Origin of the sequence: Janthinobacterium sp. 1_2014MBL_MicDiv (assembly GCF_001865675.1) — a bacterium.
In the GTDB taxonomy this organism is placed as follows: Bacteria; Pseudomonadota; Gammaproteobacteria; order Burkholderiales; family Burkholderiaceae_D; genus Janthinobacterium.
Genome location: NZ_CP011319.1, coordinates 3,474,885 through 3,530,238 on the forward strand (window position 1 = coordinate 3,474,885; position 55,354 = coordinate 3,530,238).

59 protein-coding genes (2 of these 59 only partly in view) are annotated in these 55,354 nt (G+C 63.4%); 42 read left to right on the plus strand and 17 right to left on the minus strand.

Annotated elements, in window-relative coordinates; all coding sequences use genetic code 11:
• Both YQ44_RS14950 and YQ44_RS14955 read left to right on the plus strand, forming a co-directional pair.
• Positions 1-560 carry the 3' portion of an FMN-dependent NADH-azoreductase gene (locus tag YQ44_RS14950; protein WP_071324063.1) on the plus strand. It extends 40 nt beyond the left edge of the window, so only the last 560 of its 600 coding nucleotides appear in the window; its start codon lies off the left edge, out of view; it ends in the stop codon at positions 558-560.
• Between the two features lie 68 nt (positions 561-628).
• Positions 629-1,510 (plus strand): pirin family protein, encoded by an 882-nt coding sequence (locus tag YQ44_RS14955; protein WP_071324064.1) that lies wholly within the window; start codon positions 629-631, stop codon positions 1,508-1,510.
• Between the two features lie 25 nt (positions 1,511-1,535).
• On the opposite strand, the gene YQ44_RS14960 is transcribed toward YQ44_RS14955, so the two are convergent.
• Entirely contained in the window at positions 1,536-3,224 is a 1,689-nt protein-coding gene (locus tag YQ44_RS14960) for a methyl-accepting chemotaxis protein (RefSeq protein WP_071324065.1), read from the minus strand.
• Positions 3,225-3,444: 220 nt separating this feature from the next.
• On the opposite strand from YQ44_RS14960, the gene YQ44_RS14965 reads away from it, so the two are divergent.
• A complete protein-coding gene (locus YQ44_RS14965) occupies positions 3,445-4,392 on the plus strand; it encodes a cation diffusion facilitator family transporter (protein WP_071324066.1) in 948 nt (315 codons plus the stop codon).
• Positions 4,393-4,433: 41 nt separating this feature from the next.
• Here YQ44_RS14965 and YQ44_RS14970 read toward each other — a convergent pair whose 3' ends face one another.
• The 3 genes from YQ44_RS14970 to YQ44_RS14980 form a co-directional block, all read right to left on the minus strand.
• Positions 4,434-6,683 carry a RelA/SpoT family protein gene (locus tag YQ44_RS14970; RefSeq protein WP_071324067.1) on the minus strand — a complete coding sequence of 750 codons (2,250 nt, stop codon included), beginning with the start codon at positions 6,681-6,683 and terminating at the stop codon, positions 4,434-4,436.
• Positions 6,684-6,713: 30 nt separating this feature from the next.
• On the minus strand, positions 6,714-7,064 hold the full coding sequence (locus tag YQ44_RS14975) for a RidA family protein (RefSeq protein ID WP_071324068.1): 351 nt from the start codon (positions 7,062-7,064) through the stop codon (positions 6,714-6,716).
• A 66-nt stretch (positions 7,065-7,130) separates the two neighbouring features.
• The gene (locus tag YQ44_RS14980; protein ID WP_071324069.1) at positions 7,131-8,012 is read right to left on the minus strand and encodes an alpha/beta fold hydrolase; all 882 of its coding nucleotides are present in this window, start codon (positions 8,010-8,012) and stop codon (positions 7,131-7,133) included.
• Between the two features lie 338 nt (positions 8,013-8,350).
• Between YQ44_RS14980 and YQ44_RS14985 the strand changes: the two genes are divergently transcribed.
• Both YQ44_RS14985 and YQ44_RS14990 read left to right on the plus strand, forming a co-directional pair.
• Positions 8,351-9,688: a dicarboxylate/amino acid:cation symporter gene (locus YQ44_RS14985; protein WP_232250906.1), complete on the plus strand. Its 1,338-nt coding sequence runs from the start codon at positions 8,351-8,353 to the stop codon at positions 9,686-9,688.
• 242 nt (positions 9,689-9,930) lie between these two features.
• A complete protein-coding gene (locus YQ44_RS14990) occupies positions 9,931-10,341 on the plus strand; it encodes a DoxX family protein (RefSeq protein WP_071324071.1) in 411 nt (136 codons plus the stop codon).
• Between the two features lie 50 nt (positions 10,342-10,391).
• Here the strand turns inward: YQ44_RS14990 and YQ44_RS14995 are convergent, their stop codons facing one another.
• On the minus strand, positions 10,392-11,042 hold the full coding sequence (locus tag YQ44_RS14995; RefSeq protein ID WP_071324072.1) for a CoA transferase subunit B: 651 nt from the start codon (positions 11,040-11,042) through the stop codon (positions 10,392-10,394).
• A 20-nt stretch (positions 11,043-11,062) separates the two neighbouring features.
• Positions 11,063-11,764: a CoA transferase subunit A gene (locus YQ44_RS15000; RefSeq protein WP_071324073.1), complete on the minus strand. Its 702-nt coding sequence runs from the start codon at positions 11,762-11,764 to the stop codon at positions 11,063-11,065.
• Between the two features lie 145 nt (positions 11,765-11,909).
• On the opposite strand from YQ44_RS15000, the gene YQ44_RS15005 reads away from it, so the two are divergent.
• A complete protein-coding gene (locus YQ44_RS15005; protein ID WP_071324074.1) occupies positions 11,910-12,476 on the plus strand; it encodes a PAS and helix-turn-helix domain-containing protein in 567 nt (188 codons plus the stop codon).
• 9 nt (positions 12,477-12,485) lie between these two features.
• Here YQ44_RS15005 and YQ44_RS15010 read toward each other — a convergent pair whose 3' ends face one another.
• The 3 genes from YQ44_RS15010 to YQ44_RS15020 all read right to left on the minus strand — a co-directional run bounded on the left by YQ44_RS15010 (position 12,486) and on the right by YQ44_RS15020 (position 14,770).
• Positions 12,486-13,301 (minus strand): phytanoyl-CoA dioxygenase family protein, encoded by an 816-nt coding sequence (locus tag YQ44_RS15010; RefSeq protein ID WP_083411871.1) that lies wholly within the window; start codon positions 13,299-13,301, stop codon positions 12,486-12,488.
• Positions 13,302-13,309: 8 nt separating this feature from the next.
• A complete protein-coding gene (locus YQ44_RS15015) occupies positions 13,310-13,888 on the minus strand; it encodes a class I SAM-dependent methyltransferase (RefSeq protein WP_071324075.1) in 579 nt (192 codons plus the stop codon).
• Positions 13,889-13,993: 105 nt separating this feature from the next.
• Positions 13,994-14,770 carry an SDR family oxidoreductase gene (locus tag YQ44_RS15020; protein ID WP_070221564.1) on the minus strand — a complete coding sequence of 259 codons (777 nt, stop codon included), beginning with the start codon at positions 14,768-14,770 and terminating at the stop codon, positions 13,994-13,996.
• 262 nt (positions 14,771-15,032) lie between these two features.
• On the opposite strand from YQ44_RS15020, the gene YQ44_RS15025 reads away from it, so the two are divergent.
• The 12 genes from YQ44_RS15025 (at position 15,033) to YQ44_RS15080 (ending at position 29,299) form a co-directional block, all read left to right on the plus strand.
• Complete coding sequence (locus YQ44_RS15025) at positions 15,033-16,709, plus strand: electron transfer flavoprotein-ubiquinone oxidoreductase (protein ID WP_198043693.1); 1,677 nt, start codon at positions 15,033-15,035, stop codon at positions 16,707-16,709.
• 232 nt (positions 16,710-16,941) lie between these two features.
• A complete protein-coding gene (locus YQ44_RS15030) occupies positions 16,942-20,163 on the plus strand; it encodes a tetratricopeptide repeat protein (RefSeq protein ID WP_071324077.1) in 3,222 nt (1,073 codons plus the stop codon).
• The gene (vioA, locus tag YQ44_RS15035) at positions 20,160-21,275 is read left to right on the plus strand and encodes a dTDP-4-amino-4,6-dideoxy-D-glucose aminotransferase VioA (protein ID WP_071324078.1); all 1,116 of its coding nucleotides are present in this window, start codon (positions 20,160-20,162) and stop codon (positions 21,273-21,275) included. The genes YQ44_RS15030 and vioA overlap by 4 nt, the downstream gene beginning before the upstream one ends.
• Before the next feature lie 40 nt (positions 21,276-21,315).
• On the plus strand, positions 21,316-22,332 hold the full coding sequence (locus tag YQ44_RS15040; RefSeq protein ID WP_071324079.1) for a ketoacyl-ACP synthase III: 1,017 nt from the start codon (positions 21,316-21,318) through the stop codon (positions 22,330-22,332).
• Positions 22,333-22,377: 45 nt separating this feature from the next.
• Entirely contained in the window at positions 22,378-22,596 is a 219-nt protein-coding gene (locus YQ44_RS15045; RefSeq protein WP_071324080.1) for an acyl carrier protein, read from the plus strand.
• Positions 22,597-22,598: 2 nt separating this feature from the next.
• Positions 22,599-23,654 (plus strand): ketoacyl-ACP synthase III, encoded by a 1,056-nt coding sequence (locus YQ44_RS15050; protein ID WP_071324081.1) that lies wholly within the window; start codon positions 22,599-22,601, stop codon positions 23,652-23,654.
• Positions 23,655-23,660: 6 nt separating this feature from the next.
• On the plus strand, positions 23,661-24,416 hold the full coding sequence (locus YQ44_RS15055) for an SDR family NAD(P)-dependent oxidoreductase (RefSeq protein WP_442905939.1): 756 nt from the start codon (positions 23,661-23,663) through the stop codon (positions 24,414-24,416).
• An 8-nt stretch (positions 24,417-24,424) separates the two neighbouring features.
• Positions 24,425-25,057 carry a NeuD/PglB/VioB family sugar acetyltransferase gene (locus tag YQ44_RS15060; protein ID WP_071324083.1) on the plus strand — a complete coding sequence of 211 codons (633 nt, stop codon included), beginning with the start codon at positions 24,425-24,427 and terminating at the stop codon, positions 25,055-25,057.
• On the plus strand, positions 25,054-26,073 hold the full coding sequence (locus YQ44_RS15065) for an aromatic ring-hydroxylating oxygenase subunit alpha (protein WP_071324084.1): 1,020 nt from the start codon (positions 25,054-25,056) through the stop codon (positions 26,071-26,073). Before YQ44_RS15060 ends, YQ44_RS15065 begins: the two co-directional genes overlap by 4 nt.
• 164 nt (positions 26,074-26,237) lie before the next feature.
• Complete coding sequence (locus YQ44_RS15070; RefSeq protein ID WP_071324085.1) at positions 26,238-27,089, plus strand: flagellin N-terminal helical domain-containing protein; 852 nt, start codon at positions 26,238-26,240, stop codon at positions 27,087-27,089.
• A 193-nt stretch (positions 27,090-27,282) separates the two neighbouring features.
• Positions 27,283-28,137, plus strand: coding sequence for a flagellin N-terminal helical domain-containing protein (locus YQ44_RS15075; RefSeq protein ID WP_071324086.1), 855 nt, complete (start codon positions 27,283-27,285; stop codon positions 28,135-28,137).
• Positions 28,138-28,195: 58 nt separating this feature from the next.
• Entirely contained in the window at positions 28,196-29,299 is a 1,104-nt protein-coding gene (locus YQ44_RS15080) for a hypothetical protein (protein ID WP_156894869.1), read from the plus strand.
• A 46-nt stretch (positions 29,300-29,345) separates the two neighbouring features.
• Here YQ44_RS15080 and YQ44_RS15085 read toward each other — a convergent pair whose 3' ends face one another.
• Genes YQ44_RS15085 through YQ44_RS15115 form a run of 7 tightly spaced genes read right to left on the minus strand, consistent with a single transcriptional unit; the run spans position 29,346 to position 35,657 of the window.
• A complete protein-coding gene (locus tag YQ44_RS15085) occupies positions 29,346-31,433 on the minus strand; it encodes a flagellar biosynthesis protein FlhA (RefSeq protein ID WP_071324088.1) in 2,088 nt (695 codons plus the stop codon).
• A complete protein-coding gene (locus YQ44_RS15090; protein ID WP_071324089.1) occupies positions 31,430-32,569 on the minus strand; it encodes an EscU/YscU/HrcU family type III secretion system export apparatus switch protein in 1,140 nt (379 codons plus the stop codon). Before YQ44_RS15090 ends, YQ44_RS15085 begins: the two co-directional genes overlap by 4 nt.
• On the minus strand, positions 32,559-33,359 hold the full coding sequence (locus YQ44_RS15095) for a flagellar biosynthetic protein FliR (protein WP_071324090.1): 801 nt from the start codon (positions 33,357-33,359) through the stop codon (positions 32,559-32,561). Before YQ44_RS15095 ends, YQ44_RS15090 begins: the two co-directional genes overlap by 11 nt.
• A 12-nt stretch (positions 33,360-33,371) precedes the next feature.
• Positions 33,372-33,644: a flagellar biosynthetic protein FliQ gene (locus YQ44_RS15100; RefSeq protein WP_071324091.1), complete on the minus strand. Its 273-nt coding sequence runs from the start codon at positions 33,642-33,644 to the stop codon at positions 33,372-33,374.
• 3 nt (positions 33,645-33,647) lie between these two features.
• Positions 33,648-34,418: a flagellar type III secretion system pore protein FliP gene (gene fliP / locus YQ44_RS15105; protein WP_071324092.1), complete on the minus strand. Its 771-nt coding sequence runs from the start codon at positions 34,416-34,418 to the stop codon at positions 33,648-33,650.
• Positions 34,415-34,780 (minus strand): FliM/FliN family flagellar motor switch protein, encoded by a 366-nt coding sequence (locus YQ44_RS15110; protein WP_071324093.1) that lies wholly within the window; start codon positions 34,778-34,780, stop codon positions 34,415-34,417. The genes fliP and YQ44_RS15110 overlap by 4 nt, the downstream gene beginning before the upstream one ends.
• Position 34,781: 1 nt before the next feature.
• Positions 34,782-35,657, minus strand: coding sequence for a FliM/FliN family flagellar motor switch protein (locus YQ44_RS15115; protein ID WP_071324094.1), 876 nt, complete (start codon positions 35,655-35,657; stop codon positions 34,782-34,784).
• A gap of 554 nt (positions 35,658-36,211) precedes the next feature.
• On the opposite strand from YQ44_RS15115, the gene YQ44_RS15120 reads away from it, so the two are divergent.
• The 17 genes from YQ44_RS15120 to YQ44_RS15200 all read left to right on the plus strand — a co-directional run bounded on the left by YQ44_RS15120 (position 36,212) and on the right by YQ44_RS15200 (position 49,937).
• Entirely contained in the window at positions 36,212-36,550 is a 339-nt protein-coding gene (locus YQ44_RS15120) for a flagellar hook-basal body complex protein FliE (RefSeq protein ID WP_071324095.1), read from the plus strand.
• Positions 36,551-36,599: 49 nt separating this feature from the next.
• Positions 36,600-38,324 (plus strand): flagellar basal-body MS-ring/collar protein FliF, encoded by a 1,725-nt coding sequence (gene fliF, locus YQ44_RS15125; RefSeq protein ID WP_156894870.1) that lies wholly within the window; start codon positions 36,600-36,602, stop codon positions 38,322-38,324.
• Entirely contained in the window at positions 38,302-39,342 is a 1,041-nt protein-coding gene (locus YQ44_RS15130) for a flagellar motor switch protein FliG (RefSeq protein WP_071324097.1), read from the plus strand. Before fliF ends, YQ44_RS15130 begins: the two co-directional genes overlap by 23 nt.
• Complete coding sequence (gene fliH / locus YQ44_RS15135; RefSeq protein ID WP_071324098.1) at positions 39,339-40,028, plus strand: flagellar assembly protein FliH; 690 nt, start codon at positions 39,339-39,341, stop codon at positions 40,026-40,028. Before YQ44_RS15130 ends, fliH begins: the two co-directional genes overlap by 4 nt.
• Entirely contained in the window at positions 40,025-41,335 is a 1,311-nt protein-coding gene (fliI, locus tag YQ44_RS15140; RefSeq protein WP_071324099.1) for a flagellar protein export ATPase FliI, read from the plus strand. The genes fliH and fliI overlap by 4 nt, the downstream gene beginning before the upstream one ends.
• 8 nt (positions 41,336-41,343) lie before the next feature.
• Entirely contained in the window at positions 41,344-41,781 is a 438-nt protein-coding gene (locus YQ44_RS15145; RefSeq protein WP_071324100.1) for a flagellar export protein FliJ, read from the plus strand.
• Between the two features lie 89 nt (positions 41,782-41,870).
• Entirely contained in the window at positions 41,871-43,298 is a 1,428-nt protein-coding gene (gene fliD / locus YQ44_RS15150; protein ID WP_071324101.1) for a flagellar filament capping protein FliD, read from the plus strand.
• 51 nt (positions 43,299-43,349) lie between these two features.
• Positions 43,350-43,739 (plus strand): flagellar export chaperone FliS, encoded by a 390-nt coding sequence (gene fliS / locus YQ44_RS15155; protein WP_071324102.1) that lies wholly within the window; start codon positions 43,350-43,352, stop codon positions 43,737-43,739.
• 31 nt (positions 43,740-43,770) lie between these two features.
• A complete protein-coding gene (locus YQ44_RS15160; protein ID WP_232250907.1) occupies positions 43,771-44,049 on the plus strand; it encodes a hypothetical protein in 279 nt (92 codons plus the stop codon).
• 2 nt (positions 44,050-44,051) lie between these two features.
• Positions 44,052-45,218: a flagellar hook-length control protein FliK gene (locus tag YQ44_RS15165; RefSeq protein ID WP_156894871.1), complete on the plus strand. Its 1,167-nt coding sequence runs from the start codon at positions 44,052-44,054 to the stop codon at positions 45,216-45,218.
• Positions 45,219-45,229: 11 nt separating this feature from the next.
• On the plus strand, positions 45,230-45,694 hold the full coding sequence (locus YQ44_RS15170) for a flagellar basal body-associated FliL family protein (protein ID WP_335589221.1): 465 nt from the start codon (positions 45,230-45,232) through the stop codon (positions 45,692-45,694).
• 33 nt (positions 45,695-45,727) lie between these two features.
• Entirely contained in the window at positions 45,728-46,471 is a 744-nt protein-coding gene (locus YQ44_RS15175) for a FliA/WhiG family RNA polymerase sigma factor (protein ID WP_071324105.1), read from the plus strand.
• Positions 46,472-46,608: 137 nt separating this feature from the next.
• Positions 46,609-47,466: a flagellar motor stator protein MotA gene (gene motA, locus YQ44_RS15180; protein ID WP_269450144.1), complete on the plus strand. Its 858-nt coding sequence runs from the start codon at positions 46,609-46,611 to the stop codon at positions 47,464-47,466.
• Positions 47,450-48,454: a flagellar motor protein MotB gene (locus tag YQ44_RS15185; protein ID WP_232250908.1), complete on the plus strand. Its 1,005-nt coding sequence runs from the start codon at positions 47,450-47,452 to the stop codon at positions 48,452-48,454. Before motA ends, YQ44_RS15185 begins: the two co-directional genes overlap by 17 nt.
• A gap of 16 nt (positions 48,455-48,470) precedes the next feature.
• Complete coding sequence (gene flgM / locus YQ44_RS15190; RefSeq protein ID WP_071324107.1) at positions 48,471-48,761, plus strand: flagellar biosynthesis anti-sigma factor FlgM; 291 nt, start codon at positions 48,471-48,473, stop codon at positions 48,759-48,761.
• Positions 48,758-49,198, plus strand: a complete 441-nt coding sequence (gene flgN, locus YQ44_RS15195; RefSeq protein WP_083411874.1) for a flagellar export chaperone FlgN — start codon at positions 48,758-48,760, stop codon at positions 49,196-49,198. The genes flgM and flgN overlap by 4 nt, the downstream gene beginning before the upstream one ends.
• On the plus strand, positions 49,185-49,937 hold the full coding sequence (locus tag YQ44_RS15200) for a glycoside hydrolase family 73 protein (protein ID WP_071324108.1): 753 nt from the start codon (positions 49,185-49,187) through the stop codon (positions 49,935-49,937). Before flgN ends, YQ44_RS15200 begins: the two co-directional genes overlap by 14 nt.
• Before the next feature lie 7 nt (positions 49,938-49,944).
• Here the strand turns inward: YQ44_RS15200 and flgA are convergent, their stop codons facing one another.
• Positions 49,945-50,565, minus strand: coding sequence for a flagellar basal body P-ring formation chaperone FlgA (gene flgA / locus YQ44_RS15205; RefSeq protein WP_232250909.1), 621 nt, complete (start codon positions 50,563-50,565; stop codon positions 49,945-49,947).
• Positions 50,566-50,846: 281 nt separating this feature from the next.
• Here flgA and flgB point away from each other — a divergent pair, with 281 nt between their 5' ends.
• The 7 genes in view from flgB to flgH are tightly spaced (at most 54 nt apart) and all read left to right on the plus strand, a layout consistent with a single transcriptional unit that may run on beyond the window.
• Positions 50,847-51,209, plus strand: a complete 363-nt coding sequence (gene flgB / locus YQ44_RS15210) for a flagellar basal body rod protein FlgB (protein ID WP_071326523.1) — start codon at positions 50,847-50,849, stop codon at positions 51,207-51,209.
• Positions 51,210-51,217: 8 nt separating this feature from the next.
• Positions 51,218-51,628 carry a flagellar basal body rod protein FlgC gene (flgC, locus tag YQ44_RS15215; RefSeq protein ID WP_071324110.1) on the plus strand — a complete coding sequence of 137 codons (411 nt, stop codon included), beginning with the start codon at positions 51,218-51,220 and terminating at the stop codon, positions 51,626-51,628.
• A 3-nt stretch (positions 51,629-51,631) separates the two neighbouring features.
• The gene (locus YQ44_RS15220) at positions 51,632-52,285 is read left to right on the plus strand and encodes a flagellar hook capping FlgD N-terminal domain-containing protein (protein WP_071324111.1); all 654 of its coding nucleotides are present in this window, start codon (positions 51,632-51,634) and stop codon (positions 52,283-52,285) included.
• A gap of 54 nt (positions 52,286-52,339) precedes the next feature.
• The gene (locus tag YQ44_RS15225; protein ID WP_071324112.1) at positions 52,340-53,518 is read left to right on the plus strand and encodes a flagellar hook protein FlgE; all 1,179 of its coding nucleotides are present in this window, start codon (positions 52,340-52,342) and stop codon (positions 53,516-53,518) included.
• Between the two features lie 26 nt (positions 53,519-53,544).
• Positions 53,545-54,273 (plus strand): flagellar basal body rod protein FlgF, encoded by a 729-nt coding sequence (locus tag YQ44_RS15230; RefSeq protein ID WP_071324113.1) that lies wholly within the window; start codon positions 53,545-53,547, stop codon positions 54,271-54,273.
• Positions 54,274-54,306: 33 nt separating this feature from the next.
• The gene (flgG, locus tag YQ44_RS15235) at positions 54,307-55,095 is read left to right on the plus strand and encodes a flagellar basal-body rod protein FlgG (protein WP_198043695.1); all 789 of its coding nucleotides are present in this window, start codon (positions 54,307-54,309) and stop codon (positions 55,093-55,095) included.
• 11 nt (positions 55,096-55,106) lie between these two features.
• Positions 55,107-55,354, plus strand: the start of a protein-coding gene (gene flgH / locus YQ44_RS15240; RefSeq protein ID WP_442905823.1) for a flagellar basal body L-ring protein FlgH. Its footprint extends 415 nt past the window's final position; 248 of the gene's 663 nt are visible here — the first part of the coding sequence; the start codon lies at positions 55,107-55,109; its stop codon lies off the right edge, out of view.

Consider the following 55,354-nt stretch of genomic DNA (forward strand, 5'->3'; position numbering starts at 1 on the left):
GTTCCGCCTCGACCCGCCTGGCCGACGCCCTCGTCGCCCGCGTACAGGCGGGCAACCCGGACGCCGCCCTGGTCCGCCGCGACCTGGCCGCCGTACCGCACCCCGTGCTCGACGAGCCGACCCTGCAAGCGCTGTTCACCCCGGCCGACAAGCGCACGCCGGAACAGGCGGCCCGCATCGCCCTCGACGACGCGCTGATTGCGCAAGTGCAAGCGGCTGACGTGATCGTCATCGGCGCGCCGATGTACAACTTCGGCATCACCGTGCAACTGAAAAGCTGGTTCGACGCGATTGCCCGCGCCAACGTCACCTTCAAGTACACGGAAAACGGCCCCGTGGGCCTGCTGACCGGCAAGAAAGTCTATGTGGGCCTGTCCCGCGGCGGCTTGCACCGCGATAGCGCCCACGACAGCCAGGTGCCATACCTGAACACCATGTTCGGCTTCCTCGGCATGACCGACGTGCAATATGTGTATTCGGAAGGCATGGGCATGGGCCCGGAAGCCGTGGCCAAGGCGCAAGCGCAGGCCGATGCCGAGATCAACGCGATCCTGGTATAAGTACAACGATTGATGGGCATCAACCCGGGACGGCGCACGAGCGCCGTTCTTCCCAACTGGAGAGCAGCATGAGCGACATCAATACCCTCAGCAAACCGCGCGCCGTCGAGCGCGTGATCGCCGGCCAGGCCGTCATGGATGGCGCCGGCGTGAAGATCAACCGCGTGCTGACGCAGCAGCTGCAGCGCCGCCTCGACCCGTTCCTGATGCTCGACAATTTCGCCAGCGACAAGCCGAACGACTATATCGCCGGCTTCCCCGAGCATCCGCACCGGGGCTTCGAGACAGTCTCGTACATGATCACGGGACGCATGCGCCACCGCGACAGCGCGGGCAACGAAGGCTTGCTGACCTCGGGCGGCGTGCAATGGATGACGGCCGGCAGCGGCGTGGTCCACTCGGAAATGCCGGAGCAGGAAGCAGGCGTGATGGAAGGTTTCCAGCTATGGCTGAACCTGCCAGCGCGCGACAAGATGCGCACGCCGTGGTACCGCGATTTCGAGAGCAGCGAAATTCCCCGCTACACGACGGATACGGACGTGGTCGTGCAAGTGATCGCCGGCGAGAGCCATGGCGTGACGGGCGCCGTGCAGCGCGAGCTGACGCAGCCGCTGTACCTCGATATCGACTTGCCGGCCGGCACCAGCTTCGAGCAGCCCTTGCCGCCAGGCCATAACGCCTTCCTGTACACCTTCCGTGGCGAGGTGCAGGTGGATGGCAAGGCCGTGCCGGCCCTGCGCATGGCGATCCTGGCCAATACGCCGGGCAGCGACGGCGTGCGCATCGAGGCGCCCGAAGGCGGCCGCGTGATCCTGATCGCCGGCCAGCCGCTGAACGAGCCGATCGCGCAATATGGTCCGTTCGTCATGAATACCCAGGCAGAGGTATTCCAGGCCGTGCAGGACTTCCGCGAAGGCAAGTTCGGTGTAACGGCCGCGCCAGCCGCCTGACGCCGACAAGGCGCGGCACGGCCGCTCACAGCGCCTGGAACACGTGGCCGGCGCGCGTCGTGACGCTCGCCCTTGCCGCGCGTTTCAGCTGCTTCACGTTGCCAGCCACGCGCCGCGCGCCGCGGGCCAGGCTGGCCACCGGCGCCACCGCCGTGCTGGCGGCCCCCGTCGCGGCCAGCTTGAAGATGCTGACCACCTGCACCAGGTTGGCGGCCTGGTCCTGCAAGGATTCGGCCGCCGCCGCGGCTTCCTCCACCAGGGCCGCATTTTGCTGCGTCACGGTATCCATCTGCGTGATGGCTTGATTGATCTGCTCGATACCCGACGTCTGCTCCTGGCTGGCGGCCGTGATTTCACTCATGACGTCCGTCACGCGCTTGACGCTCTCGACAATTTCTTCCATCGTCGCGCCCGCCTGCTCGACCAGCTTGCTGCCGGCATCGACGGCGTCGACGGAATGCGTGATCAACTCCTTGATTTCCCGGGCCGCGGCGGCCGACCTCTGCGCCAGGTTGCGCACCTCGCTGGCCACCACGGCAAAGCCGCGTCCCTGCTCGCCGGCCCGCGCCGCTTCCACGGCCGCGTTCAAGGCGAGGATATTCGTCTGGAACGCGATGCCATCGATGACGCCGATGATGTCGACGATCTTCCTGGCCGATTCGTTGATCGAGCCCATGGTGCCGACCACTTGCGCCACCACGTCCCCTCCCCTCAGCGCGACGTTCGATGCCGACTGCGCCAGCTGGTTCGCCTGGCGCGCATTGTCCGCATTCTGCTTGACGGTCGAGGTCAGTTCCTCCATCGACGAAGCCGTTTCTTCCAGGGAACTGGCTTGCTCTTCAGTACGCGAGGACAGGTCCAGGTTGCCTATAGCGATCTGGCCCGAGGCAGTGGCGATCGTATCGATGGATTCGCGGATGTCGCCAACCGCCTGCGCCAGGTTTTGCTGCATGATCTGCATCGCATACAGGAGGCTGTGGTCGTCGCCGCTGTGGGTCGTCACCGGCACGGCCAGGTCGCCGGCGGCGATGCTGCGCACGATATGCGCCGCGTATTCCGGCTCGCCGCCCAGCTGGCGATAGATATTGCGGATCAGGAAAAAGCCGATCACGGCAGCCAGCAGCGCACCGAGGACTATGATCGCAATGATGATCGTACGTAAAGTGACATAGCGGGCGCTCGACTCCTCGTATTCCTTTTTCGCCTCGTCGACTTGCAGCTTGTGCAAGGCATTGATGCCTTCGCGCATCGCCGGGATCAGCGTTTGCAGGTGCGCCTCGGCCTGCCTGGCGCCGTCGATCTTGCCTTCGCGCAAGGCAGCGACGGCCGGCATCAGCCCTTCCCTGACCATCTTCTCGCGGTCGACGGCAAATTTATCGGCCAGCAATTTCTCGTGCGGCGTCAGGTACGTTGCCATGTAGGCATTCCAGATCTTGTTGACCTCGGTGATCGTCGCCTCTATCGTTTCCGCCTTGGCGTGGATCTTCGCGGCGACGGGGTCAAGCAAGGCCTCGGCCAGCTGCAGCCGGCTGCGCACCAGCAGGCTATCGATGCGGGCGACTTGCTCCAGCGCCACGGTACGGTCTTCATAGGCCGTCTTCAAGCCTTCATTCGTCTTGTTCATGCCATACAGGCCAAACAAGCCGATCACGATGGACAGCAGGGACAGAAAACCGATCACGACACTCAAATGCGCCTTCAATGTCATCTTCATTGCTGGATCTCCAGGTAGGTCAAGCGACTTTCATGCGTTCTCACCTTGTCATGCCGCCATGCGCCAAGTTGGCTGGCATCAGCAATAAATTATGCAGGGAACTGTGCAAACAAATCTCCCGCTTTGTCACCGGCCAGTTTCCCCCTCCTTGCCGCGTGCCTGCGCCCGGCATCGCCGCATTTCCTTTACACTAGCGCAACATCCACCCACCACCGACTCCATGCACGAGACTACTGAACACGATGCCACCCACCTGCACGCCCATTTAAAAGGCGACGCCAAGCACACCCATTCGTTCGAGGGACGCAGCCAGAGCATCCTGGCCTGGGCGCTGGGCCTGACCCTGTCGTTTGCCGGCATCGAGGTGGCGGCCGGCTTCCTGTCCAATTCGCTGGCCCTGATTTCCGATGCAGGCCACATGGTCACGGACGCGGCCGCGCTGGGCCTGGCCCTGCTGGCGCAACTGATCGCGCGCCGTCCGCCATCGCCGCGCCACTCGTTCGGCTTCGGCCGCGCCGAGGCGCTGGCCGCCTTCGTCAACGGCCTGGCCATGCTGTGCGTGGTGGGCTGGATCTGCTACGAAGCCGTGCTGCGCTTTTCCGCCCCGCAAACCGTGCAGGGTGGCATGGTCTTCGTCGTGGCCTTCATCGGCCTGCTGATCAACCTGGTGGTGGCGTGGGTCTTGTCGAAGGACAAGCAAAGCGTGAATACGCGCGCCGCCCTCGTGCACGTGATGGGCGATTTGCTGGGATCGGTCGCCGCCATCGTCGCCGGCGCCGTGATCTATTTCACGGGCTGGATGCAGATCGACCCGCTGCTGTCGATGCTCGTATCCCTGCTGATCCTGAAATCCACGTTCGGGGTATTGAAAGAGTCCTACCACTTCCTGATGGAAGGCGTGCCCATGCAGATCGACTACATCGCCGTGGGCACCGATGTGGAACAGGTCGATGGCGTGATCGCCGTGCACGACCTGCACGTCTGGGACATGTCGCCGGGCCAGCCGGCCCTGATCGGCCATGTGGAAATCGAACACCTCGACCACTGGCCGAAGGTCTTGCGCGCGATCAAGAAGATGCTATTGAGTAAGCACGGCATCGACCATATCACCCTGCAGCCGGAGACGGCCACGATGGCGGGCTTGCATGCAAGCGACAAGACGCACTGACAGGGAGACGTGGGAATCCGGGCCGGATTCCCACGGATAGATTAACTTCTTCTTGCCTCAAGCACGCCACTGACGTCCTTGATCACATTCAGCGCCTTCAACAACTGCGCCGTCGAACTGATCTCGGCCGTAAACGTCATGCGGGCCTGGCCCTTGGCGCTTTGGGTGTTGACGCCGATCACGTTGATCTTTTCGCGCGAGAAAATTTCGGAGATGTCGCGCAGCAAGCCCTGACGGTCGCCCGCGAGGATGAAGATGTCGACCGGATAGACGGTGTCGTGGCCCGTGCTGCCCCACTCCGTGAAGATCACGCGTTCTGGCGCCTTGGCGCGCATTTCCTCGAAATTCTTGCACGTGGCGCGGTGGATGGAGACGCCCTTGCCGCGCGTCACGAAGCCGACGATGCTGTCCGGCGGCGCCGGCTTGCAGCACTTGGCCAGCACCGTCATCAAGCCTTCCGTGCCCACCACCAGCACGCCGGACTTGGCGCCCTGCTCCACGCTGGAAGCGCGGCTCTTGCCCACCAGCACGGCATCTTCCGGCACCACCACTTCGCCATTGTCGTGCAGCGCCTGCTCCACGTGGCGCAGGCTGAATTCATCCTTGCCGACCGACAGGAACAGCTCGTCGACTTTCGCAAAGCCCAGCTTTTGCGCCAGCGCCTCGAGGTTGACGGCCGTCTTGCCTTCGCGCTGCAGCGATTTTTCCACCAGCGCGCGGCCGTGGGCCAGGGTTTCCTGCATGTCGATGGCGTGGAACCAGGCGCGTATCTTCGAACGCGTTCGGGTGCTGACGGCGTAGCCGGCGCTGAGCCAGTCGCGCGACGGCCCGGCCGTGCCCGGCGCGCCCTTGGCCGTGATGATTTCGCAGGTCTGGCCGTTCTTCAGCTGCGTATTCAGGGGCACCATGATGCCGTCGACCTTGGCGCCGCGGCAGCGGTGGCCCACGTCCGTATGCAGGTGATAGGCAAAGTCGACGGGCGTGGCGCCCACGGGCAATTCCAGCACCCTCGCCTGCGGCGTCATGACGAAGATGCGGTCGTCCAGCGTGGCGGATTTGAGCTTTTCCACCCATTCGCGCTGGATTTCTTCCTGGCCCACGACGGCGTCGGCCACTTCCGTCTTCCAGGCCAGCAACTGGCGCAGCCAGGCGATCTTTTCGTCGTACTTCTGGCCGGCGAAGTTCGAGCCGCCCTCTTCCTTGTAGCGCCAGTGCGCGGCCACGCCGTATTCGGCAAAGCTGTGCATTTCATTGGTGCGGATTTGCACTTCCAGCGGGCGGCCATCCTCGGCCGTCACCACCGTGTGCAGCGACTGGTAACCGTTGGGTTTCGGCCGCGAGATGTAATCGTCGAATTCTTTCGGGATCGGCGTCCAGATATTGTGCACCACGCCCAGCACCGTGTAGCAGGTCTTGACGTCGGCGACGATGACGCGGAAGGCGCGCACGTCGTACAGGGCCGTGAAGTCCAGCTCCTTGCCACGCATCTTGTTCCAGATGCTGTAAATGTGTTTCGGGCGGCCAAAGACTTCGGCCTGGATGCCGGCCGAAGCCAGCTCCGTCTGCAGGCGCAAAATCGCCGAGGAAACGAAGCCCTCGCGCATCATGCGCTTTTCTTCCAGCATCTTGGCGATGCGTTTATATGCTTCCGGCTCGATGAAGCGGAACGACAGGTCTTCCAGTTCCCACTTCAGCTGCCAGATGCCGAGGCGGTTCGCCAGCGGCGCGTACAGGTCCAGCGTTTCCTTGCCGTACTCGCGCGTCATTTCATTGAACAGCTTCAAGTCGGCAAAATAGCGCAAGGTGGTGACGCAGGCGGCCAGGCGCACCAGCACGACGCGCATGTCGGACGCCATCGCCAGCAGCATCTTGCGCAGGGTTTCCACCTGGGCCACGGCTTGCTGCGCCGCATTCTTGCCACGCCCGCCAGTGCTGCCGTGCTGCGCCTGGGTCAGCGCGCGCAAACGTATCAGCTGGCGCACGCCGGTGGCCAGGTCGCACACCTGCTTGCCGAAGCGCGGCTCGATATCGGCCGCGGTGTCCGGCTCGAGCAGGGTCAGCTCGAACATCAGGCCGGCGATGCGCGTTTCCGCATCGCTGCGCAGGAAGGCCAGCGTGGTGGCGACGCCAATGGCGAAGTCCAGCGCGGAGCGGCCGGCGAAGGTCTGCTTGTCGCCGTACGCTTCGGTGGCATACGCGAGCGCGTCCAGCACGCGCGCGCTGTCCGGCGCACTCAGGCCCTCTACCAATTGTTCCGATGTGGCGCTATGCGGGGCCGAGATGGAAACCATGTAATACCTTCAACTTAGTAAATCAACAGCTTAACGTTCTGCAGCGATGATGACGATTTCAACCAGGCAAGCTGGATTGGCCAGTTTGGCCTCTACCGTGGCGCGCGGCGGCGTGTGGCCGGAAGCCACCCAGTCGTCCCACACTTCATTCATGCCGGGAAAATCCTTCATGTCGGCGATATAGATCTGGCACGACAGGATGCAAGTCTTGTCGCTGCCCGCTTCCATCAGCAGGCGGTCGACGTGGCCCAGCACTTCGCGCGTCTGGCCGACGATGTCCTGCGTCGTGTCTTCGGCGATCTGGCCCGCCAGGTAGATGGTGCTGTTATGAATCGCTACTTCGGAGAGGCGTTTGCCTACGTGCAATCGTGTAATTTCCATCTTATTTCTCGTTTCGGTTGTTTCAAAATCGGTCGTGCGTTACTGCGGTATGACGGTGTGACGCTATTACTTGCCAAGCAAAAACTTGCGCGCGATGGCGATCTGGTCGTCGTGCACGAACGTGGGGGCATGGCCGACCCCGGCAATTTCCACCAGTTCCGCCTTCGGGCCGCGGCCCAGCATGAGCGTGGCCGTGTCATGCGACAGCAAATCGGATTCCGAGCCGCGCACCAGCAGGGTCGGACAGCGCACGGCATCGTACGCGGCCCACAGCATGGCTTCGTCGCTGGCCGCCGATTCCGGCGTGGCCGAGCGGAACGGCATCGCCAGTCCCATATCGTAATGGCGGCGCCAATGGCCATCCTTATCCTGGCGCAACACATCGACCGCCAGTTTATGCCATTCGGCGTCCGTGTGCGGGCCGAAGCTGGCCGACACGTCGCGCACAAACTTGGCGCCCTGCTCGAAGGTCTCGAAACGCAGGTCCTGGCCGATATAGTCGCCGATGCGCTGCAGCGCTTCCGGCGCCAGGGTCGGGCCGATATCGTTCAAGACCAGCTTGCTGATCGGGCTGTGCGGCAGCGATGCCAGGCCCAGGCCAATCAAGCCGCCCATCGACGTGCCGAACCAGTCCACCGTCTGGCGTTCGCCATTGGCCAGCACGCGCGCCAGCAGGGTCACCATGTCGCTCACATATTGCGGCACGCGGTAAAACTGCGGGTTGGCCAGCCAGCCCGAGCGGCCACGGCCCACCACGTCGGGACAGATGACGCGGTAATCGCTGGCCATGGCGCGCGCCAGGTTGTCGAAGTCGTCTGCCACGCGCGTCACGCCATGGGCGCAGACCAGCACGTTCGGATTGTCCGCCGCGCCCCATTCCTTGTAGGACATGGTGTGCAAGCCTGCGGGGGAGATGCACTGGACAGATTTGATGCTTGCTTCGATCATGCGATTCCTTATAAGGCCAGACAAAACCTGCTACGCGTCGGTGCTTGCGGCCGGCGGTGCTCGCCGTACTCCGTACGGTTGCGCTTCCCGGCCAGCACTCCCTTCCGCTCGCTACGGTTTTGTCAGGCGTCGTTATTTGGTAGTAAAAAAACAAAGAAACCGGCAATTTGCCGGATGCCCCGCGCTCGACTCTTCGGCAGTGTAGCGCAGCGCGGGCAATGCTCCAAGCGCGCGCCTGAAATGCTGCGCCGCAGCACTCCATTCATGGGGCGATACCCGATATAGCGAAAGTGCATATCTGCGGTTATCCACAATTGAGCGGCCCGTCCAATCGGTAGATGATCGCAGCATCAACCCGCAAGAGGAGACCACTCGTGAAAAAACCATTCTATAAAATCCTGTACGTCCAGGTGCTGTTCGCCATCGTGGCAGGCGTGCTGCTGGGCGTGTTCTACCCATCGAACGCCGTCGACATGAAACCGCTGGGCGACGGCTTTATCAAACTGATCAAGATGATCATTGCCCCGGTGATCTTCTGTACCGTGGTCTCCGGCATCGCCGGCATGCAGGACGTCAAGAAAATCGGCCGCGTGGGCGGCAAGGCGCTGCTGTACTTCGAAGTGGTCTCCACCTTCGCGCTGGCCATCGGCTTGCTGGTTGCTAACATCCTGAAACCGGGCGCCGGCTTCAACGCCGATCCGGCCCACCTGGACGCCAAGTCGATCGCGCAATACACGCACGCCGAAGGCTTGACGACGACCGACTTCCTGATGAACATCATCCCGAAGACCTTCGTCGACGCGTTCGCTAAGGGCGACATCCTGCAAGTGCTGCTGATCGCCGTGCTGTTCGGTTTCTCGCTGTCCTTGCTGGGCGAGCGTGGCCGCCCTGTCACCAAGCTGATCGACGAGCTGTCGCACGCCATCTTCGGCATGGTCAACATCATCATGAAAGTCGCCCCGATCGGCGCGTTCGGCGCGATGGCCTTCACCATCGGCAAATACGGCCTGGCTTCGCTGATCCCGCTGGCTAAACTGATGGGCTCGTTCTACCTGACCTGCTTCCTGTTCGTCTTCGTCGTGCTGGGCCTGATCGCCAAGTACACGGGTTTCTCGATTGGCCGCTTCCTGCTGTACATCAAGGAAGAACTGCTGATCGTGCTGGGCACCAGCTCGTCGGAATCGGCCCTGCCGGCCCTGATGAAAAAACTCGAGCGCCTCGGCTGCTCGAAACCGGTGGTCGGCCTGGTCGTGCCTACCGGCTACTCGTTCAACCTGGACGGCACCAACATCTACATGACCATGGCCGCCCTGTTCGTGGCGCAGGCAACCAACACGGAACTGACCATCTGGCAAGAGCTCACCATCCTCGGCGTGGCGATGCTGACCTCGAAAGGCGCCTCCGGCATCACCGGCGCCGGCTTCATCACCCTGGCCGCCACCCTGGCCGTGGTGCCGACGATTCCCGTGGCCGGCATGGCGCTGATCCTCGGCATCGACCGCTTCATGAGCGAATGCCGCGCGCTGACTAATTTTGTGGGCAACGGCGTGGCGACCATCGTCGTGTCGAAATGGGAAAAAGAGCTGGACATGGACAAGCTGCATAGCGAGCTGGCCAATCCGACCTCGCCCGTCGACGACGCCTACATCGCCCCGGCAGTCAATATCGTCAAGTAAGCGGCCTCCCCCGCAGCGGCAATACGAAGAAGCCCCGCAGAGCGATCTGCGGGGCTTTTTGCATGGGCGCCCGCTGTTGCATCATCAACCAATAGTTAATGATGCATCAACTTGAAGCCAGATGATTAATCGACGGAAAACAATTACAGTTACAGCACTGTTCGCCAGCAAGCTCCCGCATAATGACATTGCGTTAATGCAAGCCTGACACCGAACCATCGACCTTTTTGAATGGAGTACTCATGTCCCTCACGCCCGCCTTTTACGCCACCTGGAGCCCACGCCTGCTGGGCTTGCTTCGCATCATCCTCGGCTTTCTCTTCCTGCAGCACGGCACGGCCAAGCTGTTCGGCGCGCCGCACGTGGCCATGTTCGACGGCCTGCAACTGTTTTCCGTGATGGGCGCGGCCGGCGTCATCGAGCTCGTCGGCGGCACGCTGCTGCTGATCGGCCTGTTCACGCGCCCCGTCGCCTTCATCCTGTCGGGCCAGATGGCGGCCGCCTACTTCATGGCGCATGCGCCGGCCGGCTTCCTGCCCATCCTGAACGGCGGCGAAATGGCCGTGATGTACTGCTTCACCTTCCTGTATTTCGCGGCAGCGGGCGCCGGCGCCTACAGCCTCGACGGCTTGCGCGGCAAGGCGGGCGCATAAAAAAAGGGCGGACATCGCTGTCCGCCCTTGCATTTCCTGCAACCATCCGTTTATACGGCGGACACGTCCAGCTCAGCGCCCGTGGCCGCCTGCACCTGTTCCTTGCTCACGCCTGGCGCCAGCTCCACCAGCTTCAGGCCGTTTTCCGTCACGTCGATCACGCCCAGGTCGCTGATGATGACGTCGACCACGCCCACGCCCGTCAGTGGCAGGTCGCACTGCTTGAGCAGCTTGTGCGACGTCGTGCCATCCTTGGCCGTGGCCACGTGTTCCATCAGCACCACGACGCGCTTGACGCCGGCCACCAGGTCCATGGCGCCGCCCATGCCCTTGACCATCTTGCCTGGAATCATCCAGTTCGCCAGGTCGCCCTTTTCCGACACTTGCATGGCGCCCAGGATGGCCAGGTTGATCTTGCCGCCGCGGATCATGCCGAACGAGTCGGCCGAGCTGAAGTAGGCGGCGCCCGGCAAGGCCGTCACCGTCTGCTTGCCGGCATTGATCAGGTCCGCATCGACTTCCTCGTCGGTGGGGAACGGGCCGATGCCCAGCAAGCCGTTTTCCGACTGCAGGAACACTTCGATATTTTCCGGTACGTAATTGGCCACCAGGGTCGGCAAGCCGATGCCCAAGTTCACATAAAAGCCATCCTGCAATTCCCGCGCAGCGCGCGCAGCCATTTCGTCTCTCGTCCAAGCCATGATGTTCTCCGTATTCTTTTTTAAGCTTCGCTGCGCACGGTGCGCTGCTCGATGCGTTTTTCCGGGTTCGCGTTGACCACGATGCGGTGCACGAAGATGCTCGGCGTATGCACCTGGTCCGGGTCGATCTCGCCTACTTCGACCAGTTTTTCCACTTCGACGATGGTGATCTTGCCCGCCATGGCCACGTTCGGGTTGAAATTGCGTGCCGTCTTGCGGTAGACCAAATTGCCCGCGCGATCGGCCATGTAGGCTTTCACCAGCGACACGTCGGCCACGAGACTGCGCTCCATCACGTACTGCTCGCCGTCGAATTCGCGCAGCTCCTTGCCGTCGGCAACGATGGTGCCCACGCCGGTTTTCGTGAAGAAGGCGGGGATGCCGGCGCCGCCGGCGCGCAGCTTCTCGGCCAGCGTGCCTTGCGGCGTGAATTCCAGTTCCAGCTCGCCGGCCAGGTACTGGCGCGCGAATTCCTTGTTTTCGCCCACATAGGAGGCGATCATTTTCTTGATCTGGCGCGTGGTCAGCAGCTGCCCCAGGCCGAAGCCGTCCACGCCGGCGTTGTTGGAAATGGCTGTCAGGCCCGTCACGCCCGAATCGCGCAAGGCGCCGATCAGGGCTTCGGGGATGCCGCACAGGCCGAAGCCGCCGACAGCGATGGTCTGGCCATCTTGGACGATACCGGCCAGCGCCGCAGCGGCGTCAGGATAAACTTTATTCATGGGTGTCCCTCTATTTTGTTAAGCTTTGGCCTAGAGTCCAGGACTCTGGCAGCGACTCAGCATAAAATACGCGAGTGGAAAGTACAATACCGTAGAACTACCGGCGCCGTGCCGGCAATCCCCCTGTGAGAGTGATACGCATCAGATGAACGCCGCGTCAGCCATCGACTATGAAAGCATCTTCCTGCACGCGCCCGTCGGCATGTGCATGTCGGAAAACCGCATCATGCGCAGCTGCAACGAAGCGCTGGCGGCCATGTTCGGTTACGCGCGCACCCAGCTCGACGACCAGTCGTTCGAGGTACTCTACCCCACGCACGATGAATTCCTGCGCACCGGTGACCGCATCATTCCCATCATGAATGCCAGGGGCCGCTATTCGGATGAGCGCATCATGCGCCGCAGCAATGGAGAATTGTTCTGGTGCCACGTCACAGGCCACGCCATGCTGCCCGCGCAGCCGCTGGGGCCGGGCATCTGGACGTTCGAGGATGTCAGCGAGAAACGTCCCGTGACGGCGGAACTGACGCCGCGCGAGCGCGAGATCGCCGCCCTGCTGGTGGAGGGCAAGACGAGCAAGCTGATCGCCCGGCAGATCGACCTCAGCCCCCGCACGGTGGAAATGCACCGTGCCAAGCTGATGCGCAAGTTCGCCGCCTCCACCTCATCCGAGCTGGTGCACAAGCTGGTGGGCTTGCAGCTGCAGCGCTGACGGCGGAGGTCAGGGCGCGCCGGCCTGCTCCCGCCTTGCCTGTTCGTACTTGATGATTTTCAGTACCCTGGAGTTGGCAAAATACTGGATGCAATTGAGCGGCGAATAGAAAATATCCGTTTTCCATTCCCCCGACACCAGCGCCTTGCCCGTCGGGTCGTCGGCAGGCTGGAAAATCGTATCGGCCAGAATGCGGTGGACGCCAGACACATTCGGCCCCGACTCATGCCACGTCGAGCTGTTCATGACCACGAAATCGCCGGCATTCAAAACAGGCGTGACCTTGACGAACTTGATGCTGAAACTGTCGGGATTGATTTCGCCAGCATCGCCGAGATAACCGAGTTTATGCGAGCCGACATAAAAACTCATTGCGCCGTTGGCCTCATCCACACGGCTCAAGGCGGTAAAAACGCTGCACTTATTCAGATTGCCCAGGTGATAACAGCTATCCTGATGCAGGAATACCCGGTTCGGGCTGAACGCATCCTTGATGACGAAGCGGTGATTGTATAGCGCCACGTCGGGACCGAATATCCGCGACAGCGTTTCGGCATAGACCGGCGCACGGTACATTTCCAGCAATTTTTCCGGCAGCTCTTCGGTCAGCGACACCGGATTGGCCTGGCTGACATTGCGGCCGGAGCGCAGCTTGGCGTCATAAAACATGTCCCACTCGTGCTGCCACTGCGCCAGCAGATCCGGTGCAATGGCGTTACGCACGACAAAGACGCCCGTCTCCCGGAATATCTCCGGCACGAATCGATCCCCGCTGATGCGCCGCAAGACGTCCTCGGCCTGTTCATTTACTGCAGCCAGTACCATCGCCACTCCTAGATAAAACGGAACGTCAGTTCATTGTCCTGCGTGTTCTTGAACTTGTTGCACTTCGCCAGCACGTTATATTTGATCGGGAACAGCTCACGGTCGGGCGTTTCCAGAATATCGATTTCAATGATGTCGAAATCGCGCAGCAAGGCGCTCCAGCCATGCTCGGTAATACGCCAGCAATCCGGAATCGGGCCATGGATGCGCCAGTTCAAGGGAGCGGAAATGAGCAGGTAGCCTTCATGCTTGAGGATGCGGCGGATTTCCTTGACGGTGTCAAACGGATTGAGCGTATGCTCAATCACTTCCAGGCAGACGACGCAGTCATAGGCACTGTCCGCGATCGCCGCATTGACCTTGGTGATGTCGCCCACCAAGGTGGGGCTGTAGGTATCGACGATATCAAAGGTATCGACGCTGAAATTGCTGAAGTTTTCGCGCACGGTGGAGCGATCCTGCGGCCCCACTTCCAGCAGCTTGCCCGTCTCACCGGCAAGCTTGGCGGCGGTCCTTGCAACAAAAGCGTTCAAGTGATCGCGGGCCAGCTGAAACGTGTCATTATCAAACTTCGAGGGAGTTGCCATCGTGAAATTCTCGTATATTATGGTTATGCTCGGACGCTATGCCGCAAGCAAAACCATCATAGCCGCTAATTTTCCATGTGGCAACAATCCCCTGCCCCATGCCAACTACATGCTGGCCATGCCGCCATCAGCGGAAATAATCGCGCCGTTGATGAAATGCGAATCCTCGCCCGCCAGCAACAGCAGCAAGCCGTCGAGGTCTTCCGGCTTGCCTGGGCGCTTGTTCGGCAGCATCTCGATCAGCTTCTTGCCTTGCTCGGTGGCGAAGTAATCTTCATTGATCTCGGTGGAAATGTAGCCGGGACAGATGGCGTTGGTGTTGATGCCATACTTGCCCCACTCCACGGCCATGGCGCGCGTCATGTGCACCATGCCCGCCTTGCTCATGCAATACACGCCGATCTGCGGCAGCACCTGCAAGCCCGCCATCGAGGCGATATTGATGATGCGGTGCTGTTTCTTCGGGTCGCCCTTGGCGCGCGCGATCATGCGCTTGGCCGTTTGCTGGGCCACGAAGAACGATCCGCGCAGGTTGGTGTCCATCACGAACGAGTAATCTTCGGGCGTGACGTCGACCAGGCGTTGCGTGGTGGAGACACCTGAGTTGTTGACGAGGATATCGATGGGCCCCGCTTCCGTTTCCGCATGCGCGATGGCCGACTTGATGCTGGCGAAGTCAGTCACGTCGAGCGACACCACGTGTGCGGCGCCGCCATCGGCTTCGATCTCGGCGCGCAACTCCTTCAGGCGTTCGGTGCGGCGCGAAGCCAGCACGACCTGGGCGCCGGCCTGGGCCAGCACTTTCGCAAAGCGCGCGCCGAGGCCGCTCGATGCGCCGGTAATCAGGGCAATCTTGCCCTCGAAATTGACTTCTATGCCCACGAGCTACTCCTGTTTTATTTTAGACAACACTTTACGCCGTGCCACTGGCACAGGGGCAAAATCGCCCGCGGCGCACTTGAGCAAAAGTAAACGCCATCATTACACAAAATGGCGGGATTTAGATTGCGGCGAGGGGCAATGTCACGCAAAATGGCGCCAAAGTTGCAATCCTCGCCAAAAACAAGCACACTCGTGCTTAAATTTCCCCCGATGATGCTTTATTATCCTTTGCTATCTAATTGAGTGACTATAAATCGAGACCATGACACAGCCTAATAACTTAGTTGAACAGTACGGACCGCGCGAGACCATGGAGTATGACGTGGTCATCGTGGGCGGCGGCCCCGCAGGTCTGGCGGCGGCGATCCGCCTGAAGCAGCTGGCCGCGGAAAAGAGCCAGGAAGTGTCCGTCTGCGTGCTGGAAAAAGGCGGCGAACTGGGCGCGCATATCCTGTCGGGCGCCATCATGGACCCGAAAGCGTTGACCGAACTGATCCCGAACTGGAAAGAACTGGGCGCGCCGCTGAACACGGAAGTGACAGAAGACCGCATCCTGTTCCTGACGGAAACCAAAGCGTATAAAACGCCAAACTTCGCCGTGCCGGCCTGCTTTGAAAACCACGGCAACTACATCGTCTCGCTGGGCAATGTGGTGCGCTGGATGGGCCAGCAGGCGGAAAACCTGGGCGTGGAAATCTTCCCCGGCTTCCCTGCCGCGGAAATCCTCTACAACGACGACGGCTCCGTGAAAGGCGTGGCGACCGGCAACATGGGCGTCAAGCGCGACGGCCAGCCCGGCCCCGATTTCCAGCTGGGCATGGAATTGCACGCCAAGTACACCCTGTTCGCCGAAGGCGCGCGCGGCCACCTGGGCAAGCAATTGATGGCCAGGTATGACTTGAACGCCGGCAAGGACCCGCAATCGTACGGCATCGGCATCAAGGAATTGTGGGAAATCGATCCGGCCCAGCACAAGCCGGGCCTGGTGATCCACTCGAGCGGCTGGCCGCTGGACACGAAAACCTATGGCGGCTCCTTCCTGTACCACCTGGAAAACAACCAGGTGATGGTCGGCTACGTGGTGGGCCTGAACTACGAAAACCCGTATTTGTCGCCGTACGAGGAATTCCAGCGCTATAAAACGCATCCGGAAATCCGCAAGTTCTTCGAAGGCGGCAAGCGCATCTCGTACGGCGCGCGCGCCATCGCGGCCGGCGGCCTGCAATCGTTGCCGAAACTGGTGTTTGCCGGCGGCGCGCTGATCGGCTGCGATGCGGGCTTCCTGAACATGAGCCGCATCAAGGGCAGCCACGCCGCCATCAAGAGCGGCATGCTGGCGGCCGAGGCGGCTTTCGGCGCGCTGGGCGAACAGCGCCAGCACGACGAACTGACGAGCTACCCGGTCGCATTCGAGCAATCCTGGCTGCATGAGGAACTGCACGTGGCGCGCAACGTCAAGCCATGGCTGTCGAAAGGCCTGTACCTGGGCAGCCTGATGACGGGCATCGACCAGCTGATCTTCCGCGGCAAGGCGCCATGGACCCTGCACCACACGCATGGCGACCACGAATGCCTGAAGCCGGCCGCCCAGTCGAAGAAGATCGTGTATCCGAAACCCGATGGCAAGCTGACCTTCGACAAGATGTCGTCCGTGTTCATCTCGAACACGAACCACGCGGAAGACCAGCCCATCCACCTGACCTTGAAGAACGCCAGCGTGCCCGTCGATGTCAACCTGGCCACGTATGCGGGCCCGGAAGCGCGTTACTGTCCGGCCGGCGTGTACGAGTTCGTGAAGAACGACGATGGCGCCGAACGCCTGCAGATCAATGCGCAGAACTGCGTGCACTGTAAGACCTGCGACATCAAGGACCCGACGCAAAACATCGTCTGGATCACGCCGGAAGGCGGCGGCGGGCCCAACTACCCGAACATGTAAGCGCCCCCGGGCGCAACTGGCGGGTTCGCGCCCGCCAGCGCATGCGACGACAGCGCGGCACCTTCGGGCAGCCGCGCTTTTTTATTTTCATGACAAGCTTTCCTGCCGCTGTGGCCTGCCGGGAACAGCTGGAATTGCTCAATGATGCTCTAAAGCAAAATTCCGTAGGGAAATTTTCTATTCATCTCTGCCAGCAGTTACAATTGCCGCTGGTACATTTTCCCTCCCTCCCATGAACACTGACGCCACCTCCGCAACGCAACTCGACACCCAACTGGAGCTGGCACTGAGGGAGCACCAGGCTGGCCGCCTGGAGCAGGCGGAAGACCTGTATGTCGCCATCCTGCAGGCACAGCCCTACCATGCCATCGCCAACCACAACATGGGCCTGCTCGCCGGCCAGGTGGGGCAATTCCGGGCAGGACTGCCATTCCTGCGCAAGGCCCTGTCCGTCAATCCGGACGAGGGCCAGTTCTGGCTGTCGCTGGCCGACGGCTTGCTGAAGGCGGGCGAGCGCGACGAAGCGCTCGACATCATCGACACGGCCATCGGACGCGGTCTCGACAACGAACAGTCGCAAGCGCTGCGCGCGCGCATCGCCGAGGCGATCGCCGCCGCGCCAACGGCTGCGCAATGCCAGCAGCTCATCGACCTGTACCAGGCCGGCCGCTACGCGGACCTCGAACAGGGCGCCCACGCGCTGATCGCCCGCTACCCGACCTCCGATTTTGCCTGGAGCGTGCTCGGCACCGCCCTGCAGGTGCAAGGCAAGGATGCGCTCGACGCGCTGCAAACGACGACACTGCTGACGCCATATGACGCCGAAGCCCATTGCAACCTGGCCAACGCCTGGCAGGCGCGCGGCGACTATGCGCAAGCCGTGCAGGCGTATCAGCAAGCACTGCAGTTCAATCCCGCGTTTGCCGAGGCGCACAGCAACCTCGGCGGCGCCCTGCAAGCGCTCGGTGCGCTGGACGAGGCGGAGCAAGCCTACCTGCAGGCGATCGCCCTGCGCCCCGACTATGGCATGGCGCACTTTAACCTGGGCAACACGCGCAAGGCGCGCGGCGACCTCGACGGCGCCGTCAACGCCTACCAGGCGGCCCTGGCCAGCATGCCCGCCGACGCCGAAGTGTTCAGCAACCTGGGCAATGCCCTGCAGGGACTCGAACGCAACGAGGAGGCGGCGGACAGCTATCGCCGCGCGCTGGAACTCGATCCCCGGCTGGTCATGGCGCACAGCAACCTGGGCGCCGCCCTGCTCAATCTGGCCCGGTTCGACCAGGCCGAAGCAAGCTACCGCGCGGCACTGGCGCTGGCGCCGCGCGATGCCGGCCTGTGGAATGGCCTGGGCAACAGCCTGCAGTCGCAGCAGCGGCTCGACGAGGCGGCCGACGCCTACCGCCAGGCCCTGGCCGTCCAGCCCGGCTATCCGCAAGCGCAGTCCAACCTGGGCAGCGTACTGGTGAGCCTGGCCGAGTTCGACGCGGCCATCGCCTGCTACCGCCAGGCCCTGCTCCTGCAACCGGACAGCGCTGATGCGCACACCCAGCTTGGCCTGGGCCTGCAAGCCATCGGCGCACCCGATGAACTGGACGAAGCGCTGGCCATGCACCAGCGCGCAGTGCAACTGGCGCCCGAGAAACAGCAGGCATACACCTGCCTGGGACATTGCCTCAAGCAGATGCGCCGCTTCGAGGAAGCGCAAGGTGCCTACCGACAAGCGCTGGCTTTTTCGCCCGATGTCGCCAACCGGCATAACGACCTGGCCATCGCCTTGCAGGATGCCGGCGATTATCCCGAAGCCATCCGCATGTATCAGCACGCGCTGACACTGGACCCGCAGTCGACTTTGATCCATTGCAACCTGAGCGTGGCGCTGGAAGACAGTGGCCAGCCGGAGCAGGCGCTGGTCTACCTGCAGCGCGCGCGCGACTTCGCGCCCGATTCCAGCCGCGTGCACTTTATAATGGGCAACTGCCTGCGCTCCCTGAAACGCTACGACGAAGCGCTGGCCAGCTATGGCCGCTCGCTGGAAGTGCAGAAGGATTTCATCGGCTCGCACCTGAACATCTGTGCCACCTACAGTGAAATGGGACGTACCGACGATGCCGTCCAGGCATGTCGCTCGGCACTGGCCAAGTATCCGGAATACGATGATATCTACAGCAACATGCTGTTTGGCCTGTCGCATGTGCATTGCGACGACCCGGCCACGCTGGTGGCCGAGCATTTCGGTTTCGGCGAGCGCTATGAAACGCCCCTGCGCGCCGCATGGCAGCCGCATGCGAACGACCGCGATCCGCAGCGCCAGCTGAAGATCGGCCTGGTCTCTGGCGATTTCTGCAACCATGCGGTGGCGCATTTCATCACGCCCCTGCTCGAGGAACTGGCCACCATGCCGCAGTTTGCGTTGTATGCGTACTACAACAACAGCCGCGTCGACAGCGTGACCATGCGCATCGCGCAGCTGCTGCCGAACTGGCTGCCCGTCACCCACCTGAGCCAGGACGCGCTGGCCAAACGCATCCGCGCCGACGGCATCGACATCCTGATCGACCTGTCCGGGCACACGGCGAAGAATTGCCTGCTGGCCTTTGCCCGCAAGCCGGCGCCCATCCAGATGAGCTGGATAGGCTACCCGCTGACGACGGGCCTGCAAGCGATGGATTACTACCTGAGCGACCGCTTTTTCTCGCCGCCCGAGGAATTCGCCAGCCATTTCACGGAAAAACTGATCTTCCTGCCGACCATCGCGCCCTTCCTGCCATCCGAACATGCGGACGGCATCCTGCCGGCGCCCGTGCTGACGAATAAATACCTGACCTTCGGCAGTTTCAACCGTCCCAACAAGCTGAATCGCCCGACCATCGCGCGCTGGGCCAAGGTCTTGCGCGCCATCCCGGACGCGAAAATGCTGCTGGCGGCCATGCCCGAGGCGGGGCCGCATCCCGTGCTCACGGCCTGGTTCGCCGAGGAAGGCATCAGTGCCGACCGGCTGATCTTCGAGCCGCGCGCCAACATGGCCAACTTCCTGTCCATGCATCACCGCGTCGACATCTGCCTCGACACGGCACCATATGGCGGCGGCACCACCACCTTCCATGGCTTGTGGATGGGCGTGCCCACCCTCACCGTTGCCGGACCAACAGTACCCAGCCGCGCCGGCACGTCCATCCTGCGCCACGTGCAGCTGGAAGAATTCATCGCCCGCGACGACGAGGAATTCGTCAGCAAGGCCCTGCATATGGCGGCCAATCCCATGCTGCTGGGCGCCTACCGCTTCAGCACGCGGCACCGCCTGGTGCAAACGGCGCTGGGCCAGCCGCGCCTGATTGCCGAAGGCGTGGCCAACAGCCTGCGCCTGGCCTGGCAGCGCTGGTGCGACGACTTGCCACCGGTCAGTTTCGATGCCCCGCTCGACAGCCAGCTGCCCGGGGAGATCGCGGCATGAGCGGCAACAAACCCGTCTACGTGACGCAGCCCCTGCTGCCGGACTTGCAGGATTTCCTGCCTTACCTGGAATCGATCTGGGAAAACAAGATACTCACGAACGGCGGCCCCTTCCACCAGCAGCTGGAACAGGCGCTGTGCGAGTATCTGGGCGTCAGGCATATCTGCCTGTTTACCAACGGCACGCTGGCACTGATGACGGCCCTGCAAGCCTTGCGCATCAAGGGCGAAGTCATCACGACGCCGTATTCCTTCGTCGCCACGGCCCATTCGCTGCTGTGGAATGACATCAAGCCCGTCTTTGCCGACATCGATGCGCGCACGCTGAACCTCGATCCGGCGCGCATCGAGGCGGCCATCACGCCGCACACGACGGCCATCATGCCCGTGCACTGCTATGGCCAGCCCTGCGATGTCGAGGCGATCCAGAAGATTGCCGACAATTATGATCTCAAAGTCATCTATGACGCCGCCCATGCCTTCGGCGTGCGCCACCGCGGCACCAGCGTGCTGAACTATGGCGACCTGTCCGTGCTCAGCTTCCACGCGACGAAGATCTTCAACACCTTCGAAGGCGGCGCCATCATCTGCCCCGACGCCAAGAGCAAGCAGCGCATCGACCACCTGAAGAATTTCGGCTTCGTCGATGAAGTGACGGTCGTCGCCGCCGGCATCAACGGCAAGATGAGCGAAATCAATGCCGCCTTCGGCCTGCTGCAACTGAAGGGCATCGACCAGGCGCGCCAGCAACGCCAGCTCATCGACGCCCATTACCGGCAGCGCCTGGCCGGGGTGGCCGGCATCACCTGCCTGGAACAAATGGATGCCGAAGCGGCCAACCATGCGTATTTCCCCATCCTCGTCGGCCCCGACTATCCGCTGGCGCGCGACGCCCTGTTCCAGCTGCTGCGCGAACGCGAAATCTATGCGCGGCGCTATTTCTACCCGCTCATCAGCGATTTCCCCATGTACCGGGGCATGCCGTCCGCCGCGCACGCCAACCTGCCGGTGGCGCGCCTGGCCGCATCCCAGGTGATCTGCCTGCCGATCTACCCGGCGCTCGAGCTGGCGACCGTGGACGCCATCACCGCCGTGATCGCCAGGACCGCCTGAGCGCCGCGCCCTCCCCATCGACCCAGACAACGGCCACCGCATGTCCCACTACGCCCAACTTACCGCCGTCGCCTACCACCTGCCGCAGGCCATCCTGACGAATGCCGCGCTGGAACAGGAATTCAGCGACTGGCCGGCGCAAAAGATCCTCGACAAGACGGGCATCGCGCAACGCCATATCGCCGCGCCGGACGAAACGGCCAGCGACCTGGCCTATCATGCCGCGGAAAAACTGTTTGCCACGCATGACATCGCGCGCGCCGACATCGATTTCCTCATCCTGTGCACGCAGGCGCCCGACTACCTGTTGCCCAGCAGCGCCTGCGTGCTGCAGCAGCGCCTCGGCTTGCCCACCTCGTGCGGCGCGCTCGACATCAACCTGGGCTGCTCCGGCTACGTGTATGCGCTGGCGATGGCCAAGGGCCTCGTCGAGAGCGGCATCCGCAAGAAGGTGCTGCTGCTGACGGCCGACACCTATTCGAAGTACATCAATGCGCGCGACCGCAGCGTGCGCACCCTGTTCGGCGACGCCGCCGCCGCCAGCGTGATCGCCGGCGGCGCGCCAGAACAGGCGCTGGGACCGTTCGTGCTGGGCACGGACGGCAGCGGCGCCAACAACCTGATCGTGCCGGCCGGCGGCATGCGCACGGCGCGCAGCGCGGCGACGGCCAGCGAAACGGAAGATGCCTCGGGCAACTGGCGCAGCCAGGACGACCTGTTCATGGATGGCGCGCAGATCGTCCAGTTCACCCTGGGCGCCGTGCCGCGTACAATGCAGGAATTGCTGACCGCCGCCGGCAAGACCCTGGACGACATCGATCACGTGATCTTCCACCAGGCAAACAAGTTCATGCTCGACGCCCTGCGCCGCAAGATCCGCATCCCGGAAGACAAGTTTGTGATTGAAATCGATACCGTCGGCAATACCGTCTCGTCGACCATTCCCATCGCCATCGCCCGCGCCCGCGCCTCGGGCCGCATCCGGCCGGGCGACACGGCCCTGCTGCTGGGCTTTGGCGTGGGTTATTCCTGGGCCGGCACGCTGGCGCGCCTGTAGGCGCCCCGTCCGCCCCAGTACTGAACACCTCTGAAAGGAAACATAATGCAAGAATTTTTCAACGGCATGGCCGACATCCTGGAAATCGACGCCGACAAGGTCGTGCCCGAGCTGAAACTGGGCGACTACGCCTGGGATTCGCTGGCCATCATTTCCACCATCGCCCTCGTCGACGACCTGTTCGACCAGATGCTCGAAGGCCAGGCTCTGGCCAAGTGCGAGACCATGGCCGACGTGCTGGCATTGATCGCCGTCAAGGTCTGACCATGTCCAGCCAGCGCCTGGAATCGGGACTGCCCTTCAGCAGTGCGCACCTGGCCATGCGCGGCGTCGTCTGCGCGCTGCCGCGCACGCAAATCCACAATGCGGACCTGGCCGCGCGCTTCGGCGCCGAGGCGGTCGCCGATGTGAGCAAGATGATCGGCGTGCAATCGCGCCGCCGCGCCGCCGACGGACAGACGACGGCCGACCTGTGCCAGGCGGCCGCGCAAACCCTGCTCGACGACCTGGGCTGGGAGCGCGATAGCATCGACGCCCTGATCTTCATCTCGCAAACCCCCGATTACGTGCTGCCGGCCACGGCCTGCGCCCTGCATGGCCGGCTGGGCCTGCACAAGGCCTGCGCCGCCTTCGACATCAACCTGGGCTGCTCAGCCTACGCGTATGGACTGTGGCTGGCGGCCAAGATGCTCGATGGACAAGCCATGTGCCGCATCCTGCTGCTGGTGGGCGACACCATCAGCAAGACCGTCGACGAGACGGACCGCGCCACCGCCCTGCTGTTCGGCGACGCCGGCACGGCCACGGCGCTGGAATTCGATGCCGCCGCGGCGCCCGCCCACTTCATCGTCGGCAGCGACGGCGGCGGCGAACGCCACCTGATGATGGCCGCCAGCGCCTGCCGCCCGTATGCCGGCGACGATGCGCGCCTGGCGCAGCGCGATCCCGCCAAGCTGTACATGGATGGCGGCGAAATCTTCAATTTCACGCTGAAGAGCATTCCGCCGCTGGTGGCGGACCTGCTGCGCCTGGCCGGCCGCACGAGCGACCAGGTCGATGCCTTCCTGTTCCACCAGGCCAATACCTTCATGCTCAAGCACATCATCAAGAAAGCCAAGCTGCCGCCCGAGCGCGCACCGATCAATATGGACCGCTACGGCAATACGTCGAGCGCCTCGATTCCCCTGCTGATCGCCGACAGCCTGGGCGCCGCCGCGCAGGGCCAGACCATCGCCATGTTCGGCTTTGGCGTCGGCTATTCCTGGTCGGCAGCCGTGCTGGGCCTGCAATCGCTGACCGTCAACCGCCTTATCGAAGTCTGAACCATGATCTTTCAACCCGACATGCTGGCTGGCCAGCGCATCCTCGTCACCGGCGCCTCATCCGGCATCGGCCGCGAAACGGCCCAGCTGCTGGCGCGCTGCGGCGCGCAATTGCTGATCAGCGGACGCGACCCCGAACGCCTTGAGCAGACCCTGCAGTCGTTGCAAGGCGACGGCCACCGCGCCGCAGTCCTCGAACTCGATGGCGGCGACCACATCGTCGACTTCCTCAAGCAAGCCACGCAGGACGCGCCCCTGTCCGGCATCTTCCATGCGGCCGGCGTGGAACTCTTGCGCCCGGTCAAACTGTCCAAGGCCCAGCAGTTTGACGAGGTGTTCGCCTCCAGCGTGAAATCGGCGCTGGCGCTGGCGCGCGGCGCGGCCCTGCGTGGCGTGCTCAACGATGGCGCCGCCCTGCTCTTCATGTCGTCCGTGGCGGCCCAGAGCGGCCAGTCCGGCATGAGCGTGTATTCGGCGGCCAAGGCAGCCATCGATGGCCTGGTGCGCGCGCTGGCCGTGGAACTGGCGCCGCGCGGCATGCGCGTCAACAGCATCGCCGCCGGCGCCGTCGAGACGGAAATGCATGCGCGCCTGAGCCGCGGCTTGCCGGACGAGGCCATGCAGGCCTACGCGCAGCGCCATCCGCTCGGCTTCGGCCGCAGCAGCGATATCGCGCAGACGGCGGCCTTTTTGCTGTCGCCGGCCGCGCGCTGGGTCAGCGGCGCCACCTGGGCCGTCGACGGCGGCTACCTGGCCCGCTAGGAGAACCCATGCAAACCATCCTCATCGTCGGCGCCGGCCGCTTCGCGCGAGAAATGCTGTGCTGGCTGGAAGACAGCCTCGATCCCGCCACGGCCCGCATCGGCGGCCTGCTCGACGACACCCTGGCGCCCGCAGCGCAGCTCGATGCCGACTACCCGTATCCGGTGCTGGGCAGTATCGTCGACTACCAGCCGGCGCCCGGCGAGACGCTGCTGCTGGCCATCGGCGCGCCGAAGGCCAAGCTGGACATCGCGCTGGCGCTGGCGGCGCGCGGCGCGCGCTTCCATACGCTGATCCATCCGAGCGCCATCATCGCGCGCACGGCGCGCATCGGCCAGGGCGCCGTCATCTGCCCGTTCGCCCTCGTTTCGGCGGGCAGCGAACTGGGCGACTACGTCACCATCAACAGCTACGCCAGCGTCGGCCATGACGCCGTGCTGGAACAGGGCTGCACGCTCAGTTCCCACGTCGACATCACGGGCGGCGTGCGCCTGGGCCAGGCCGTCATGGTCGGCTCGGGCGCGTCGATCCTGCCACGCGTGGCCGTCGGCGCCGGCGCCACGGTCGGCGCCGGCGCCGTCGTCATGCGCCGCGTGGCCGAAGGCGCCACCGTGTACGCTCCACCCGCAAAGACTTTATGACTTCCACTTCCCAGGCGCGGCAGCTGCGCGACCACTTCTGGCACCTGCTGTGCCACCGCAGCGAATTGCCCGACAGCGGCGACTACCTGAAGCTCGACTGGCTGGGCGAGGAAGTGGTCGTGTATAACGACCAGGGCGAGCTGATCGCCTTCGACAACCTGTGTCCGCACCGCGGCACGCGCTTTTTCACGGAAAAACGCGGCAATGCGCCGCTGGCCTGCCCCTACCACGGCTGGGCCTACCGGGCCGGCGCCATGCATATTCCCTGCCGCGAGCGCTATGCGCCGGCCGAACTCGAGCACGCCCGGCTGCAGGTGCTGCAGCTGGACTGGTGCGCCGACTTCCTGTTTGCCGCGCCGCAGCCGCGCATGTCGCTCGCGGCGCAGCTGGGCGACACGCAGGCCACCCTGGAAAATATCTCCTTCAACATCGCCGGCCTGGGCGACTTCAACGCCTATGACTATGAGTGCGACTGGCGCATCGCGCTGGAAAACGCGCTCGAGCCGCTGCACGTGCCCTTCGTGCACCCGGAATCGCTGGCACAGTTGCAACTGGACGATGGCGACAACCGGTTCACGGACTGGACCTCGACATGGGAAGCGGGCCTGGGCAACGCCGGCATGGCGAGGAAACTGCGCTCCATCAAGCGCCTGTTCCAGCTCGACAGCCAGTTCGAGGGCTACCAGAGCCTGTACCTGTTCCCGTTCACCATGCTGTCGTCGACGTTTTCGTACTCCTATTCGCTGCAGCATTTCTTCCCCTCGGCCCAGCCGCAGCGCACGCATTTCTCGAGCCGCCTGCTGAAGGCCGTCACCAGCCCCGCCGCTGCCGCCTCGCTGCAGGGCTTTTTCGACTCGAGCGCGCAGATGAACCGCCAGGTATTCGAGGAAGACCACGCCATCTGCCGGCGCATCGCCGTGCAGGCGGCCGACAGCGCGCGCTTCAAGATCCTGTCCAGCGACGAGGCCAAGATCGCGCATTTCCGTGCCTGCCTCGCGGCGGCGGGGCAGCCGTGACGGGGCTGGCGGCCCGTCCGCGAGCCGATGTGAAACTTTTTTAAAAGAATTTAAAAAAATTTCCACAAAGCATTTAATAAGCTTATGCGGATGGTCGTCTTGTACTTGGGAGAGCACAAAGAACCGTTGCTCCGGACTGAACCCACCAAACCAGGAGTTACACCATGCTGAGCCTTCACACTAACAACGCTGCACTGTCCGCACAAAATTCGATCACCCGTACCCAAAGCCAACTGTCGACCTCGATGACGCGCCTGAGCACCGGCTTCCGCATCAACTCGGCAATGGATGACGCAGCAGGCCTGCAAATCGCAACCCGCCTGAAAGCACAAACCAGCGGCATGACCGTTGCAATGTCGAACACCCAAAACAGCACCTCGATGCTGCAAACGGCCGAAGGCGCGTTTGACGAAGTCACCAACATGCTGATCCGCATGAAGGATCTGGCAACCCAGGCAGCCGATGCTTCGTCGGGCGCCAAAGACAAAACCGCAATGCAATCGGAATACGATGCACTGGGCCTGGAACTGTCGAACGTGATGAAAAACACCACCTTCGGCGGCAACAAGCTGCTGGTAGGCGGCACCCTGGCATCGTCGATGACGTTCCAGATCGGCGCGAGCTCGACCGAAACGATGGCATTTGACGTTTCCGCCAAAATGACCAGCCTGACGGCATCGCTGACGTCGGCTACCGCCAACTACGCTGCAGCTTCGACCGGTACCGAACTGACCAGCACCGCCAACGCCACCATCGCTCTGCTGGAAACGGCAATCGGCGACGTCGGCACCGTTCGCTCGGCACTGGGTGCTGCTGCCAACCGTCTGGACCACGTCAACACCAACTTGTCCAACATCGCCACCAACACCAAAGCCGCTACCGGCCGCATCATGGACGTCGACTTCGCTACCGAAAGCTCGAACATGACGTCGTCGCAAATGCTGCTGCAAGCTGGCACCGCAATGTTGAAACAAAGCAACAGCATGTCCTCGATGGTCATGTCCCTGCTGCAATAATATGTCCCTGCCTGGCCGTTCGCGGCCAGTCGCTGAAAACCAGGCCGCGGCCTGGTTTTTTTTCGTCCCGCCCCCGCCCCGCCTTTGCATGCAAAGGAAACTATTTCCTGGCAATCTTTAACGATGTGGCCCGCGCGGTCGCCTGTCTGATAGGTAAGCCCATCCAACAGCCGTCATCCACAGGAATTGCCGAGTGCTGAGCCTCCATACGAATATCGCCGCACTAGCAGCACAAAATGCCGCCGCACGCGCGCAATCGCGGCTGTCGACGTCGATGACGCGCCTCTCCACCGGCTTTCGCATCAATTCGGCCATGGATGACGCGGCCGGCCTGCAAATCGCCACGCGGCTGCGGGCGCAGGCGAGCGGCATGGCCGTCGCCATGCGCAACACGCAAAACAGCACCTCGATGCTGCAGACGGCCGAAGGCGCGTTCGACGAAGTGACCACCATGCTGATCCGCATGAAGGACTTGGCGACCCAGGCCGCCGATGCTTCCTCGGGCGCCAAGGACAAGGTCGCCATGCAGGCCGAATACGACGCCCTGGGCCTGGAACTGGCCAACGTGATGAAAAACACTAGTTTCGGCGGCAACAAGCTGCTGGCCGGCGGCACGCTGGCATCGTCCATGACGTTCCAGATCGGCGCCAGTGCGAGCGAAACGATGACGTTCGACGTCTCGGGCAAGATGGCCGGCGTGCTCGCCTCGCTCGGCGCGGCCAGCGCCAACTTCGGCGCCCCCGCCACCGGCACGGAACTGACGGGCAGCGCGAATGCCACCATCGCCCTGCTGGAAACGGCCATCGACGACGTCGGCGGCGTGCGTTCGGCCCTGGGCGCGGCCGGCAACCGCCTCGACCACGTGCATAACAATCTGTCGAACATGGTCACCAACACCAAGGCGGCCATCGGCCGTATCATGGATGTCGACTATGCGGCGGAAAGCGCGAACATGACGTCGGCGCAGATGCTGCTGCAGGCCAGCACGGCCATGCTCAAGCAAAGCCAGAGCATGCAGAAATTGATACTCTCCCTGTTGCAGCCATGATGGCTGACGCGGCCCGCGCGGCCGGCCTTTTTATGGAACCCGACCTGGAAGCAGTGGCATGGCGATAGACCGCATTTCATCAGGCAACCCTGTCCCCCTGATTACCCAGCGCTTCGACGTCAGTCCCGCCACGCCGATGGTGCCGGGCGTGGTCCAGCCGCTGGTGCCCGTCGGCCCCTACATGGCGCCGGCGCCCGATGCCGGCACCCTGCCCGCCCAGCTGCAGCAAAAGGCCCAGGACAGCCTGGCGTCCCTGATCAAGCCGAATGCCGATGGCGCCGGCGCCACGCCGCGCGACAGCAGCGCCATGCAGGTCAACCAGCTGTTCTTTACGCGCCAGCTCGTGTGGCAGCCGCCCGATGCGGCGCAGCTGGCCGCTTCCTGGCGCGTGATGGTCAAGACGTATGGCGAGCAATACGCGGCCCTGCAGGAACAGGCGCGCGGCCAGCATGTGCCGGGCAACCTGTTCATGGCCGAACAGCAGCCGGCCCTGCTGCGCGAAGGACCGCGTCCGCCCCTGAGCATCGACAGCGAAGCGTGGCGCTTTGCCGTCTACGGCTGGGGCGGGCAACGCTTGCTGCTGCGCGTGCTGGCCAGCGACGACGATGAAGACGCGGCACCGCCACGGCGCGGCGGCAAGGTGGCCCTGCGCGTGGAACTGATCATCCTCGGCATCGGCCGGGTCGTGATCCAGATGGAGCCGGCCGGCGACGGCGTGCTGCTGGAACTGGCCGCCGATGAAGAGGCCGCCCTGCGCCATCTGCGCCTGGCCCTGCCCGACATCGCCGACGCCGTGCGGCGCGCCGGCCTGCGCGTGCTGCGCTGCCGCCTGAACCGTCAATTGCATGCGCAGCGCGTGCATGGCAACTATCCGATGCAGGCGGCGGCCGCCTCGCTGTCGCTGCCCCTGTTCCGCGCCATGGCCGAAGTGGCGCTGCTGCTGACACGGCCGGAAACGGAAGCGGCGGCCGAACCCGACGCCGCCGCGCCGGCCGCCCACGCGGAAGCGGAGGAAGAAGTCTTTGTTTCGAAGGAAGTGGCGGCGCCGCTCGATTACGATTACGGCGACGAAGAAGAGGACGCGGCGCCAGGCGGCACCGTGCTGCTGCTGGCGGACGGCCAGGAGCACGAGCTGCTGCCGCCGATCGACGAGCAGGATTGAGGCAATACCCATAAAAAAACGGCGCCCGTAGCGCCGTTTTTTTTGCCTAGCCCACCGTGCCGATGATGCTCACTTCGCGGTTTTCCGGGATTTCGTTATACGACAGCACGTGCAGGCCCGGCGCGAACAGGCGCGCATAGCGGGCCAGCAGCGGACGGATCTGCGGCAGCACCAGCAGCAGCGGCGGCGTCGCCTGCTGCTTCATCTGTTCGCGCGCCACCGGCATGTTCACTTGCAGCTGGGACAGCAAATGCGGGTCGATCGGATAATTGTCCAAAGTGACCTTGCCCGACTGGCGCGCCTGGTTCAGCGAACCGAGCAGCATGTTTTCCAGCTCGCCGCCCAGGTTGAATGCCTGCATTTCCATCTTCTGGCCGAACAGGCTGCTGACGATCTGGCGCCGCAGCGCGCAACGCACTTCGGCCGCCAGCAGGATCGGATCCTTGGTCGTTTCCGAACTGTCGAGCAAGGTGGTGGCGATGGGCACGATATCCTTCAGTGACACGTTTTCAGCCAGCAAGACGCGGAATACGCGCAGCAGCTGCGTGTGCGTGAGCGCCTTGTCCAGCGCGCCGGCCAGCTTCGGCGACAGCGCCGTCAGGCGTTCCATCATGGCCGACACGTCTTCGTGGCGGAACAGTTCAGGCAGGTACTCGCGCACCATCTTCGACAAGTGCGTGGCGATCACGCTGGGCGCCTCGATGACCTGGTAGCCGAGGCCCAGCGCATGCGCCTTCTCGCTCGGCTCGATCCACGTCACGGGCATGCCGTAGGCGGGCTCGATGCCGGGAATGCCGTCGAGCTGGCCATACACGTTCGGCGACGGGATCGCCATCAGGCGGTCGGCCTGCACTTCCGCCTGCGCCACCACGGTGCCCGACAGCACGATCGCGTACTGCGACGGCTTCAGGGCCAGGTCGTCGCGCACGCCGATGTTCGGCAGCAGCAAGCCCATGGCCTCGGACAGGCTCTGGCGCACGCCCTTGACGCGCTTGTTCAGCGGTTCGCCCTGCGTTTTATCCACCATGCCGACCAGCTTATAGCCGAGCATCACCATCAATGGCTGCACGGCAGGCAGTTGCTGCCACTCCAGCTCGGCCGGACGCTCGTCGCGCAAGGCCGCCTCGATGGCCGCCATGCCGGCCGCGTCGGGTCCCTTCACGCGCTTGGTCAAGCGCCAGGCGACAAAGGCCAGCACGGCGGCGAAGGTCATGAACATGAACCACGGCATGCCCGGAATCAGGGCCAGCGCCACCATCATGCCGGCCGCGCTGAAGATCACCGTCGGCGACGTCAGCACCTGGCCCGCCACCTGCTGTTCGAAGTCGCCCGAATCGCTGATGCGGGTGACGAGGATGGCGGCGGCGGCCGACAGCAGCAGCGCCGGGATCTGCGCCACCAGGCCATCGCCGATGGTCAGCAGCGCGTACTGGCGGAAAGCGTCGCCGAACGACAGGTCGTGCATCAGCGAGCCGATGGCCACGCCGCCGACCATGTTGATGATCAGGATCAAAATACTGGCGACGGCGTCGCCGCGCACGAACTTCGAGGCACCGTCCATGGCGCCGTAGAAATCCGCTTCAGCAGCCACGTCCTTGCGGCGGATCTGGGCTTTTTCCTGGTTGATCAGGCCGGCGTTCAGGTCGGCGTCGATGGCCATCTGCTTGCCCGGCAAGGCATCCAGGGTAAAACGCGCCGACACTTCCGAGATGCGCTCGGCGCCCTTGGTGACGACGGCGAAGTTGATGATCATCAAGATCACGAACACCACGATACCGACGACGAAGTTGCCGCCGATGACGACGTTACCGAAGGCCTCGATCACCTTGCCGGCCGCGTCCGCGCCCGTATGGCCATGCAGCAGCACCACGCGCGTGGACGCCACGTTCAGCGTCAGCCTGAGCATGGTGGTGGCCAGGATCACCGTCGGGAAGACGGAGAAATCGAGCGGCCGCTTGGCCGAGACGCTGACCAGGATGATGATCAGTGCCAGCACGATATTGAAGGTGAACAGGATATCGAGCAGCACCGGCGGCAGCGGCAAGATGATCATCGCCAGGATCACCAGCAGGAACAGCGGCGTGGCGAACTTGTGGCGGCGCATTTCGGCAACCACGCGGTTCAGGAAATTCATGAAGGTACTACCTCGCTCAAATGAGATGGCACGACCACCTCGGTGGGAAATGGGGGCTGGGCGGCGCGCTGCCCAGAACGGAATGCTTTCAGCTGCAGAATATAGTTGAGCACCTGCGACACGGCCTGGTACAGCTGCACGGGGATCTGCTGCTGTACCTGGCTGGTGTTGTAGATGGCGCGCGCCAGCGGCGGCAACTCCAGCGTCTCGATATGGTGTTCCTTCGCCACTTGGCGGATGTACAGCGCCATCTCGTCGACACCCTTGGCGACGACGAACGGCGCCTCGGCGCGGTCCTGGTCATACTTGAGTGCCACGGCGTAATGCTCGGGGTTGACGATCACCACATCGGCGTCGGGCACGGTCTTGCGCACGCTGCGCCGGCCGATCTGCTGCTGCAGCTGGCGGATGCGCTGGCGCACTTCGGGCCGCCCTTCGCTGCTCTTGTGCTCTTCCTTGACGTCCTGCTTGCTCATGCGCTGGTTGCGGGCAAAGAAGAACGCCTGCGCCGGCACGTCGATGATGGCGAACAGGACGAAGACGGAAATGAGCGCCATCAAGCCGTCGAGCATCAGCGACGAGCCATCCAGCATGGCTTGCTGCAGGGGCCGGTGCTGCAAATCCACGTATTGCGCCAGGCTCGAGCGGCTCACGTGCACCAGCACCATGCACAGCACCACCGCCTTGGCGATGGAGATGACAAACTCGAACGCATGCTTGGGCGCGAACAGGCGGCCCAGGTTCTTGGCCGGGCTCAGGCGCTCCATCTTCGGCATCCAGTTCTTCGTGCTGATGACCCAGCCGCCGGGCACCATAGAGCCGAGCACGACAAACAGGGGCACGCAGAACAGCGGTATGACCATCTTGATCAGCAAACCCACCGAGGTGGTAAACGCCATCGACATGGCATTTTCGAGCGCGCCCTTGCTGTCGAGCGGCATGAAGGCCATGGCGAACAGTTCGCGGAAACTTTCCAGGTAGCCCGGCAGCAGGAAAATAAACACCTTCATGCTGATCAGGATGCCGAGCGCCGTCGACAGGTCGCGCGACCGCACCACCTGCCCTTCCTGGCGCGACTTCTTCAGCTTTTGCTGTGAGGCCTTTTCTGTCTTGTCGCCGGTGCTGTTATCCGCCATGGGCCACCCGCATCTGTTCCTGGATCATGTCCAGGACCCGGTTGGTCATGGCGATATAGTGCTCGGGCACGTAGCGCACGATCTGCGCCAGCATCAGCAGGCCGAACACGGTAATCATGGAAAACCCCAGCGAAAACAGGTTCAGCGACGGCGCCACGCGGTTCAGGAAGCCAAAGCCCAGCTGCACCACCATGGTGGAAAACACGATCGGCAAGGCCAGCAGCATGGCGGCGGCAAAGATCCACGCCACGTTGTAGGCTACCGCCTGCAGCAGCATGGGCCCGTAGCCCTGCCCCACGGGCCAGGCCGTGAAGCTGGCGCCGATCACGCCCGTCAGCACCAGGTGGCCGTCGATGGCGAAAAACACGATCATGCACATGATGGTGAGCAAGCCGGTGATGACGTCCGACGACGTGCCGTTCAGCGGGTCATTCATGACGGCCATGGAAAAGCCCACCTGGCTCGACACCAGGTAGCCGAGCACCGACATCACCGACATGGCGAAGTGAAACGCCAGGCCCAGGATGAAGCCGATGACGGCCTGCTCCAGCGTGGCGACGAGGGCGTGCAGGGAAAACGGATCGATCTTCAGCAAGTCCTGCGAGGCGCCCGAGGCTTGCATCACGGGCAGCATCAGGATCGCCAGCACCAGCGACAGCAGCACCCGCACGGGCACGGGCACCATGGCGTCGCCGATCACGGGCGACGCGCTGAGCATGGCCAGGATGCGGCAGAACGGCCACCACACGGCCAGCATGAACGGCAGCACCTGATTGAAAATCTGATCCATGGGCGCGCGGCGCTATCCGACCAGGGTGGCCGCGCGCTGAAAAATGGAAACGCAATAATCCATCAGGTAACCCGACATCCAGCGCCCGGCAAGGATCAGGGCCAGCAAGGTGACCAGCAGGCGCGGCAGGAAGCTCAGCGTCTGCTCGTTGATCTGCGTGGCGGCCTGTACCAGCGCCACCACCAGGCCCGTCAGCAGACCGGGCACGACCAGTATCACCACCAGCAGCATGACGATGTGCAGCGCTTCGATGACGAGGTCGACGGCGACTTCAGGGGTAAACATGCTTCAATAGCCCTGTATGCTGGTGACTAGGGTGTTGACGGTCAGGGTCCAGCCATCGACCAGCACGAACAGCAGCAGCTTGAACGGAAGGGAAATGACGAGCGGAGACAGCATCATCATGCCCATCGCCATCAGCACGGACGCCACCACCAGGTCGATGATGAGGAACGGTATGAACAGCATGCAGCCGATCTGGAACGCCGTCTTGAGTTCGGACAAGACAAACGCGGCCAGCTTGACCGTGAAACTGTGGTCTTGCGGGCGCATCGTCGACGGTTCGCCCGCCAGGTGGGCGATCTGCGCCAGCGCCGCCTTGCTCGTCTGCGCCAGCATGAAGCGCGAAATCGGCACTTCGGCGATCTTCAGCGCTTCCTGCATGCCGATCTGGTCGCGGTCGTAAGGCACGAACGCCTCCTTCCACACCTGGTCGCCGATGGGGCGCATGACCAGCAGGGTCAGGATCAGGGCGATGCCGGTGACGATACGGTTCGGCAAGCCCTGCTGCAGGCCCAGGGCCTGGCGCAGCAGGGACAGCACGATGACGAAGCGGGTAAAGCTGGTCATCATCATGACCATCACGGGCAGCAGCCCGAGCAGGGTCATGACGACGAGGATCTGCATCTTGACCGACAGGTCGGTCTTCGCGCCCGGCACGATGCCGGACAATAAATCCTGCGCGCCGGCGGCGCTGCAGCACAACATCAGGACGGGAACGGCCAGCGCAGCAGCCAGCGTGCCGCGGCGCCGGCTCAAACCGGGTACCGCCAGCTTCATGCTGTCATCATGTCGAGATTGAGGCCGTCGAGGTCGATGACTTTCAGGCCATAGTTCTCGCCGGCCACCACCACTTCGGCGCGGCCGATCGGCGTGCCGTTGACCTTGATCACCAGCGGTTCGCCGGCCAGCATGTCGAGTTCGATCACGCTTTCCGGGCCGATGGCCATCAGCTCCTCGAGCGAGATGCGGGCCGAGCCCACTTCCAGGGTCAGGGTGACGGGAATCTTGCGCATCATTTGCGGAATGTCGCGCCGCGCGCGGGTGCTGGCCACGTCGGAGACGTCGCCCTGGTCGATGATCATATCGTCGCCCAGGTCTTCCAGCAGGGTTTCGCTCTGGTTGGTATCGGTCATATTCATATTATTCGACATCTTCAAATGAGGTTAAACAGAGCTTGCCCTTGTGTTCGGAAACGGCTGCCGTAAACAGACGGGAATCGTCGAGCATCACATCGGTGCGGCTCAGGCTGACGGGGATCACGTCGCCCACGCGCAAGTCGAACAAGGCGCCCAGCTGCACTTGCTTGCTGACCAGGCGGCCTTCCAGCGTCACCTGCAGGCGCGAAGCCAGCGGACGCACGCTGCGCAGCGCCTTCTTCGCCTGCGCGCGCTCCGGCAGCAGGCCGCGCAGCACGTCGGCCATCAGGCGCTTGTCCAGCGAGAACCAGAAGGTACCGCTCTGCCCCGCCTCGACATCGCTGAGCGAGACGGTGACGATCCAGCTGCCGCGCGGCGGATGCACGCCCGACTGCACGGCCACCTCGGCGCTGGCGTCGATGCTGCTGCTCTTGCCCAAGGTGTGCAGATTCTTGTGGATGCGGGCGAACAGGCTGGTAACCAACTGTTGTCCGAGCACCACAGCCAAACGCTCTTCCGTGGCCGTCACGCGCACCTGCGCCGGATCGGGCAAGGCGCCCTTGGCGCCGGCACTACCATAGCGATAGTTCAGGACACTGAGCAATATCTGGCGTTCGAGGGTGAAGCCGGTCTGGCCCGCAGGCGTGGAAAAACTCAGCCAGCGATTCACGCTGTCCTCGTTTTCGACGCGCGACAAGGCGACGGCGTCGATCTGGAAATTACCCCAGTAGCGGCGGTTCATGGGCTGGCGCAGGGCCACGGCCAGGTCGTCGCGCAGCTGGGCGCCGAACACATGCAGCAAATGGACAGGACGTCCAAGCAGACAGGAATCCAGGACTTGATGGCGCACAGTTTGATCTGTCTTGGTAATGGTTGTCATGTAGTGGTCATGTCGGTATTGCGGTGGCAGAACAAATTATACGGATCGCCCGAAATTAAATACAGCATCATCTTGCCTATGTGAACGGCGGCGCAAGCAAACGATTGCGCATCGTATCGCATGCTGGATGACTACGGTGCTGAACAATACATGAAAATCATAAATATTGCCATGTATCAATATTCCTTGAGCCAATCCACTCTTTACTTTATAGTTGCCGCGAGGTAAGCTTATAGCGACATAATTTAGATTTGCAGTGCGCCATTCCGCTTACCTGATTCCGGTTTTTATGGCAGTTTCCAGCCCCTCTGATTGCCACCTGTAGAAACTTTTATCAGCTAGACATTCGTTGTCATGGCCTTGCAAATAGTGTGCGTTCGTCAGCGTGGGTTTGCTTGATACTGCTCGCAGCGGATGGTGTGGCAACTGATAAAACTGATGGGTCCAGGGGCATCGGACCAGGCAAAAAAGGCACCGCGGTGCCGCTTGCGCCGGAATGGCAACACCAGTATTTCTGATTGATACGTCACCGCATATTGAAAGTAGAGGGCAAGATGAGCAATGAACTCGCAGGTCTGATCAAGGCCGATCTGGCAGCACTGAGCAACGACGCGCGCGCCCTGGGCGCCAGCATCATGCCCGCCGCCCAATTCGGCGCAGGGGAAACATCGGGCTTCTCCTTCGCGCAAACCATGAAAGACGCCGTCGGCAAGATCAACAGCGACGACCGCATGGCCGCGCAAAAAATGAGCGACGTCGACAGCGGCAAGAGCGACGACCTGGTCGGCGCCATGCTGGCCAGCCAGGAAGCGAGCCTGTCCTTTTCCATGTTGATGCAAGTGCGCAACAAGGTCATGGGCGCCGTCGACGAACTGATCAAACTGCCTTTGTAAGCTCCACGCCCCAGCCTCCCAGCGAAAGTTACCCCAAGTGATTACCACCATGAAGTCCGCATTTGCGCGCTGGCGCCTTGGCGCCCAGCCCGCCATCCCGCCTGCCCTGCTGAAAAACCTGGTTCCCATCGTCGTGCTGGCCATCGGCATCACCGCCATGGTGACCATGTATTTCTGGCGCGACCAGGCCAACTACAAACCGGTCTTCGGCGCACGCGAAAAAGTGGCCGTGACGGACATGATGGCAACGCTGGACGCCGAACACATCCCTTACCGCCTGCATCCGGACAGCGGCCAGGTGCTGGTGCCGGACGCCATGCTGGGCAAGGTGCGCATGCTGCTGGCCTCGAAAGGCGTGACGGCGCAGCTGCCGGCCGGCCTGGAACTGATGGACAAGAACGACCCGCTGGGCGTATCGCAATTCGTGCAGGACGTGCGCTTCCGCCGCGGCCTGGAAGGCGAGCTGGCGCAAAGCATCATGACCATGGACGCGATCGCTTCGGCGCGCGTCCATTTGTCGATTGCGAAATCGACTTCCTTCGTCGCCAGCGACGGCGACAAATCGTCCGCCTCGGTAGTCGTGGCCCTGAAGCCGGGCCGCACCCTGGCGCCGGAACAGATCGCCGCCGTCATCAACATGGTGGCCGGCAGCGTCGCCAGCCTGGCGCCCACGCGCGTCAGCCTCGTCGACCAGGGCGGCAACCTGCTGTCCTCGCACATCGACCTGACGGACGGCTTCGACGCCTCGGCCGCCGGCAACGAAGGCGCGAAACGTTTCCAGGATGACATCCGCCGCAACGTCACGGGCCTGCTCGGCCCCGTCATCGGCGAAGACAACTTCAAGCTCAGCGTGACGGCCGCCGTGAACAACGACCGCGTCGATGAAACGCTGGAAAAATACGGCGAAGCCCCGAAAGTGACCAGCGAAGCGATGCGCGAAGAACAGGAGCGCAACCGCACCGTGGCCGGCATTCCCGGCAGCCTGTCGAACCGTCCGCCGGCAGCCGCCGTGCCGGCCCCGGCCGATGCCGCCGGCGCCGCCCCTGCCGATGGCGCACCGAAGCCGTCCGACGATGGCACGGCACGCAAGAACGCCACCACGCGCCAGTACGCCTACGACCGCAGCATCACGCAGATCAAGCGCAGCCGTGGCCGCCTGGAAAAACTCAGCGTCGCCGTCGTCCTCAACAGCGCCGCCGCACCGAATCCAAAAACCGGCTGGACCCCTGCCGAACTGGGCAATATTGAAAAAATGCTCACCAGCGGCCTCGGCATCAACGCCCAGCGCGGCGACAGCCTGAGCCTGACAGCCTTGACCTTCCCCGCCAAGCCGCCCGTGGCGCAGTGGTGGGAAGAGCGCGACACGGTCGTCGACTTCAGCAGCTGGCTGCTGTACGCGCTCGGCGCCGTACTCGGCTACTTCCTGATCCTGCGCCCCCTGCTGCGCCTGCTGACTTCGCGCCTGGCGCCGCCAGCGCTGAAACAGATCGATCCAGCCCTGGCCCTGGGCGGCAGCGCCGCCGGCGCCAGCGGCGTGACCGTTGCCGGCGCGCCAGCGCTGGGCTTGAACGGCTTGCCGGCGCTGGAAGGCGAAACGGGCGCCGGCAGCATGCCGGTGGTGCCGCTGCTGGAAAACTATGACTTGCCGCCGCCTGGCTCGGCGGTCGACGTGATGGTCGACCACCTGAAAGTGCTGGCTGAAAAAGAACCCGAGCGTGTCGCCGAAGTCGTCAAACAATGGATGCAGAAAAATGGCCGAACTCAACAACAATAATTCCCCTGACGCCAACGAGTACGAAAGCGTCAGCCTGAATCCCGTGGAACAGGCAGCCATCGTGCTGCTGAGCATAGGCGAAGAACAGGCGGCCAACGTGCTGCGCTGCCTGTCGCGCGAAGAATTGCTGGAAGTCACGCAAGTGATGTCGCGCATGAGCGGCATCAAGGTCGAGGCCGTGAAAACGGCCATGCAGACCTTCTTCGACGACTACCGCCAGCAAAGCGGCGTGCACGGCGCCTCGCGCAGCTACCTGAAGCGCTCGCTGGACATGGCGCTGGGCAACGATATCGCCAATAGCGTGCTGAACAACATTTACGGCGATGCCATCCGTCCCAAGATGGCGCGCCTGCAGTGGGCCTCGCCGAAATGGCTGGCCGAATACATCGTCAACGAACACGTGCAGATGCAAGCCGTCTTCCTGGCCTTTTTGCCGCCCGCGCTGGCCGGACAGATCCTCGACGCCCTGCCCGTCGAAGGCCGCGACCTGGTGCTGCTGAACCTGGCCCGCCTGGACGAGATCGACCGCGACCTGCTGGTCGAGCTCGACGAACTGGTGGGCCGCTGCCTGGGCACGCTCGACACGCAAAGCACCAGCGTGGAAGGCATCCGCCAGGCGGCCGAGATTCTCAACCGCATGCCGGGCAACCGCGCCGCGCTGGTCGAACTGCTGCGCGCGCACGACCCGGACGTCGTGTCGGAAATCGAACTGAGCATGTACGACTTCCTGATCCTGGCCACGCAGAGCGACGTCACGCTCACGCGCATCCTGGAAGACGTGCCGATGGAACAGTGGGCCATCGCCCTCAAGGGCGCGGAACCATCGATCCGCGACGCCGTGCTGAAAACCATGCCGCGCCGCCAGGCACAGAGCTTCGAAGACATGATGCGCCGTTCCGGCCCCGTGCCGTTGAGCCGTATCGAACAGACGCGCCAGGAAATCATGGCCACCGTCAAGGGCCTCGCCGATGCGGGCGAGATTGAAGTGCAACTGTTTGCCGAAGCGGTGATTGAATGAAGCACTTTCGCTCGTATCGTTTCCCGCCGCTGTCGCAGTTCATCGCCGCCGGCCAGCGCAGCGCCAACGAGGATACGGATGGCCAGTGGCAGGCGTCCGTCTCGGAAGGCTTCGAACAGGGCCAGCGCGACGGCTATGAAGTGGGCCTGGTGCAAGGCCAGCAGGATGGCTACGACACCGGACGCAACGATGGCATGGCGCAGGGCCGCGAAGAGGGCCGCAATGAAACGCTGGTGGCGCTGGACCGCCTGGCGCGCCCCGTCGACGCCATTTTGCGCGACCTGAAAAAGGTGCGCGCCGACTACCGCGCCGCGCAGCGCAAGGAAGTGGTCGACCTGGTGGCCAAGGTGGCGCGCCAGGTGATCCGCGCCGAACTGGCGCTGCAGCCCGTGCAACTGCTGGCCCTGGTCGATGAAACGCTGGCATCGATGCCGCCCACGCGCGAGGAAATCGACGTCTTCCTCAACCCGGAAGAATTGAAACGCATCAGCGAACTCGATCCGAAGCGCGCCAAGCGCTGGAACCTGATCGCCGACGCCCGCCTCGACGCCGGCGAATGCCGCATCAAGGCTGGCGACAATGAAGTCGATGCCGGCTGCCATCAGCGCCTGTCGGCCTGCATGGAACAGGTCAGCAGCCACCTGGCGCTGGCCGCCGAACACGCGGACCAGGGCGCGCCTGCATGATCGCCGACACGCTGCGCAGCTTCGAGATCGGCGACATCCCGGTCGCGACCCCGACCGGCCGCCTAGTCGGCGCTTCCGGCCTGCTGCTGGAAAGTGCCGGCTGCCGCCTGCACACGGGCCAGCGTTGTCAAATTGAAACTGTGAATGGCGAGTGGCTCGATGCGCAAGTGGTCGGCTTCCGCGAAAAACTGTCCTACCTGATGCCGTTCAAGAAGGCCACGGGCCTGACCACGGGCGCGCGCGTGCTGCCCCTGCCCGACAAGGCCAGCCTGCAGATCGGCCCCTCGTGGCTGGGCCGCATGGTCAATGGCCTGGGAGAGCCGATCGACGACCTGGGCCGCCTCGGTGGCGAACACATCCTGGAAGTGACGCCGCCGAAGGTCAATCCCCTGAAGAAACAACCGGTGGTCGAACCGCTGGACGTGGGCGTGCGCGCCATCAACAGCATGCTGACCCTGGGCAAGGGCCAGCGCGTGGGCCTGATGGCCGGTTCCGGCGTCGGCAAGAGCGTGCTGCTGGGCCTGATCACGCGCCAGACGGTGGCCGATGTCGTCGTCGTCGGCCTGATCGGCGAACGGGGCCGCGAGGTGCGCGAATTCGTTGAAAAGTCGCTCGGTGCCGAAGGCTTGAAGAAAGCCGTGCTGGTGATCGCGCCGGCCGACGAATCGCCATTGATGCGCATCATGGCCACCGAGCTGTGCCACTCCATCGCCGCCCACTACCGCGACCAGGGCAAGCACGTGCTGCTGCTGGTCGATTCGCTGACGCGCTATGCGATGGCCTTGCGCGAAGTGGCGCTGGCCTTGGGCGAACCGCCGGCCACGCGCGGCTATCCGCCATCCGTGTTTTCGAACTTGCCGCAACTGGTCGAGAGCGCCGGCAACGGCGCCCATCCGGAAGGCAGCATGAGCGCCATCTACACGGTGCTGGCCGAAGGCGACGACCAGCAGGATCCCGTCGTCGACACGGCGCGCGCGATTCTCGACGGCCATATCGTGCTCACGCGCGAACTGGCCGAACGGGGCCACTACCCCGCCATCGACATCGCCGCCTCGATCAGCCGCTGCATGGCGCAGGTGATCACGCCCGGCCACATGCAGGCGGCGCGCGCGCTGAAGGCATCGATGGCGCGCCATGCGCGCGTGCGCGACCTGATCCCGCTGGGCGCCTACGTGCCCGGAGCCGACCCCATCACCGACCGCGCCGTGCAACTGCACGCGCCGATCGAGGCATTCCTGTGCCAGGGCACCAAGGAAGAGGCGCCGATGGCGCCCTGCATCGAACAACTTGAACAAATCATGGCCTAGGAGCATTTGTGAGCGACTCGCATACCATCCGCAACCTGACCACGCTGGTCGGCCTGCGCAGCACCGAGGTGGAACGCCTGCAGGGCGAAATGGCGGCGCAGACGGCCGTGCGCGAACGCTACCAGAAGAACCTGGAGCGCCTGACGGGCCTGTACACGGATAGCGGCCCCAGCGGCGCCCTGCCCCTGGCCCTGTCCGTCAACTGCGGCAACTTCAAGCAGGCGGTCATGCAGATGGCCGACCAGCACCGTACCGACCTGCACTTGCATGAGGCCAACATGGCCGTGTCGCAGCGCGCGCTGAACACGGCCTGGGCCAAGCGCGAGGTGCTGGACCAGGTGCTGACGCAGAAACAGAAGCATGTTGCAAATGAGCAACAAAGAGTCGATGCCAAGCGCCAGGACGAACTGGCGACGCAATTCTGGTTCCGCGGGCAGGTAAAATGAAGCTTGTGTAAGTTTCTTTCAGGAAAACTTCACAAAACGGGAATGGGGGTCGCCTTGTACCGGTATATCCCTTTATTCAGGAGTCTGGCATGGCAAACGTAATTACTGCACCGCAATACGATCCGATCGTCACCGCAAAAAACCTGGCGACCAAGGCAGTCGCGGCGCAGCAGGACAAGTTGACTAAGCAGACCGCGCTGGCGAACAACACGGCCACGGCGCTGAACAACCTGAAGCTGGCCATGAGCGCCTTCCAGAGCTCGATGACGACCATGAGCAGCAGCACCAAGTCGCTGCTGAGCCAGTCCGCCACCTTCAGCAATACCGCATATGGCAGCGGCACGGCCGACGCCACCGCCGTCGCCGGCAGCTATTCCTTCTTCGTGCAGCAGCTGGCCACGGCCAGCCAGACCTCGTACGGCGGCCTGACCAGCAGCCCCGCCGCCGGCAGCGGCACGCTGGCCGTGCGGATCGGCGACCCGCTGGCCCCCGTCACCGCGGACAACAGCTTTGACATCGACCTGAGCGCCGCCGACAAGGATGCCGACGGCAACCTGACGCCGCAGGAAATCGCCGCCGCCATCAATGGCAACAGCAAGAACAATTCGCGCGTGACGGCGTCCATCGTCACCATCGGCAACCAGGCGCAGCTGGTATTGACGTCTAACCTGACGGGCAAGGAAAACGCCGTCACGCTGGACGCCTCGAGCGTGACGAATACGGCGCTGACCAAGGCGCTGGTGACCGATGCGGCCACCAACATCAAGGAAGTCGTCAAGGCGCAGGACGCCATCGTCTGGCTGGGCGCAAAAGACACGGGCACGCAGATCACCCAGGCATCGAACACCTTCACCAACGTGACGGGCGTGAAGATGACGTTCAGCAAAGCCATGAACACGGGCGACGCGCCGGTGACGGTCACGGTGGCCACCGACAGCGGCGGCACGGCAACCAATGTGCAAGCGTTCGTCGACGCCTACAACAAGCTGAAAAGCGTGCTCGACGGCCTGGCCAGCTCCGGCGATCCGGACAAGAACGTGGCGGCCGGCATCTTCGCCCACGATTCGGGCTTGAACGCGCTGCGCAGCAACATGAACAATCTGCTGCGCCAGAGCATCGGCGGCGTTTCGCTGGTGTCGTATGGCGTGACCGCCAACCGCGACGGCACGCTGAGCCTGAATACGGCCAAGCTGACGGCCAAGCTGGCATCGAACCCTGGCGACCTGGACAAGTTGTTTGGCAACAACAGCCTGTCGGCCCCATCGGGCGTGTTCGGCGGCCTGGACAAGGCGCTGAGCCAATGGAGCAACATCACCAAGGGCCAGCTGGTGCAGCGTCTCGACGCCAATACCAGCCTGCAGAAATCGCTGACCAAGAGCACCGATTTGCTGACGGCCCAGTACAACACGGCCTACAAGCGTTTCCTCGATCAATTTACGCGCCTGCAAGTGATGCAGGAGCAAATGTACAAGACGGTCGACATGTTCGACGCCATGTTCGGCAACGACAAATCCTAAGGCGAGCGTGCCTGCCGCGCCGCCGCAAGTTTAGACAGTGAGAAATAAGACATGTTAAACAATGAAGCTTACGGCAACTACCATGCAGTCAACCTCGATGCGCAGACGTCGCGCGCCTCGCCAGTCGAACTGGTGCTGGTGCTGACGGATGGCCTGCTGGAAGAACTGGCGCGCGCGCGCGGGCATATCGTGGGCAAGCGCTACGAACAGAAGGCGATCAGCCTGGATAAATGCACGCAGATCATCAACGGCCTGTCGAGCTCGCTCGATTTCGACAATGGCGGCGAAGTGGTGGTCAACCTGGCGCGCCTGTACGACTATTGCGTGGCGCGCCTGTACACGGCCGGCATCAAGCTCGACCCTGCCCTGATCGATGAAGTGACTACCTTGATGACCACCATCAAGCGTGGCTGGGTGGGCGTCCAGGCCAACAATGCCTAGGCGCGGCGTCCTGCAACAGCTGAACCGGCAATTGAGCGCCGCCATTGCCCAGAAGGACTGGGATGCGATGGGAAAACTCTCTGCCAGCCTGGCGAAAAACATTCCCCTGCTGGCAGAACGTGGCGCATGGAATGCGCTGGAACAAACAGAATTGTTGCAATTGCGCAAAATTCACGCGCAAGCGGTTAAAATTTGCTCTGAGGAAAAAGAACGCCTGGGTTTGCACCTGGGCGCATTACAGGCAAATAAGGAAGGTTGGGTCGCCTACGCCGCGCTCGGCGAATTCGACTCTGAAGGGTATCAAGCATGATCATGAGCTTCAACACAGCACCGGCGCAGCCTGCGCCGACGACCAACGCAGCACCGGCGCTGCCGGCACTCTTGCCCGGCTTGCCAGGCGGCGCCGCGCCCGCGGGCACGACGGCCAGCGCGCCATCGGCCCTGCCCCTGTTCGCGCAAGTGCTCGATGTGACGGGCGTGACGACGCAGGACACCGCTGCCGTCCCCGCCAACGATGGCGACACCGACACCGACACGGCCAGCAAACCCGACGGCGGCAGCCTGCCAGCGATGGCGCTGCCCGTCATCGGCTTGCCGCTTGCCCCCTTGCCCGTTGCCCTGCCGCAACAGGCGGACGCGGCGGCGGCAGAAGCGCGCGGCGCCGCGGCGCAGACGCAGGTGCAGGCCAGCGCGGCGCAAGCCAATCCGGCACTGAACATCAGCCTGCATCCGGCCGCCGTCACCCTCAGCAGCCAGGCTGTGCCGCAACCGGCGGGCCGCGACACGCGCGAACCGCTGGCCGCCGCCAACCCATTGCCGGCAGCCAAGGGCGGCGCGGACAGCGCCACGGCCCTGCCGTTCGAATCGCTGCTGAAACAAGCCGCCCCCGTCGCTGCCGCTGTCGCCGCCCCCGCGCGCGATGGCGAGCGGGCCGCCAGCCCCGCCGCATCGGCCGCGCCCAACCTGGGCCTGACGGGCGCCGTGGCGAACGCCACGCCGGCCGCTGCCGGCGGCGACACGATCAAGCTCAACGGTCCAGCCCAGCAATGGCAGGAACCGCTGCGCGAGGCGCTGGGCGAACGCCTGCAGACGCAGATCGGCCGCAACAGCGAGCACGCGACGATCCGCCTCGATCCCCCCATGCTGGGCCGCATTGAAATTTCCATCCGCCACACGGCCGGCGCGCTGCAAGTGAATGTCACGGCATCGAACACGGAAGTACTGCGCCAGTTGCAGGGCATCGGCGAAAACATGCGCAGCGACCTGGCGCAGCGCCAATATACCGACGTGGCCGTGAATATCAGCGCCACGCCGCGCAGCCCGGCCGCGCAGGCGTTTGCCGAGGGCGATGCACGCGGCCAGCGTCAGCCGGGACGCCAGCAGGACGAGGCGGAACCGGGCCGCGCCCTGTCCGACGGCACGCCAGCAGGCACATCCTCCAGCAACACTTACGCCATGCATGAGCGAGAGTACAACTGATGAATATGAAAATGAAACTGATAGCCGGCTTTGTCGCGGTGGCCGTGCTGGCCGCCGGCGCGGCCGGTGGCGCCATCTGGTACCTGGCCAAGCCCGTGTCCGCACCTGGCGCGGTTGCTGAGGCAAAAGCCCCGCCGCCGCCCGCCACGGGCAAGAAGGCGCGCAAGTTCATCACGCTCGACAAGGTCATCGTGATGCTGCGCCGCGGTCCTGGCGACAGCGACACGCACTACCTGTCGGCCGACCTGGTGATCGCCACCACCGAGGAAAAGGAAAAGCTGACCAAGGATCACTTGCCACTGATGCGCTCGATCGCCGTCAGCACGCTGTCGAGCTTTCCCATGGACAAGGCGCAAACCATGACGGTGGAGCAGTATGCCGAGCAGATCAACAAGGCTTTCAATGTCAGCTATGAACGCGAACAGATGGAAAAGCCGTTTACCGAAGTCATGGTCGGCAAGCTGATCATTGAATAAGCCGACACGCCAGCCGACCTAGTGGGAGATCCCTTGGCCTATGTAGAGCAATACCAGGAAGCGTATGGCGCCGGCGAATATGCGGCCGCCAGCGCTTGCGCGGCCGTGCTCAGCGTTGCCGAAGAGCAACAACATCTGGTGGCGTATGCCCCCCTGGTGAAACGCATCGTGCGTCAGCTCAATTCGCAGGTATCGGGCGCCATCGACCGCGACGACATGGAACAGATTGGCCTGATGGGCTTGCTGGAAGCGCTGCGCCGCTACGGCGTGCCCGACCAGTCCTTCGGCAGCTATGCCAGCCTGCGCATCCGCGGCGCCATCCTCGATGAATTGCGGCGCCAGGATTGGCGCCCGCGCGCCGTGCGCCAGGAAAGCCACCGCCTGCGCGACAGCGTACGCGCCCTGACCCGGCGCCTGGGCCGCGAACCGCTGGATGCGGAAATCATGGCGGCCCTGAAGCTGACGCCGGAAGCGTTTCAAGAATACCAGCTGGCGGAAAACGCCGAGCTGATCGCCAGTTTCGACGAAGTGCTGCAGGAAAGCCTGGGCCAGGCCGACAGCGCACCGAGTCCGGAAGAGCAATTGATGGTGCGGCGCAGCCTGGAGCAGGCCCTGCGCGCGCTCGACGAGCGCGAACAGCGCGTGGTGCAGATGTATTACGAATTCGAATTGAGCTATAAGGAAATTGCCGCCGTGCTGGACCTGAGCGACGCCCGCGTCTGCCAGCTGAACAAGACGGCACTGGGCAAGATGAAAGCCATGCTGCAAGACGATTAACAGTGAAGCGCCAGTTCGGCAATAGTTTCAGTAAAACCCATCAAATTGATGCAGCACAATGACGCAGAAAGGCAGTTGACATGGTAATTATCGGTATCTTAATCGTGATGGGGTGTGTATTCGGAGGCTTCGCCCTGATGGGCGGCACCGTCCACGCGATCTGGCAACCGGTGGAGTTGATCATCATCATCGGCGCCGCCGTCGGCGCCCTGGTGCTGGGCAACCCCAAGCATGTACTCGGTGAAATGCTGCACCAGATGCGCAAGATCGTCACGCACAAGAAGCAAGGCTCGGAATTCCAGCGCCAGTTGCTGCTGCTCATGTATGAACTGCTGCAAACGGCGGCCGGCGGCCTGAAGGCGCTCGACGCCCACGTCGAGGCGCCGCGCGAAAGCGCCCTGTTCCAGCGCTATCCGCTGGTGCTGGAAGAGCCGAAACTGCTCGCTTTCATCGTCGACAACTTCCGCTTGATGGCGATGGGCAAGATCAACGCGCATGAACTCGAAGGCGTGCTGGAGCAGGAACTGGAAGCCATCCACGACGAATTGCTGCAACCGTCGAAGTCGCTGCACAAGATCGCCGAAGCCATGCCAGGCTTCGGTATCCTGGCCGCCGTGCTCGGCATCGTGATGGCCATGAATTCCGTGGCCGACGGCGCCGATGCGGCGGAAATCTCGGAAAAAGTGGGCGCCGCCATGGTCGGCACCTTCATCGGCATCTTCTTTTGCTACGGCGTGCTCGACCCGATGTGCAATATGATGAAACAGCTGGTGGGCGAGGAAGGCTCGACCATGGAGTGCGTGAAGGTCGTGCTGGTCACGCACGTGGCGGGCAAACCGCCGCTGCTGGCCATCGATGCGGGCCGCCGCCTGGTGCAGCTGAACATCAAGCCGAGCTTCGCCCAGCTGGAAAGCTGGATCAATGCGCTGGAAGATGGCGGCGCGGAACAAGAGCAAGGCCAAGGCCGGGGAGGCCGCCGTGCTAAAGCCGCATGAGAAACATGAACAGGCCATCATCAAGCGGGCCGGTCGCAAGCATGACGACGACGGCCACGGCGGCGCCTGGAAGGTAGCGTTCGCGGACTTTTGCCTGGCCCTGCTGTCGCTGTTCCTCGTGCTGTGGCTGATGGCCGCGCGCGAACAGCAGGCGATGAAGGAAATCATGATGGATGCCAGCGCCGGCAGCCGCCAGGGCGAAGGCCAGGGCGTGATGCCGGAACAGAAAGGCGGCCCCCGCGGCAGCCTGATCGAGCGCTTCCCCATGCCCCGCAAGGGCACGGGCGACACGCGCACGGAAGGCAAGCAGATGCATGATGGCAAGGCCGGTTCGGCGCCGAAGAATGAAACCAAGGTCAGCTACCAGTCGCCGGAGGACTTGATGGCCCTGTCGCGCGCGCTCGACAAGCTCAGCGATGAAGCGGGCCTGAAGAGCAATCTGCAATCGGTGATCACGCCCTACGGCTTGCGCGTCATGCTGCACGATACGGACAAGCAAGGCATGTTCGTGCGCGGCAGCGCCGTGCCGACCGACCGCTTCCGCAAGCTGTTGCGCCAGATGGGCCCCGTGTTTGCGCAGATGGAGAACCAAATGCTGATCGTCGGCCATACGGATTCGATGCAGTACGCCAATACCGGCTATGAAGGCTATTCGAACTGGACCCTGTCGGCCAACCGCGCCATGTCGGCGCGCGCGCAATTGCTGATTGGCAGCATGAGCCCGGACAGCGTGCTGCAAGTGGTGGGCATGGCCGACCGCGCGCCGCTGGACGTGAAAAACGCCAGCGCCGGCATCAACCGCCGCATCGAACTGTTAATATTGACGCGTGGCCAGGCTGACAGCATCGCCGCCATGTTCGGCATGGCCGGGCAAAAGGCGCAAGGCGAAGAGCTGCAGGTGGGTGAGCCGGACTCGGGCACGCTGCAACGCCTGCGCGAGAAACTGGGCTTGCCCGCCAAGAAAGAACGGGACGAGCATGCAAATTAAGGGCAAGGGACAACGTATGAAAATCTCCTCCGGCAATACCGGTGTCACCGTGCGCAGCGGCGCCGTGGCCCCTGCCGAGGCAATCGCCGAGAACGCCGGCGCCGGCGCCGTGTCGCCCGGCTCCTCGGCCGGCACGGAAATGCAATCGGCCGTGCTGCAGCCTGCCATGGCCGCCCTGCGCGCCATGCCCGAGATCGACCACGAGCGCGTGGCCATGCTGCGCGATGCGCTGGCCAAGGGCGAATTACCATTCGACCCGTCGAAACTGGCGGGCCTGATCCAGCGCTTCCATGGCGGCGAATCGTGACCGCGCCGCGCAAGGGCATCACGCGCCAGGAAGCCGTGCGCCGCGTCCTGCAGGGCATGGCCGATGACCAGCTCGGCTACGCCGCGCTGCGCACCTTGCTGGACGAACAATTCCAGGCCGCTTTGCAGCACCAGAGCGCCCAGCTGACGGCCCTGGCCGAACCCGTGATCGCCGCCGTCGAACAGCTCGATGCGCGCCGGCGCCAGCGCGTCAGCCTCGTCACTGCCCTGCTGGGTCCGCAAGGCGATATGGCGCAATTGTTTGCGTTATTGCAAGACGAAGCGCGCAGCAAGGCCCAGGCCGACTGGGCGGCGCTGGAACAGATGGTGCTTGAATGCAAGCGCCTGAATGCCCGCAACAGCGAATTTTTAACAGAACAGTACAGCATCATGCAGCGCGTGCTGCATGGCGAGGAAGATACCTATGCGCCAGGCTGATTTTTCAGGCATCCGCGCCACGGCGGCGACGCCATCGACGGCGGCAACGAATGCCGTGCAGAGCAATATGCGCGCGACCAGCGGCACCGCGTCCACCGGCAGCTTTGCCAGCGTGTTCCAGCAGGTGCAGGGCGAAGTGGCCCGGTTCATCGAACAGGGCGGCGGCAACGCCACCACCCTGAACCCGCAGGGCCGCGCCTACCTGGAACAGGGCCAGCCCGTCAATGTGCTGGGCAGCATCAACCAGGGCGGCGAGATCGGCGAAGTACAACAGCAATTCCTCGCTTCGATCAAGCCATGGACGGAAGAAACGGGCTCGCGCCTGGGCGTGGCGCCGGAAATCGTCGCCGCCCACGCGGCGCTGGAATCGGGCTGGGGCCAGCGTCCGCTGCGCCAGGGCACGGGCGCCGACACGAATAATTTGTTCGGCATCAAGGCCAGCGGCAAATGGCAGGGCGACGTGGCCAGCAATGTCACGACCGAATACGAAGCGGGCAGCGGCACGGCCCTGAAGAAGACCGAGCGCTTCCGCAGCTATCCGGACCAGGCCAGCGCCTTCCGCGACTATGCGCAGGTGCTGCTCGACAATCCACGCTACCGCGCCGCCCTGAACACGGGCGCCGACGCGGGCGCCTTCGCGCAAGGCCTGGCGCGCGGCGGCTATGCCACCGATCCCAACTACGCCGCCAAGCTGACCCAGCTGGCGACGCGCCTGCAGCGCACGGCCGCCGCAGACTGATCGTCCCTTAACGGCCGGGAATCTCGGCCGGTTCCACCACGCCCGCATCGACCACCCTGGCACGTATCACCGTGCCGCTGGTGGCGTTGCGCACGCGTATCACCTCTCCCAGCGCACCGGGATCCATGGCTTCGCCGGCCATGCTCACTTCCACCTGCTCCTTGCGCGCGACGATGCTGACCGCGCTGCCGCGCTTGATCAGCATGGGCGACGCCAGCTGTCCCTGGCGCAGCACTTCGCCGGCGCGCAAGCTGCGCCGGCTCGACAGGCCGACGGCGCCGGGCAAGGAGGAAATACTGTCCGGCACCATCGTCACGTCGCGCCGCGCCAGCACCACGTCGCCGGCCTGCAGCGGCGTATTCGCCGTCACGGGCGCGCTGGTGACGGCCACCTGGGCCGTGACGCTGCCACGCACGAGCATTTCATAACGCCAACCGTTGCTTCCAGGACACACTGCCACGAAGCGCATGCGCTGCGCGGAGCGGCTGTCGGCCGCTTCCAGCGCGACGGGCGCCGCGCACGCCGGCACGGGGCGCGTGCTTTTCACGACGGCCACCTGGAATTGCGGTTCCAGCAACCCGGCCGTGGCCGCCTGGTGCGCCAATTGCTCACGCGCCAACTGTTCCACACGTGAAAATATATTGTCGGCTGGCAATTCTGCGCGTCCTGCACTACTATATAGGCTGGTCAGTAAAAATAGGCCCGGAAGCAGTATGTGAGGACGTGGCGCCTTGTTTCGGATCATCGTAATGCTGTTGAAATGAATCATTGCTAACCTTAATCAAAGATACTGAAGCGGCATGACCTTACCATGCGTCAACATGACCTGGCTGGGATTTTACCTCCGCACCACCTGTTTTCTGGCCCGAACTGCAAAAAGCACGATCGAATTCAACACAAAGGATGACCATGGGGATTAATTTCAAGGAAGCGCTGGGCGTGCATGCCGACGCACTCGGACTACGTGCCGACCGCACGCGCGTGCTGGCAGCCAACATCGCCAATGAGAACACGCCTGGCTTCCAGGCCATGGACATGGATTTCGGCAGCGCCCTGCAGCAACTGCAGGACAATGAAGCCGGCCTGCTGTCGACCGATGACGATGCCAGCGCCCTGTACCGCGTACCTTTCCACCCCAGCCGCGACGGCAACACCGTCGAAATCGGCGTCGAACAGGCGGCATTCTCGCAGAATGCCACCGACTTCCAGACCAGCCTGACTTTCGTCAACATGAAACTGAGGGGTCTGTCCAAGGCCATCTCCGGACAATAAGGACCCGCATGAGCTTCCAGGATATTTCCAAGATCGCCGGTTCGGCGATGGCGGCGCAGACCGTGCGCCTGAACACCATCGCCAGCAACCTGGCCAATGCCGATTCCGTCGCCGGTTCCGAAGGCGAAACCTACCGCGCGCGCAAGCCCGTGTTTTCCGCCGTGATGGATGGCGCCAGCGGCGCGGGCGGCCGCGTGCAGGTGCTCGACGTGGTGCAGAGCGATGAACCGCTGCGCAAGGTCTACGAGCCGGGCCACCCGATGGCCAATGCCGACGGCATGGTGTACTACCCCAACGTCAATCAGGTGGCCGAGATGACCGACATGATGTCGGCCTCGCGCGCGTTTGAAACGAATGTCGAAGTTCTGGGCCGCATCAAGTCGATGCAGCAGTCGCTCCTCAAATTAGGTGAAGCATAAGCCATGGAAACGAATCTCTTTACAAACAACAGCAGCGGCAGCAACAGCGGCAGCAACGCCGTCAAGTCGCAAAGCAATGCCACGCAAGACATGTTCACCAAGCTGCTGGTGGCCCAGATCAAGAACCAGGATCCGCTGGCGCCGACCGACCCTAGCCAGTTCGTCAATCAGTTGACGCAGCAGGCGCAGACGGAAGCGATGCAGAACCTGTCGGCGCTGACCAGCGCCAATGCCAGCGTGCTGCAATCGATGCAGGTGCTGGCCCTGGGCGCGCAAGTCGGTTCCGAAGTGATGGTCAACAGCGACACCGTGCAGCTCGACAAGAGCAAGGTCAGCGGCAGCATCGCGCTGGCCGCCGGCACCACCAAGACCACGGTGACCCTGAAAGGCGTCGACGACAAGGAATACAAGATCGAACTGGGCGCCAAGTCGCCCGGTACCGTGCCCTTCACCATCGACCCCGTCGCGTTGGGCTTGCCTGCCGGCACCTATAAAATGACGGTCACCACCAATGGCACTGAAAAGCCGTCGGTCGACATCGCAGGCAAGCTCAACAGCGTGCGCCTGTCGTCCTCCGGCAGCATGATCTTGAGCGTGTCGAACCTGGGCGAAGTCAACCCTGGCGCGATCACCGGCTTCAACGGTAAGACGGCCTGATCCGCCCTCACCTTTCCTGAACACTAATCTCGTCCTTCACTAAAGGAAGTCAACATGAGTTTCGACATCGCCCTGTCCGGTATCCAGTCCATCAACCAACAGTTGAACAGCACCAGTAACAATATCGCCAATGCCGGCACCTACGGTTTCAAGAGCAGCCGCGCCAACTTTTCGGCCATGTACGCCGGTTCGCGCGCGACGGGCACGGAAATCGGCTCGGTCACGCAAAGCATGTCGCTCAATGGTGGCGTGCTAAACACGGGCCGCGCGCTCGACGCCGCCATCGACGGCCGCGGCTACTTCGTCACGCGCGATGCGCAAAACACCATGAACTACAGCCGCGTCGGCATCTTCTCGGCCAGCAGCGACGGCAAGCTGATCGATTCGAACGGCCGCCTGGTGCAAGGCTATGCGTCGGTAAAAGGCAGCACCACCCTGGGCACCATGGGCGACATGGTCATTCCGACGGGCCAGATTCCCGCCGTGGCGTCGACCAAGCTGGCGTATGCCGCCAACATGTCGTCCGAATGGACCATCAAGGCCGTGCCCTTCAACAAGACCAACGAACTGAGCTACAACAGCGGCAAGTCCTCGATCGTCTACGATTCGCTGGGCGCCAAGCACTCGCTGGGCCAGTACTTCGTCAAGACGGCGACGGGCGTGGACGTGCACTACACCTTCGACAACGTCGACGTGACGCCGGTGACGAGCATGACGTTCGACACCTCCGGCAAGCTGGTGACGGGCACGACCGCCTCGCCAGTCCTGCCGACGCCGCCTGGCGCGGCAGCCATGACGGTCGCCATCGACTACACGGGCACCACCCAGTTCGCCGGCGAAGCAACGACCTCGACCGACCGCGCCGACGGTTATGCCTCGGGCACCTACACGGGCGTGGAACTGGCCGACGACGGCTCCGTCGTGGCGAAATACACGAATGGCCAGAAACAAAGCATCGGCGTGATCGCCCTGGCCACCTTCCCTGACGAAGGCGCACTGACCGCCGTCAACGACACCAGCTGGGTCGCTTCGACCACGTCCGGCACCGCCATGTACGACCGTCCCGGCGTCGGCATGGCCGGCAAACTGGTGACGAGCTCGCTGGAACAGTCGAACGTCGACATCACCTCCGAACTGGTGGGCCTGATGACGTCGCAGCGTAACTACCAGGCGAACTCGAAGGTCATCTCGACCGAGAACGCCATGCTGCAATCGCTGATGCAAGCGCTGTAATCGCCACCACGCAAGGGTAAAGCATAATGGATGCGCTGATTTATACCGCCATGAGCGGGGCCGACCGGGCCCTGCGGGCACAGCAGGTACACGCCAACAACCTGGCCAACATCGAGACGGGCGGCTTCCGCGCCAACCTCGAGGTGTCGACCGCCCAACCGCTGCAAAACGGCTATGGCTACGACGACCGCCACATGACGCAGACGCAGTCGAGCGCCATCGCCACGCGCACCGGCACCATCAAGGAAACGGGGCGCGAGCTCGACGTGGCCGTCACGGGCAACGGTTACCTCGCGGTGCAATGGCAAAACGGCGAAGCCTACACGCGCGCCGGCGCCATGGACCTCGATGAAACGGGCGCGCTGACCATCAACGGCCGGCCCGTGCTGGGCGAAGGCGGCCCCATCACGATTCCCGAGCACACCAGCCTGTCGATCGGCGGCGATGGCACGATTTCCATCCAGGTACCGGGCACGGCGCAGATGCAGACCGTCGACAAGCTCAAGCTGGTCAACGCGGAAACGGGCGAGCTGACCAAGAACGAGGCGGGCCTGATCGTGGCGCGCAGCGGCGAAGACTTGCAAGCCGACCCGACGGTGCGCCTGCGCGACCGCCACCTGGAAGGCAGCAACGTCTCGGCCGTCGAGGAAATGGTCGCCACCATGAGCTTGAACCGCAGTTTCGAGTTGCAGATGAAAGTATTCAAGGCCAGCGACTCCATGACTGAGTCCGGCAACCGCCTGCTGGGCGCCTAAGCCCAACGCCCATCAAATTATCAGGAGTAAATCATGAATCCAGCAATGTGGATCAGCAAGACCGGCGTGCAGGCACAAGATGCAAAACTGCAAGCCATCGCGAATAACCTGGCCAACGTCAATACGGTCGGCTTCAAGCGCGACCGCGTCGTCTTCGAAGACCTGTTCTACCAGGTCGAGCAGCAGCCGGGCACGCAGCGCGCCGACAACACCCTGTCGCCATCGGGCGTGCAGCTGGGTAACGGCACGCACATGGTCGGCACGCAAAAGGTGTTTACCACCGGCAGCCTGCAAACGACGAGCCGCGAATTCGACGTCGCCATCACCGGCAACGGCTTTTTGCAAGTGCTGCGCCCGAACGGCGAAGCGGCCTACACGCGCGCCGGCCAGCTGAGCCTGAATGAAAATGGCGTGATGGTCAACGCCCAGGGCTTGCCGCTGGTGCCGCAGATCACCGTGCCCAACAATGCCACGGCCATCACCATCGGCGAAAACGGCATGGTCACGGCCACGGTGCCGGGCAATGTGGCCGGCACGGAACTGGGCCAGCTGAACCTCTCCAGCTTCGTCAACCCGACCGGCTTGCTGGCACTGGGCGAAAACCTGTTCCAGGAAACGGCATCGAGCGGCACGCCGACGGAAGGCCGTCCCGGCGAAGGCGCACTGGGCAAGCTCAAGCAATACGCGCTGGAAGGCTCGAACGTGCAGGTGGTCGAAGAGATGGTCGACATGATCGCTGCCCAGCGCACCTATGAAATGAACACCAAGGTGCTGTCGGCCGCCGACAATATGCTGCAATACCTGGCGCAAGCGGCACGCTGATGAAGGCCGCAATGAAAGCTTCGGCGGCCCTGCTGCTGGTGCTGGCGGCCGGTTGCGCCAGCCGTCCGGCCGCGCCGCTGGCGCCCAGCTTTTCCGATACGCCGCTGCCGGTGGCGCCGCGCAGCACGGCGCGCGGCGGCGTCGCCGGCGGCGTCTTCAATCCCGATGCGGGCCTGGCCCTGACCTCGGACAGCCGCGCCTTCCGCGTCGGCGATGTCGTCACCGTGGCCCTGCAGGAAACCACGCAGGCAAGCAAGAA

What these genes read in the sequence shown, in the direction of transcription:
- YQ44_RS14975 (WP_071324068.1), bottom strand. Translation starts at nt 7,064, where the DNA reads ATGGAAATTACACGATTGCACGTAGGCAAACGCCTCTCCGAAGTAGCG.
- vioA (WP_071324078.1), top strand. Translation starts at nt 20,160, where the DNA reads ATGAGCGGCAACAAACCCGTCTACGTGACGCAGCCCCTGCTGCCGGAC.
- fliP (WP_071324092.1), bottom strand. Translation starts at nt 34,418, where the DNA reads ATGAAGCTGGCGGTACCCGGTTTGAGCCGGCGCCGCGGCACGCTGGCT.
- YQ44_RS15100 (WP_071324091.1), bottom strand. Translation starts at nt 33,644, where the DNA reads ATGTTTACCCCTGAAGTCGCCGTCGACCTCGTCATCGAAGCGCTGCAC.
- YQ44_RS15200 (WP_071324108.1), top strand. Translation starts at nt 49,185, where the DNA reads ATGCGCCAGGCTGATTTTTCAGGCATCCGCGCCACGGCGGCGACGCCA.
- YQ44_RS14970 (WP_071324067.1), bottom strand. Translation starts at nt 6,683, where the DNA reads ATGGTTTCCATCTCGGCCCCGCATAGCGCCACATCGGAACAATTGGTA.
- motA (WP_269450144.1), top strand. Translation starts at nt 46,609, where the DNA reads ATGGGCGGCACCGTCCACGCGATCTGGCAACCGGTGGAGTTGATCATC.
- fliI (WP_071324099.1), top strand. Translation starts at nt 40,025, where the DNA reads ATGATCGCCGACACGCTGCGCAGCTTCGAGATCGGCGACATCCCGGTC.
- YQ44_RS15230 (WP_071324113.1), top strand. Translation starts at nt 53,545, where the DNA reads ATGGATGCGCTGATTTATACCGCCATGAGCGGGGCCGACCGGGCCCTG.
- YQ44_RS15000 (WP_071324073.1), bottom strand. Translation starts at nt 11,764, where the DNA reads ATGAATAAAGTTTATCCTGACGCCGCTGCGGCGCTGGCCGGTATCGTC.
- YQ44_RS15090 (WP_071324089.1), bottom strand. Translation starts at nt 32,569, where the DNA reads ATGGCGGATAACAGCACCGGCGACAAGACAGAAAAGGCCTCACAGCAA.
- YQ44_RS14995 (WP_071324072.1), bottom strand. Translation starts at nt 11,042, where the DNA reads ATGGCTTGGACGAGAGACGAAATGGCTGCGCGCGCTGCGCGGGAATTG.
- YQ44_RS14990 (WP_071324071.1), top strand. Translation starts at nt 9,931, where the DNA reads ATGTCCCTCACGCCCGCCTTTTACGCCACCTGGAGCCCACGCCTGCTG.
- flgM (WP_071324107.1), top strand. Translation starts at nt 48,471, where the DNA reads ATGAAAATCTCCTCCGGCAATACCGGTGTCACCGTGCGCAGCGGCGCC.
- YQ44_RS15065 (WP_071324084.1), top strand. Translation starts at nt 25,054, where the DNA reads ATGACTTCCACTTCCCAGGCGCGGCAGCTGCGCGACCACTTCTGGCAC.
- YQ44_RS15220 (WP_071324111.1), top strand. Translation starts at nt 51,632, where the DNA reads ATGGAAACGAATCTCTTTACAAACAACAGCAGCGGCAGCAACAGCGGC.
- YQ44_RS15015 (WP_071324075.1), bottom strand. Translation starts at nt 13,888, where the DNA reads ATGGCAACTCCCTCGAAGTTTGATAATGACACGTTTCAGCTGGCCCGC.
- YQ44_RS15130 (WP_071324097.1), top strand. Translation starts at nt 38,302, where the DNA reads ATGGCCGAACTCAACAACAATAATTCCCCTGACGCCAACGAGTACGAA.
- YQ44_RS15165 (WP_156894871.1), top strand. Translation starts at nt 44,052, where the DNA reads ATGAGCTTCAACACAGCACCGGCGCAGCCTGCGCCGACGACCAACGCA.
- YQ44_RS15085 (WP_071324088.1), bottom strand. Translation starts at nt 31,433, where the DNA reads ATGAATTTCCTGAACCGCGTGGTTGCCGAAATGCGCCGCCACAAGTTC.
- YQ44_RS14985 (WP_232250906.1), top strand. Translation starts at nt 8,351, where the DNA reads ATGATCGCAGCATCAACCCGCAAGAGGAGACCACTCGTGAAAAAACCA.
- fliS (WP_071324102.1), top strand. Translation starts at nt 43,350, where the DNA reads ATGTTAAACAATGAAGCTTACGGCAACTACCATGCAGTCAACCTCGAT.
- YQ44_RS15225 (WP_071324112.1), top strand. Translation starts at nt 52,340, where the DNA reads ATGAGTTTCGACATCGCCCTGTCCGGTATCCAGTCCATCAACCAACAG.
- fliD (WP_071324101.1), top strand. Translation starts at nt 41,871, where the DNA reads ATGGCAAACGTAATTACTGCACCGCAATACGATCCGATCGTCACCGCA.
- flgB (WP_071326523.1), top strand. Translation starts at nt 50,847, where the DNA reads ATGGGGATTAATTTCAAGGAAGCGCTGGGCGTGCATGCCGACGCACTC.
- YQ44_RS15110 (WP_071324093.1), bottom strand. Translation starts at nt 34,780, where the DNA reads ATGAATATGACCGATACCAACCAGAGCGAAACCCTGCTGGAAGACCTG.
- YQ44_RS15045 (WP_071324080.1), top strand. Translation starts at nt 22,378, where the DNA reads ATGCAAGAATTTTTCAACGGCATGGCCGACATCCTGGAAATCGACGCC.
- YQ44_RS15040 (WP_071324079.1), top strand. Translation starts at nt 21,316, where the DNA reads ATGTCCCACTACGCCCAACTTACCGCCGTCGCCTACCACCTGCCGCAG.
- YQ44_RS14965 (WP_071324066.1), top strand. Translation starts at nt 3,445, where the DNA reads ATGCACGAGACTACTGAACACGATGCCACCCACCTGCACGCCCATTTA.
- YQ44_RS14960 (WP_071324065.1), bottom strand. Translation starts at nt 3,224, where the DNA reads ATGAAGATGACATTGAAGGCGCATTTGAGTGTCGTGATCGGTTTTCTG.
- YQ44_RS15030 (WP_071324077.1), top strand. Translation starts at nt 16,942, where the DNA reads ATGAACACTGACGCCACCTCCGCAACGCAACTCGACACCCAACTGGAG.
- YQ44_RS15005 (WP_071324074.1), top strand. Translation starts at nt 11,910, where the DNA reads ATGAACGCCGCGTCAGCCATCGACTATGAAAGCATCTTCCTGCACGCG.
- flgC (WP_071324110.1), top strand. Translation starts at nt 51,218, where the DNA reads ATGAGCTTCCAGGATATTTCCAAGATCGCCGGTTCGGCGATGGCGGCG.
- YQ44_RS15025 (WP_198043693.1), top strand. Translation starts at nt 15,033, where the DNA reads ATGACACAGCCTAATAACTTAGTTGAACAGTACGGACCGCGCGAGACC.
- YQ44_RS15070 (WP_071324085.1), top strand. Translation starts at nt 26,238, where the DNA reads ATGCTGAGCCTTCACACTAACAACGCTGCACTGTCCGCACAAAATTCG.
- YQ44_RS14980 (WP_071324069.1), bottom strand. Translation starts at nt 8,012, where the DNA reads ATGATCGAAGCAAGCATCAAATCTGTCCAGTGCATCTCCCCCGCAGGC.
- YQ44_RS15170 (WP_335589221.1), top strand. Translation starts at nt 45,230, where the DNA reads ATGAAACTGATAGCCGGCTTTGTCGCGGTGGCCGTGCTGGCCGCCGGC.
- YQ44_RS15080 (WP_156894869.1), top strand. Translation starts at nt 28,196, where the DNA reads ATGGCGATAGACCGCATTTCATCAGGCAACCCTGTCCCCCTGATTACC.
- flgG (WP_198043695.1), top strand. Translation starts at nt 54,307, where the DNA reads ATGAATCCAGCAATGTGGATCAGCAAGACCGGCGTGCAGGCACAAGAT.
- YQ44_RS14955 (WP_071324064.1), top strand. Translation starts at nt 629, where the DNA reads ATGAGCGACATCAATACCCTCAGCAAACCGCGCGCCGTCGAGCGCGTG.
- YQ44_RS15060 (WP_071324083.1), top strand. Translation starts at nt 24,425, where the DNA reads ATGCAAACCATCCTCATCGTCGGCGCCGGCCGCTTCGCGCGAGAAATG.
- YQ44_RS15120 (WP_071324095.1), top strand. Translation starts at nt 36,212, where the DNA reads ATGAGCAATGAACTCGCAGGTCTGATCAAGGCCGATCTGGCAGCACTG.
- YQ44_RS15095 (WP_071324090.1), bottom strand. Translation starts at nt 33,359, where the DNA reads ATGGATCAGATTTTCAATCAGGTGCTGCCGTTCATGCTGGCCGTGTGG.
- YQ44_RS15010 (WP_083411871.1), bottom strand. Translation starts at nt 13,301, where the DNA reads ATGGTACTGGCTGCAGTAAATGAACAGGCCGAGGACGTCTTGCGGCGC.
- fliH (WP_071324098.1), top strand. Translation starts at nt 39,339, where the DNA reads ATGAAGCACTTTCGCTCGTATCGTTTCCCGCCGCTGTCGCAGTTCATC.
- fliF (WP_156894870.1), top strand. Translation starts at nt 36,600, where the DNA reads ATGAAGTCCGCATTTGCGCGCTGGCGCCTTGGCGCCCAGCCCGCCATC.
- YQ44_RS15115 (WP_071324094.1), bottom strand. Translation starts at nt 35,657, where the DNA reads ATGACAACCATTACCAAGACAGATCAAACTGTGCGCCATCAAGTCCTG.
- YQ44_RS15050 (WP_071324081.1), top strand. Translation starts at nt 22,599, where the DNA reads ATGTCCAGCCAGCGCCTGGAATCGGGACTGCCCTTCAGCAGTGCGCAC.